At 70.9% G+C, this 57,671-nt stretch carries 41 protein-coding genes, 1 tRNA gene and 3 pseudogenes (1 of these 45 running past the window's edge); 21 read left to right on the plus strand and 24 right to left on the minus strand.

The genetic code is table 11. The features are described from left to right. The first annotated feature begins 303 nt into the window (after positions 1 to 303). From AB0D66_RS24685 to AB0D66_RS24715, 7 genes are all read left to right on the plus strand, one after another. Complete coding sequence (locus tag AB0D66_RS24685) at positions 304 to 1,818, plus strand: methyltransferase (RefSeq protein ID WP_362307432.1); 1,515 nt, start codon at positions 304 to 306, stop codon at positions 1,816 to 1,818. 113 nt (positions 1,819 to 1,931) lie between these two features. Next, complete coding sequence (locus tag AB0D66_RS24690; protein ID WP_361759980.1) at positions 1,932 to 2,129, plus strand: hypothetical protein; 198 nt, start codon at positions 1,932 to 1,934, stop codon at positions 2,127 to 2,129. Between the two features lie 290 nt (positions 2,130 to 2,419). Then, positions 2,420 to 5,233, plus strand: a complete 2,814-nt coding sequence (gene topA, locus AB0D66_RS24695) for a type I DNA topoisomerase (RefSeq protein WP_362307436.1) — start codon at positions 2,420 to 2,422, stop codon at positions 5,231 to 5,233. Positions 5,234 to 5,554: 321 nt separating this feature from the next. After that, entirely contained in the window at positions 5,555 to 8,815 is a 3,261-nt protein-coding gene (tmk, locus tag AB0D66_RS24700; RefSeq protein ID WP_362307439.1) for a dTMP kinase, read from the plus strand. Between the two features lie 76 nt (positions 8,816 to 8,891). Continuing rightward, positions 8,892 to 10,103, plus strand: a complete 1,212-nt coding sequence (locus AB0D66_RS24705) for a DNA polymerase III subunit delta' (protein ID WP_362307442.1) — start codon at positions 8,892 to 8,894, stop codon at positions 10,101 to 10,103. 183 nt (positions 10,104 to 10,286) lie between these two features. Further along, on the plus strand, positions 10,287 to 11,840 hold the full coding sequence (locus AB0D66_RS24710; RefSeq protein WP_362307445.1) for an alpha/beta hydrolase: 1,554 nt from the start codon (positions 10,287 to 10,289) through the stop codon (positions 11,838 to 11,840). 153 nt (positions 11,841 to 11,993) lie between these two features. Beyond that, positions 11,994 to 12,067, plus strand: a tRNA-Thr gene (locus AB0D66_RS24715). A 125-nt stretch (positions 12,068 to 12,192) separates the two neighbouring features. On the opposite strand, the gene AB0D66_RS24720 is transcribed toward AB0D66_RS24715, so the two are convergent. Further along, positions 12,193 to 12,414 carry a hypothetical protein gene (locus tag AB0D66_RS24720; protein ID WP_362307448.1) on the minus strand — a complete coding sequence of 74 codons (222 nt, stop codon included), beginning with the start codon at positions 12,412 to 12,414 and terminating at the stop codon, positions 12,193 to 12,195. Here AB0D66_RS24720 and AB0D66_RS24725 point away from each other — a divergent pair. Then, positions 12,397 to 12,880: pseudogene (locus AB0D66_RS24725) on the plus strand (NUDIX hydrolase). The gene AB0D66_RS24720 and the pseudogene AB0D66_RS24725 sit on opposite strands and share 18 nt — an antisense overlap. A gap of 194 nt (positions 12,881 to 13,074) precedes the next feature. Here AB0D66_RS24725 and AB0D66_RS24730 read toward each other — a convergent pair. From AB0D66_RS24730 to AB0D66_RS24765, 8 genes are all read right to left on the minus strand, one after another. Then, positions 13,075 to 16,170: a DEAD/DEAH box helicase family protein gene (locus AB0D66_RS24730; RefSeq protein ID WP_362307451.1), complete on the minus strand. Its 3,096-nt coding sequence runs from the start codon at positions 16,168 to 16,170 to the stop codon at positions 13,075 to 13,077. Beyond that, positions 16,171 to 18,168: a site-specific DNA-methyltransferase gene (locus tag AB0D66_RS24735; RefSeq protein ID WP_362307454.1), complete on the minus strand. Its 1,998-nt coding sequence runs from the start codon at positions 18,166 to 18,168 to the stop codon at positions 16,171 to 16,173. A gap of 50 nt (positions 18,169 to 18,218) precedes the next feature. Further along, positions 18,219 to 18,989 (minus strand): DUF4391 domain-containing protein, encoded by a 771-nt coding sequence (locus tag AB0D66_RS24740; protein WP_362307457.1) that lies wholly within the window; start codon positions 18,987 to 18,989, stop codon positions 18,219 to 18,221. After that, positions 18,986 to 22,162: a helicase-related protein gene (locus AB0D66_RS24745; RefSeq protein WP_362307460.1), complete on the minus strand. Its 3,177-nt coding sequence runs from the start codon at positions 22,160 to 22,162 to the stop codon at positions 18,986 to 18,988. Before AB0D66_RS24745 ends, AB0D66_RS24740 begins: the two co-directional genes overlap by 4 nt. 528 nt (positions 22,163 to 22,690) lie before the next feature. Next, a complete protein-coding gene (locus tag AB0D66_RS24750) occupies positions 22,691 to 22,924 on the minus strand; it encodes a hypothetical protein (protein WP_362307463.1) in 234 nt (77 codons plus the stop codon). 7 nt (positions 22,925 to 22,931) lie between these two features. Then, a complete protein-coding gene (locus AB0D66_RS24755; protein WP_362307466.1) occupies positions 22,932 to 23,396 on the minus strand; it encodes a hypothetical protein in 465 nt (154 codons plus the stop codon). A gap of 266 nt (positions 23,397 to 23,662) precedes the next feature. Continuing rightward, positions 23,663 to 24,112, minus strand: a complete 450-nt coding sequence (locus AB0D66_RS24760; protein ID WP_362307469.1) for an immunity 49 family protein — start codon at positions 24,110 to 24,112, stop codon at positions 23,663 to 23,665. Beyond that, positions 24,090 to 24,257: an Imm49 family immunity protein gene (locus AB0D66_RS24765; RefSeq protein WP_362307472.1), complete on the minus strand. Its 168-nt coding sequence runs from the start codon at positions 24,255 to 24,257 to the stop codon at positions 24,090 to 24,092. The genes AB0D66_RS24760 and AB0D66_RS24765 overlap by 23 nt, the downstream gene beginning before the upstream one ends. Positions 24,258 to 24,361: 104 nt before the next feature. On the opposite strand from AB0D66_RS24765, the gene AB0D66_RS24770 reads away from it, so the two are divergent. After that, on the plus strand, positions 24,362 to 24,496 hold the full coding sequence (locus AB0D66_RS24770; RefSeq protein WP_362307475.1) for a hypothetical protein: 135 nt from the start codon (positions 24,362 to 24,364) through the stop codon (positions 24,494 to 24,496). Positions 24,497 to 24,510: 14 nt separating this feature from the next. On the opposite strand, the gene AB0D66_RS24775 is transcribed toward AB0D66_RS24770, so the two are convergent. The 13 genes and pseudogenes from AB0D66_RS24775 to AB0D66_RS24835 all read right to left on the minus strand — a co-directional run bounded on the left by AB0D66_RS24775 (position 24,511) and on the right by AB0D66_RS24835 (position 41,586). Continuing rightward, entirely contained in the window at positions 24,511 to 25,371 is an 861-nt protein-coding gene (locus AB0D66_RS24775; protein ID WP_362307478.1) for an immunity 49 family protein, read from the minus strand. Between the two features lie 54 nt (positions 25,372 to 25,425). Then, a complete protein-coding gene (locus tag AB0D66_RS24780; RefSeq protein ID WP_362307481.1) occupies positions 25,426 to 26,280 on the minus strand; it encodes an immunity 49 family protein in 855 nt (284 codons plus the stop codon). A 17-nt stretch (positions 26,281 to 26,297) separates the two neighbouring features. Continuing rightward, positions 26,298 to 29,114: a hypothetical protein gene (locus tag AB0D66_RS24785; RefSeq protein ID WP_362307483.1), complete on the minus strand. Its 2,817-nt coding sequence runs from the start codon at positions 29,112 to 29,114 to the stop codon at positions 26,298 to 26,300. Next, positions 29,111 to 29,560 (minus strand): DUF6507 family protein, encoded by a 450-nt coding sequence (locus tag AB0D66_RS24790; protein WP_362307486.1) that lies wholly within the window; start codon positions 29,558 to 29,560, stop codon positions 29,111 to 29,113. The genes AB0D66_RS24785 and AB0D66_RS24790 overlap by 4 nt, the downstream gene beginning before the upstream one ends. A 50-nt stretch (positions 29,561 to 29,610) precedes the next feature. Continuing rightward, positions 29,611 to 29,922 carry a pore-forming ESAT-6 family protein gene (locus AB0D66_RS24795; RefSeq protein WP_361759939.1) on the minus strand — a complete coding sequence of 104 codons (312 nt, stop codon included), beginning with the start codon at positions 29,920 to 29,922 and terminating at the stop codon, positions 29,611 to 29,613. Positions 29,923 to 29,977: 55 nt separating this feature from the next. Next, the gene (locus tag AB0D66_RS24800; RefSeq protein WP_362307490.1) at positions 29,978 to 30,310 is read right to left on the minus strand and encodes a hypothetical protein; all 333 of its coding nucleotides are present in this window, start codon (positions 30,308 to 30,310) and stop codon (positions 29,978 to 29,980) included. 120 nt (positions 30,311 to 30,430) lie between these two features. Continuing rightward, a complete protein-coding gene (locus AB0D66_RS24805; protein WP_362307493.1) occupies positions 30,431 to 31,849 on the minus strand; it encodes a DUF6177 family protein in 1,419 nt (472 codons plus the stop codon). Between the two features lie 65 nt (positions 31,850 to 31,914). Continuing rightward, complete coding sequence (gene eccCa / locus AB0D66_RS24810; protein ID WP_362307496.1) at positions 31,915 to 35,889, minus strand: type VII secretion protein EccCa; 3,975 nt, start codon at positions 35,887 to 35,889, stop codon at positions 31,915 to 31,917. A gap of 2 nt (positions 35,890 to 35,891) precedes the next feature. After that, positions 35,892 to 37,124, minus strand: a complete 1,233-nt coding sequence (locus AB0D66_RS24815) for a MinD/ParA family protein (RefSeq protein ID WP_362307498.1) — start codon at positions 37,122 to 37,124, stop codon at positions 35,892 to 35,894. 20 nt (positions 37,125 to 37,144) lie between these two features. Beyond that, positions 37,145 to 38,500, minus strand: coding sequence for a type VII secretion integral membrane protein EccD (gene eccD / locus AB0D66_RS24820; protein WP_362307501.1), 1,356 nt, complete (start codon positions 38,498 to 38,500; stop codon positions 37,145 to 37,147). Positions 38,501 to 38,789: 289 nt separating this feature from the next. Next, a pseudogene (locus AB0D66_RS24825) lies at positions 38,790 to 39,029 on the minus strand (hypothetical protein); the annotation flags it as partial. Between the two features lie 165 nt (positions 39,030 to 39,194). Beyond that, positions 39,195 to 40,031 (minus strand): hypothetical protein, encoded by an 837-nt coding sequence (locus AB0D66_RS24830; protein ID WP_362307503.1) that lies wholly within the window; start codon positions 40,029 to 40,031, stop codon positions 39,195 to 39,197. 16 nt (positions 40,032 to 40,047) lie between these two features. Continuing rightward, entirely contained in the window at positions 40,048 to 41,586 is a 1,539-nt protein-coding gene (locus tag AB0D66_RS24835; protein WP_362307506.1) for a PQQ-binding-like beta-propeller repeat protein, read from the minus strand. A gap of 140 nt (positions 41,587 to 41,726) precedes the next feature. Here AB0D66_RS24835 and AB0D66_RS24840 point away from each other — a divergent pair, with 140 nt between their 5' ends. The 4 genes from AB0D66_RS24840 (at position 41,727) to AB0D66_RS24855 (ending at position 45,490) form a co-directional block, all read left to right on the plus strand. Next, entirely contained in the window at positions 41,727 to 42,971 is a 1,245-nt protein-coding gene (locus AB0D66_RS24840) for a serine hydrolase domain-containing protein (RefSeq protein WP_362307509.1), read from the plus strand. 103 nt (positions 42,972 to 43,074) lie between these two features. Beyond that, complete coding sequence (locus AB0D66_RS24845; RefSeq protein ID WP_362307512.1) at positions 43,075 to 43,554, plus strand: GNAT family N-acetyltransferase; 480 nt, start codon at positions 43,075 to 43,077, stop codon at positions 43,552 to 43,554. Between the two features lie 58 nt (positions 43,555 to 43,612). Beyond that, the gene (locus AB0D66_RS24850) at positions 43,613 to 44,131 is read left to right on the plus strand and encodes a SigE family RNA polymerase sigma factor (protein ID WP_362307515.1); all 519 of its coding nucleotides are present in this window, start codon (positions 43,613 to 43,615) and stop codon (positions 44,129 to 44,131) included. 60 nt (positions 44,132 to 44,191) lie between these two features. Further along, a complete protein-coding gene (locus AB0D66_RS24855) occupies positions 44,192 to 45,490 on the plus strand; it encodes a hypothetical protein (RefSeq protein ID WP_362307518.1) in 1,299 nt (432 codons plus the stop codon). Positions 45,491 to 45,511: 21 nt separating this feature from the next. Here the strand turns inward: AB0D66_RS24855 and AB0D66_RS24860 are convergent, their stop codons facing one another. After that, positions 45,512 to 47,086: a bifunctional 3'-5' exonuclease/DNA polymerase gene (locus tag AB0D66_RS24860; RefSeq protein ID WP_362307623.1), complete on the minus strand. Its 1,575-nt coding sequence runs from the start codon at positions 47,084 to 47,086 to the stop codon at positions 45,512 to 45,514. 211 nt (positions 47,087 to 47,297) lie between these two features. Between AB0D66_RS24860 and AB0D66_RS24865 the strand changes: the two genes are divergently transcribed. From AB0D66_RS24865 to AB0D66_RS24875, 3 genes are all read left to right on the plus strand, one after another. Next, the gene (locus AB0D66_RS24865; protein WP_362307626.1) at positions 47,298 to 48,485 is read left to right on the plus strand and encodes a DUF2786 domain-containing protein; all 1,188 of its coding nucleotides are present in this window, start codon (positions 47,298 to 47,300) and stop codon (positions 48,483 to 48,485) included. A gap of 525 nt (positions 48,486 to 49,010) precedes the next feature. Continuing rightward, on the plus strand, positions 49,011 to 51,056 hold the full coding sequence (locus tag AB0D66_RS24870; protein WP_362307521.1) for an FUSC family protein: 2,046 nt from the start codon (positions 49,011 to 49,013) through the stop codon (positions 51,054 to 51,056). Positions 51,057 to 51,186: 130 nt separating this feature from the next. Continuing rightward, positions 51,187 to 51,432, plus strand: coding sequence for a DUF397 domain-containing protein (locus AB0D66_RS24875; protein WP_069920830.1), 246 nt, complete (start codon positions 51,187 to 51,189; stop codon positions 51,430 to 51,432). A 119-nt stretch (positions 51,433 to 51,551) separates the two neighbouring features. On the opposite strand, the gene AB0D66_RS24880 is transcribed toward AB0D66_RS24875, so the two are convergent. Further along, positions 51,552 to 52,061 carry an ATP-binding protein gene (locus tag AB0D66_RS24880; RefSeq protein ID WP_362307525.1) on the minus strand — a complete coding sequence of 170 codons (510 nt, stop codon included), beginning with the start codon at positions 52,059 to 52,061 and terminating at the stop codon, positions 51,552 to 51,554. 330 nt (positions 52,062 to 52,391) lie between these two features. On the opposite strand from AB0D66_RS24880, the gene AB0D66_RS24885 reads away from it, so the two are divergent. The 5 genes and pseudogenes from AB0D66_RS24885 to AB0D66_RS24905 form a co-directional block, all read left to right on the plus strand. Then, the gene (locus AB0D66_RS24885; protein ID WP_362307528.1) at positions 52,392 to 53,270 is read left to right on the plus strand and encodes a helix-turn-helix transcriptional regulator; all 879 of its coding nucleotides are present in this window, start codon (positions 52,392 to 52,394) and stop codon (positions 53,268 to 53,270) included. 89 nt (positions 53,271 to 53,359) lie between these two features. Beyond that, complete coding sequence (locus tag AB0D66_RS24890) at positions 53,360 to 54,817, plus strand: aldehyde dehydrogenase family protein (RefSeq protein WP_362307531.1); 1,458 nt, start codon at positions 53,360 to 53,362, stop codon at positions 54,815 to 54,817. A 57-nt stretch (positions 54,818 to 54,874) separates the two neighbouring features. After that, a pseudogene (gene mrdA / locus AB0D66_RS24895) lies at positions 54,875 to 56,956 on the plus strand (penicillin-binding protein 2); the annotation flags it as partial. A gap of 93 nt (positions 56,957 to 57,049) precedes the next feature. After that, entirely contained in the window at positions 57,050 to 57,562 is a 513-nt protein-coding gene (locus AB0D66_RS24900; RefSeq protein WP_362307535.1) for a DinB family protein, read from the plus strand. Between the two features lie 23 nt (positions 57,563 to 57,585). Beyond that, positions 57,586 to 57,671: the 5' end (the start) of a PadR family transcriptional regulator gene (locus AB0D66_RS24905; RefSeq protein ID WP_362307537.1), read on the plus strand. The gene runs 550 nt beyond the window's last position; only the first 86 of its 636 coding nucleotides appear in the window; it begins with the start codon at positions 57,586 to 57,588; its stop codon lies off the right edge, out of view.

The raw sequence follows: 57,671 nt of genomic DNA on the forward strand, positions 1-57,671 counted from the left end.
CCTAATTCGAACACCACGGCTTTGTGGTCGACCCGCACGCGGCCCTCGACCTTCACCAACACGCGCGCGGTGGGGGGGGGGGGGGGGGCGGGGCCGGCGGGGGGGGGCGGGGGGGGCCGGCGCCCGCCCCGTCGCGCGTCCGGCCCCGGGCCCGGAACGGGCGCGGCCCCGGCAGCGGGGGCGTGCTCGGGCCAGGCAGCGGAGGCGTGCTCGGCCCAGGTCCGGCGGCCGGAGCCGGGAACGCCCGCGCCGACGCCCCGCGCGGGCGCACGGAATGTCGCTCCCAGCGGCCACAATGGTGGGGTGAGTACCACCAGCCTTCCCTCGCCCGACCACGCCGCCGAGCTGCGCACCGCCCTGCTGGCCGCCGGCTTCACCGCCGACGGGCTGCTCGACCTGCTCGGAGCCCCCGCCTACGCCGCGCTCGCCCGCAGCGAGACGGTCCCCGCCCTGCGCGCCACCCGCGGCGGCGGTGACGGCGCGCTCGCCACCCTGGTGCGGCTGTTCCTGCTCCAGCAGTCCGTGCCGTACGTGCACGCCGAGGGCGCGCTGCCCGTCGAGGCGGCCCTCGCCGACGGCTGGCTGCGGGTGGAGGGCGACGAGGTGCACGCCACCGTCGACGTGCGCCCGTACGGCGGACCCGACGGCGAGGACTGGTTCATCGTCTCCGACCTCGGCTGCGCCGTCGGCGGGGCCGGCGGGATCGGCAGCCGCGAGGAGGGCGTGGTCCTCGGCGTGGGCGGTGCCTCGACCACGCTGGCCGGGATCACCGTCCGCGTCCCGGTGGGCTCGGCCCTGGACCTCGGCACCGGATCGGGCATCCAGGCGCTGCACGCGGCCCAGCACGCCACCCGGGTCACGGCCACCGACGTCAACCCTCGGGCGCTGGAGTTCACCCGTTTGACGCTGGCACTGTCCGGCGCCCCGGAGGCGGAGCTGCTCACCGGGTCGCTCTTCGAGCCGGTCGGGGACGCGACGTACGACCTGATCGTGTCCAACCCGCCGTTCGTGATCTCCCCCGGCGCCCGACTCACGTACCGGGACGGCGGCATGGGCGGCGACGACCTGTGCCGGACCCTGGTCCAGGAGGCCGGCGCCCACCTCAACCCGGGCGGGTACGCGCAGTTCCTGGGCAACTGGCAGCACGTGGAGGGCGAGGACTGGCACGACCGGGTCCGCTCCTGGGTGCCGCGCGGCTGCGATGCGTGGATCGTGCAGCGTGACGTGCAGGACGTGACGCAGTACGCCGAGCTGTGGCTGCGGGACGCGGGCGACCACCGCGCCGACCCCGCCGAGTACGCGCGGCGCTACGAGGACTGGCTGGACGAGTTCGAGGCCCGCAAGACGAAGTCCGTCGGATTCGGGTGGATCACCTTGCGCCGGACGGACGCGGCCGAGCCGTCGATCGTGGTCGAGGAATGGCCGCACTCGGTGGAGCAGCCGCTCGGCGAGACCGTCCTGGCCCATTTCGCGCGGCAGGACTACCTGCGCGATCACGATGACGCCGCCCTGCTGGAGGGCTATTTCCAGCTCGCCGTCGAGGTCGTGCAGGAGCAGGTCGGCGCGCCGGGCTCGGAGGACCCGGAGCACGTCGTGCTCCGGCAGAACCGCGGAATGCGGCGCGCGACCAAGGTCGACACGGTCGGCGCGGGCTTCGCCGGAGTGTGTGACGGCTCACTGACCGCGGGCCGGATCCTGGACGCGATCGCGCACCTCGTGCAGGAAGATCCGGTCGTGCTGCGGGACCGGACCCCGGAGGCCATCCGGATGCTGGTCGAGCAGGGCTTCCTGGAGCCCGTCACGGGCCCCGGACGGTAGCCGGCACCGGGATGTAACCCCGGGTTCGCCCGCCGTACCCGAACGGCTGCGAGGGTCTGCGACAGCGGGATCCGGGGGGATTCCGGGAGCGGCTCGGGGGTAGGGGGAGCGGCATGGAAAGAGGTCCGGCGATCTTCGCAGGTGCCGTGTTCCTGCTGTTCGGAGCGGCTCTGCTGGCCTGGACGGGGGCGCGCGCCCTGCGCGGCGCGCCGGTGGCCGAAGGCGTGCGCCCCGTCGTGGCCGTCCCGCTGGCACTGCTCGCCGGCGGTACGTCGCTGGCCCTCGGGGCGTGGTGTCTCGCGCGGCCCTGATGCGGGGGCCGACGCCCGTCCGGTCCGGCCGCGAAAGCCGATGTGGAAGCCGGTTCCGGGGAGGGTCCGGGACGGGGTCCGAGGGCGGGGCCAGACGGCCCCCCGGACACTCGGCCCGGTGACCGGCAGGGGCCCGGCGCGGCATCCGGGCGGCAGAACCGGCACTTGTCGGGTTACCGTTCGAGTGGCCGTTGCGGGCTTGTGCCGTTTGACACGGGGGCGGGTTGTACCGTCACACTCCGCAGCGTCGCCGTACCGCGACCGAGTGCCGACCGGAGAGAAGAGCCAAGTTGTCCCCGACTAGCGAGACCGCAAAGGGCGGCCGCCGACTCGTCATCGTCGAGTCCCCTGCCAAGGCGAAGACGATCAAGGGCTACCTCGGCCCGGGATACGTCGTCGAGGCGAGCGTCGGGCACATCCGCGACCTCCCGAACGGCGCGGCCGAGGTTCCCGACAAGTACACCGGCGAGGTCCGCCGCCTCGGCGTGGACGTCGAGCACGACTTCGCGCCGATCTACGTCGTCAACGCCGATAAGAAGGCCCAGGTCAGGAAGCTCAAGGAGCTGCTGGCCGAGTCCGACGAACTCTTCCTCGCCACCGATGAGGACCGCGAGGGCGAAGCCATCGCGTGGCACCTGCAGGAAGTCCTCAAGCCCAAGGTCCCCGTCCACCGGATGGTCTTCCACGAGATCACCAAGGATGCGATCCGCGACGCCGTCGCCAACCCGCGCGAGCTGAACCAGCGCATGGTCGACGCCCAGGAGACCCGCCGCATCCTCGACCGCCTCTACGGCTACGAGGTCTCGCCGGTCCTGTGGAAGAAGGTCATGCCGCGCCTGTCGGCCGGCCGCGTCCAGTCGGTGGCCACCCGCCTCGTCGTCGAGCGGGAGCGGGAGCGCATCGCCTTCCGGTCCGCCGAGTACTGGGACCTGACCGGAACCTTCGCCACCGGGCGCACCGGTGACGCCTCCGACCCCTCGACGCTGGTCGCCCGCCTGAACACGGTGGACGGCAAGCGCGTCGCGCAGGGCCGTGACTTCGGCTCGAACGGGCAGCTCAAGAGCGAGGTGCTGCACCTCGACGAGGCCGGCGCGCGGGCTCTGGCCGCCGCGCTGGCGGACACCTCGTTCGCCGTCCGCTCGGTCGAGTCCAAGCCGTACCGGCGCTCCCCGTACGCCCCGTTCCGTACGACGACGCTCCAGCAGGAGGCCTCGCGCAAGCTGGGCTTCGGTGCGAAGGCGACCATGCAGGTGGCCCAGAAGCTGTACGAGAACGGCTTCATCACCTATATGCGTACCGACTCCACCACGCTGTCGGACACCGCGGTGTCGGCGGCGCGGGCGCAGGTCACGCAGCTCTACGGGGCCGACTACCTGCCGGAGAAGCCGCGCGTCTACGCGGGCAAGGTCAAGAACGCCCAGGAGGCGCACGAGGCGATTCGTCCTTCGGGTGATCGTTTCCGCACTCCGGCCGAGACCGGCCTGACCGGCGACCAGTTCCGCCTCTACGAGCTGATCTGGAAGCGGACCGTCGCCTCCCAGATGAAGGACGCGGTCGGCAACAGCGTCACCGTGAAGATCGGCGGCCGGGCGGGCGACGGCCGGGACGCCGAGTTCACCGCCTCCGGCAAGACGATCACCTTCCACGGCTTCATGAAGGCCTACGTCGAGGGCGCGGACGACCCGAACGCCGAGCTCGACGACCGCGAGAAGCGGCTGCCGCAGGTCGCGGAGGGCGACGCGCTCGCCGCCGAGGAGATCACGGCGGACGGGCACTCGACCAAGCCGCCGGCCCGCTACACCGAGGCCTCGCTGGTCAAGGAGCTGGAAGAGCGCGAGATCGGCCGCCCGTCGACGTACGCGTCGATCATCGGCACGATCCTCGACCGCGGCTACGTCTTCAAGAAGGGCACGGCGCTCGTGCCGTCCTTCCTGTCGTTCGCCGTGGTGAACCTGCTGGAGACGCACTTCGGCCGACTCGTCGACTACGACTTCACCGCGAAGATGGAGGACGACCTCGACCGCATCGCGCGGGGCGAGGCCCAGTCCGTGCCGTGGCTGAAGCGGTTCTACTTCGGCTCGGAGGACGCGACCGAGGTCGTGCCGGCCGACGGCGACCACCTCGGCGGTCTGAAGGAGCTGGTCACGGACCTGGGCGCGATCGACGCCCGGGAGATCTCCTCCTTCCCGGTCGGGGAGGGCATCGTGCTGCGGGTCGGCCGCTACGGGCCGTACGTGGAGCGGGGCGAGAAGGACGCGGAGGGCCACCAGCGGGCCGACGTACCGGACGACATGGCTCCGGACGAGCTGACGGTCGAGTACGCGGAGGAGCTGTTCGCCAAGCCGAGCGGCGAGTTCGAGCTCGGCAAGGACCCGGTCAGCGGGAACGAGATCGTCGCCAAGGACGGCCGCTACGGGCCGTACGTGACGGAGATCCTCCCCGAGGGCACGCCGAAGACGGGCAAGAACGCGGTCAAGCCGCGCACGGCCTCGCTCTTCAAGTCGATGAGCCTGGACACGGTCACGCTCGACGACGCGCTCAAGCTGATGTCGCTGCCGCGCGTGGTCGGCGCGGACGCGGAGGGCGTGGAGATCACGGCCCAGAACGGCCGCTACGGCCCGTACCTGAAGAAGGGCACGGACTCGCGGTCCCTGGAGACCGAGGACCAGCTCTTCTCGATCACACTGGACGAGGCGCTGGCCATCTACGCGCAGCCCAAGCAGCGGGGCCGGGCCGCGGCCAAGCCGCCGCTGAAGGAGCTGGGCACGGACCCGGTCAGCGAGAAGCCGGTGGTGGTCAAGGACGGCCGCTTCGGGCCGTACGTGACGGACGGCGAGACGAACGCGACGCTGCGGCGGGACGACGACGTCGAGACGATCACGCCGGAGCGGGGCTACGAGCTGCTCGCCGAGAAGCGGGCGAAGGGGCCGGCCAAGAAGACGGCGAAGAAGGCCCCGGCCAAGAAGGCTCCGGCGAAGAAGGCGACGGCGACGAAGACCGCTGCCGCGAAGAAGACGACGGCGGCCAAGAAGACGACCGCGAAGAAGACGGTGGCGAAGAAGACCACGGCCAAGAAGGCGGCCACGGCTCCGGCGGACGAGTAGCCTCCGCCACCACCACACGCCGCCGACGGGTTGCCGTCGGGTAGGCAGAAAGGGCCCCGTGCGTTCCGGACGCACGGGGCCCTTTGCCGTGTACGTGTACGGGGGCCGGTGCGGGTGCGGGTGCCGGTGTCGGTGCGGGGGCGGGCTCGGGTCTGCCGGCGTGCGGGCGCGGGGTACCGGCTGCCCCGGAGGCCAGACGCAGCCGATGACCCGAGCCGGGGCCGGGCCGAGACCCGGGACCCGGGACGGTGGGGCCGGGGTCACAGTGGACCTTGTCCACAGGCCTCCGCAGCGGCCAAGCGCAGCGGATAGGCTGGGCGGATGACGCGAGCCGAGCAGCCGACGGTCGTGACCGCCCCCGCCAACCCCACCTACGACGAAGCCCTAGCCGCGGACTCCCGCGAGCGTGCGGTGCGCGCACTGCTGCGCACCCCCAGGCTGCGCCGGCTGTGGAGCGCCCAACTGGTGAGCGGCATCGGTGATGCCCTCGCCCTGCTGGTGCTGGTGCTGCTGGCCCTTCAGGCGGCCCTCACCGAAGGAGCCTTCGGCGGCGGCTACCGGGGCGCGGCCCTCGCGGTGGCCGTCGTCTTCGGAGTCCGGATCCTCGCCACCCTGTTCTTCGGCGCGGTCCTGCTGGGACCGCTCTCCGGCCTGCTCGCCCCCGGCGGCAAGCTGGACCGCCGCTGGACGATGATCGGCGCCGACGGGGTCCGGCTCGGGCTCTTCGTCGTCGCCCCGCTGTGGCTCGACTGGATCCCGGCCCACGCGCTCACCGCGCTGCTGGCCACCGTCTTCGCCGCCGGCGCCGCCGAGCGGCTGTGGACCCTGGCCAAGGAGAGCGCCGCTCCGGCCCTGCTGCCCGCACCGCCGCCCGAGGGGGCGACCGTACGGCCGCTTCCGGACCACCTGGACGCGCTGCGCCGGCTGAGCCTGCGGACCGCCTTCGCGGCGCTTCCGGTCGCCGCGGCCGCGCTGCTCGCCGCCACCCTGGTCGGCAAGGCCCTCGGAGTCGGCGTCGACTGGTTCGCCGCGAACCAGGCCGCGCTCGGCTCGTACGTGGCAGCCGGCCTGTTCGCCGCCTCCGTCTCGCTGCTGCTGCCGCTGGTGCTGCCCGGCTCGAAGACCCCGCGGCCGCGGTCCCCGCTGGAGGGACTGCGCGCCCCCAAGGCGGGGGACCGGCCCGACAAGGGCCGTACCGGCGGCATCCCGCTGCTGGTCCTGGCCTGCGCGGCGGTCGCCGGAGCGGTGTCCTGCGCGGTGGCCGTGGCCGTACTGCACGCCTTCGACCTCGGCGGCGGCCCCGCCGCCTTCGCGCTGTTCGTCCTCGCCCTGGTCGGCGGCACCGCCGCCGGCATCCAGGCCACCCAGGCCGGCAAGGTGCTGCCCGGCCTGTCCCGGCGCCGCCTGCTGGCCCTGGCCATAGCGGTCGCCGGGCTCGCGCTGCTGCTGACCGGGCTCGTCCCGGACACCGCGACCGTCCTGTTCCTCTCGCTGCTCGCCGGCGCCGCCGCCGGTGTCGCCGCCAACACCGGGCACACGCTGCTGGACCAGGAGACCGAGGAGTTCCGCCGCGCCCGGGTCACCGAGCACCTGCACGCGGTCGTACGGGTGGCCGTGGCGCTCGGGGCCGTCGTGGCCCCGGTGCTCGCCGCCGTGATCGGGCCGCACCGGCTGGGCGGGGGCGAGGTCGTCGTCGCACACGGCGGGGCCGCCTTCACCCTGATGCTGGTCGGCGCCCTGCTGCTGCCGGTCGCCGCCGTGGTCCTGGCCAAGGCCGACGACCGCAGCGGCGTACCCCTGCGGCGCGACCTGCGCGAGGCGCTGCGCGGCGGGGAGCCGGTGCAGGCCCCCTCCGGCACCGGGTTCTTCATCGCCCTGGAGGGCGGCGACGGAGCCGGCAAGTCCACCCAGGTGCAGGCGCTGGCCGACTGGATACGGGGCAAGGGCCACGAGGTCGTCGTGACCCGCGAACCGGGGGCCACCCCGGTCGGCAAGCGGCTCCGCTCGATCCTGCTCGACATCTCCTCGGCCGGACTCTCGAACCGTGCCGAGGCACTGCTGTACGCCGCCGACCGCGCGGAGCACGTGGACACGGTGGTGCGCCCGGCCCTGGAGCGCGGTGCGGTGGTCATCTCGGACCGCTACATCGACTCCTCCGTGGCCTACCAGGGCGCGGGCCGCGACCTCTCCCCGACCGAGATCGCGCGGATCTCGCGCTGGGCCACCGACGGGCTCGTGCCGAACCTGACCGTGCTGCTCGACGTGTCGCCGGAGGCGGCGCGCGAGCGCTTCACGGAGGCCCCGGACCGGCTGGAGTCGGAGCCGGCGGAGTTCCACCAGCGGGTGCGCTCCGGGTTCCTGACCCTGGCCGCGTCCGATCCCGGCCGCTACCTGGTGGTCGACGCGGGCCAGGACCCGGACTCGGTGACCACCGTCGTGCGGCACCGGCTGGACCGGATGCTCCCGCTCTCCGAGGCGGAGGTCGCCGCCCAGGCGGAGGCCCGGCGGCTCGCCGAGGAAGAGGCCCGCCGCAGGGCCGAGGAAGAGGCGGCGCGCAAGGCGGAGGAAGCCCGGCTGAAGGCCGAGGAGGAGGCCCGCCTCGCACGCGAGGCGGAGGCGGCCCGGATCAAGGCCGAGGCGGAGGCCGCGCGCAAGGCCGAGGAGGAGCGGATCCGCGCCGAGGAGGAGGCCCGGGCCCGGGCCGAGGCCGAGCGGCTGCGCGCGGAGGCCGAGGAGAGGACGCGGGCGGCCGAGCAAGAACGGCTGCGCCGGCAGGCGGAGGAGGAGGCCCGGCTGCGGGCCGAGGCCGAGGAGCGGCGGCTGGAGAAGCAGCGGCGGGCCGAGGAGGCCCTGCTGAAGGCCGAGGAGGCGCGCCGGCTGGCGGCTGCCGCGGCTGCCGAGGCGGCGGCCCAGGCGTCGGCTGCCGCGGCGGCTTCGGCTTCGGCGGCTTCGGGGCCGGCTGCTGCCGCTCCTCCGGCTGCGGGCGCACAGGCGCCGGCTCGTGCGCAGGAACGGCCTGCTGCTCCTGCTGCGGCGCCCGCACCCGCACCGGCGTCGGCTCCGGCTCCTGCGCCAGCTCCGGCACCGGCTCCGGAGGCGGATGGTCCACATCCGGACGATGCCGTGACGCTCGAGACCCCGGCGCTGCGCCGGGTCGTCCAGCCCGACGACATCACGCAGACCGTCCCCGTCCCGAAGGTCGACACGGCGAAGCCGCCGGTGCGCCCGACGGACGAGACGGCCGTGCTGCCGCCGGTACGTCCGACGGACGAGACGGCCGTGCTGCCGCCGGTGCGCCCGCAGGCCTCGCGGCCGACGGCCCGGCGCACCGAGGAGAACCCGGCCGACCGGGTACCGCCGGGCATCTTCCGGGACTCCGGGCGCGACGGCGCCGCGGGCGAGGACCGGACGCGGGAGCTGCCGGTCCTCGGGGAGGACGGCCGCCCGCGCAGGCCGCGGCCGGACTGGGCCGAGGAGACCCCGCTGGACGATCTGCCGACGCTGGCGGACGAACTGCTGGGCCGTCACCGGGACGACGAGCACGGCGACGACGGCGAGCGCGGCCCGCGCCGGCGGCGCTGACCCGGGCCGGACCGGATTGTCAGTGCCGCGCGCCACAATGGGTGCACGCAGAGTGAAGTGAGAGGTGGTGGGCGGGATGCCCGTGTGGGACGACCTGGTGGGACAGGAGCGGGTCCAGAAGCAGCTGGCCGCCGCCGCCCGCGATGCCGACGCCCTGGTCACGGCCGTCACGGACAGGACCGCGCCGCCGGCCGGATCCAAGATGACCCATGCATGGCTGTTCACGGGGCCGCCCGGCTCGGGGCGGTCCACCGCCGCCCGAGCTTTCGCGGCCGCACTGCAGTGCACCAGCCCCGACCGCGCCCTCGGCGGCGAACCGGGCTGCGGGTTCTGCGACGGCTGCCACACCACCGTGATCGGCACGCACGCCGATGTGGAGATCGTCCGCACCGATCTGCTGTCGATCGGCGTGAAGGAGACCCGCGACCTGGTGCGCCGGGCCCAGCTCTCCCCGGCCGTGGGCCGCTGGCAGGTCATCGTGCTGGAGGACGCCGACCGGCTCACCGAGGGGGCGGGCAACGTCCTCCTCAAGGCCGTGGAGGAGCCCGCCCCGAGGACGGTGTGGCTGCTCTGCGCGCCCTCGCTGGAGGACGTGCTGCCCACGATCCGCTCCCGCTGCCGGCACCTGACCCTGCGCACCCCGCCGGTCGATGCCGTGGCCGAGGTGCTGGTCCGGCGCGACGGCATCGAGCCCGCAGTGGCAGCGGCCGCCGCCCGCGCCACCCAGGGGCACATCGGCCGGGCCCGCCGGCTCGCGACCGACGAGGCCGCCCGCTCCCGGCGCGCCACGGTGCTGAAGGTCCCGCTCCGCATCGATGACGTGGGCGGCTGCCTCAAGGCCGCACAGGAGCTGGTGGACGCCGCTGCCGAGGACGCCAAGCAGGTCGCGGAGGAGGTCGACGTCAAGGAGACCGAGGAGCTGAGGGCCGCGCTCGGCGCCCAGGCGGGCGCCGGCAGCCGGATGCCCCGCGGCACGGCGGGTGTGATGAAGGAGCTGGAGGACCGGCAGAAGCGCCGCCGCACCCGGACCCAGCGCGACACCCTGGACCTGGCGCTGACCGACCTCACCGGCTTCTACCGGGACGTGCTGGCCCTGCAGCTCGGCTCGTCCGTGGCCATCGCCAATGAGGAGATACGCCCGGACCTCGACCGGATCGCCCGCGCCTCGGGCCCCGAGCGGACCCTGCGCCGGATCGAGGCGATCATCGCCTGCCGACAGGCCCTGGACCGCAATGTGGCCCCCCTGCTCGCGGTCGAGGCGATGACCATGTCCCTGCGCGCGGGCTGACCGGCCCCCCGGCGTCCACACCGGGTTGACCGGCTCACCCGTACGGGCGGACCGGCCGGCGGGGCCAGGACGGCCCCGGGCCCTTACCGGTCCGTGCCCCGCCCGGCAGGGGCCCGGAAGGGTCGGGGCGCAACGGCGCTCGGCCGCGGCCTGGCCCCGGCCGGCAGGACGTAGTCTCCGAGGATGGACACCAGTCGCCTGCTGCGTACCACCGGGACCGTGATCGCAGCCGCCGGGCTGCTGCTCGTCGGATGTAGCACCGGCGGGGCGGCAGGGCCCGCGTCCTCCGCGCCCTCGGCGCCCTCCGGTTCGGCGTCGGCCTCGGCGGCGGCGCTGCGCCCGTACTACGAGCAGAAGCTGAGCTGGCGCGACTGCGGTGTCCCCGGGTTCCAGTGCGCCACGATGAAGGCCCCGCTGGACTACGCGAACCCCGGCTCCGGCCAGGACGTCGACATCGCGGTGGCCCGCCGTCCGGCCACCGGCCCGGGCAAGCGGCTCGGGTCCCTGGTGGTCAATCCGGGCGGCCCGGGCGGATCCGGCATCGGGTACCTGCAGGCGTACGCGGGGATCGGCTATCCCGCGCCCGTCCGCGCCCGGTACGACATGGTCTCCTTCGACCCGCGCGGGGTGGACCGCAGCAGCCCCGTCGAGTGCCTGACCGGCCCGGCGATGGACAAGTACACACAGGTGGACCAGACCCCGGACGACGCGGCCGAGCGGGCGCTGCTGGTGACGGCCTTCAAGGAGTTCGCCGCCGGCTGCCAGGCGCGCTCGCAGCGGGTCCTGCCGCACGTCTCGACGGTCGACGCGGCCCGGGACATGGACCTGCTGCGCGCGGTGCTCGGCGACGAGAAGCTCACGTACGTCGGCGCCTCGTACGGCACCCTCCTGGGGGCGACGTACGCGGACCTCTTCCCCGACCGGGTCGGGCGGCTGGTGCTGGACGGCGCGATGGACCCCTCCCGTACGGCGGTCGACCTGAACCGGGACCAGACGGCGGGCTTCGAGACGGCCTTCACCGCTTTCGCGAAGGACTGCGCCAAACAGGAGGGGTGCCCGCTGGGCACGGGCGGTCCGGAGGCGGTGGGGGCGCGCCTGAAGGAGTTCTTCCGCAAGCTCGACGCCCAGCCCGTGCCCACGGGCGACGCGGCCCGGCCGCTGGGCGAGGCCCTCGCGACCACCGGGGTGATCGCGGCCCTGTACGACGAGAGCGCCTGGCCGCAGCTGCGCGAGGCGCTCACGGCGGCCATGGACGGCGACGGGGCGAGCCTGCTGAGCCTGGCCGACAGCTACTACGAGCGTTCGCCGGACGGCAAGTACGCCAACCTGATGTCGGCGAACGCCGCCGTCAACTGCCTGGACCAGCCCCCGGCCTTCACCGGCCCGGACGCGGTGCGGTCCGCCCTGCCCTCCTTCGAGAAGGCCTCGCCGGTCTTCGGCACGGGCCTGGCCTGGGCCTCCCTGAACTGCACGTACTGGCCGGTGAAGGCCACGGGCACGGCGAAGTCCCTGGCGGCGAAGGGCGCCGCGCCGATCCTGGTCGTCGGCACCACCCGGGACCCGGCGACCCCGTACAAGTGGGCCCAGGCCCTGGCGGACCAGCTCGACTCGGGCACCCTCCTGACATACGACGGCGACGGCCACACGGCGTACGGCCGCGGCAGCGACTGCATCGACACCACGATCAACCGCTACCTGCTGGAGGGCCAGGTCCCGCCGAAGGACAAGAAGTGCTGAGCCGCTGAGCGCAGGGCCGCACCATTCACCCCGGTATGTGAGCTACGCCCCACCCCCCAGAACCTGGTTCAGGGCACCCGCCTAGACCCTGTAGACTTGGCGCCGCTGCTGATGAGAGCACCTCTTCGAGGGAATACTTGTCTGACCAGCGGTGCCGCCTTAGCTCAGTTGGCCAGAGCAACGCACTCGTAATGCGTAGGTCTCGGGTTCGAATCCCGAAGGCGGCTCTGTAGAACCCCCAGGACTCACTCGCCGTGACCTGGGGGTTTTGCTATTTCCGGGGCCGGGCGGCGCGTGCGTCGGCTGGGCTTCGGAACCCCGTGCGTGAGCGATGCGTGAGCGGAGGGGGCCGTCAGCCCTTCTTAGCGTCCTTCTCAGCCTTGCCCTCCTTCTCCCCTTGGCTTTTTGCCTCCGCGGCTTGCTTGGCCTTCCTGGCGGCCTTGCGGGCCTGCTCTTCCTGCTCAGCCTTCCGCTGGAGGGGGACCAGCCTGGCGGTGCCCTCGGCGGCGCTCTTGCCGACGTGGGGGAGGTCGTCCGTGTGGCTAGAGTTCGATCCGTGAGCGAGAACGAGCACGAAGCGAAGATGGCCCGCCCTCGGATGGCAGCCGGCGCTCTCTCTTTGACGAAGCCGATCGAGTTTTTCTCGTCGAGCCGGCCTACAAGGGCTACCGCGACATCCCCGGCGGCTACGTGGAGGAGGGGGATTGCCCCGACAAGCCTGTGTGCGTGAGGTACAGGGGGAATTGGACATCACGCCGCACATCGGCCGCCTCCTCGTCGTCGACTGGGCCCCGAACCCCGGAGAGGGCGACAAGGTCCTCTACCTCTTCGACGGCGGCCGCTTGAGCGCAGATGACCGCCGACGGATCGCACTGCAAGCGGACGAGCTCCGCGGCTGCGACTTCCACCCCGCCGACCAGGTGCCGGATCTCACCATTCCTCGCCTCGCGCGCCGCATCGGCGCAGGAATCCAGGCCCTAACGCACGGCCAGACCGCCTACCTGGAACACGGAGAGTCGCCAGAAACTGCGACCTGCTGATTCAGCAGAATAACGTGAGTCCTTCGCGGTGAGCGCAGGCAGCGGGCATTTAGGACGGGCCCTACTTGAGGCGGTGTACGGCGCTCTCCACGGGTCTGGGTGCTCAGGTGGGCCTTGGGGGCGATTTCGGGCGACGGGCTTTGCACCCAAGGGTCCACCTGCGAGAGCCAGTACCGAGATGGGCGGAGTTACGGTTAAGCGTCTCGTTCCATCACGGCGGTTGCCGCGTCGATGCCATTGACAACCGCATACTCGAGGTCATTGATTCCGCCCGCATGCTTGACCGTGTCGAAGTGGATGCGGGCGGAGGCGACCTTGCCTTGTTCCATAGGACGGAGCAGTTCGAGCTCGTTGGCGCCCTTGGTTTCGAAGACGATGTAGCGGCTTCCATCGGCACGTTCAACGGTTAGGGCCCAGTCGGGGTTGTAACGGCCCAGGGGCGTTGGGATCGTGAATGAGGACGGGAGCTTCACGAAGGTCTTGACCTCGGGTCGTTGGAGCAGCGCGAGCGCAAATTCCTTCTCGGTCTTCGAGTCGACGACCAGGTACTGGTAGACGGACTTCTTTTCAAACGAGATCGCGTTGCCCTCCGGGTCAGACACGATGTTGCCTCCAGGGCCGGTGTACCCGGCGACGTCCGCTTCGCGCAGCAGGCTGAGAGCGTACCTGCGGTCGGCTTCGGGGCGGGAGGAGTTCACCAGCTCGTAGCGCAGGCCCTTGATCAGGAAGTCAGCCTTCGTGATGTTGAGCTGCCGGGCGACCTGGTCGATGTACGCCTGAGGGTTGGTGCGGAAATGCTCGAGCGTGCCGGACTCGGTGAGGACGTGGGCGAGCGTGGCGCGCGTCAGCTGGGTGCGGTCGGCAAGGACGGACAGAATATCGGGCAGGTCCTCGCTATCAGCGTAGGTGACATCCGCACGCCGCACGGCGGCGGCTTCCGTGGTCAGGCCACTCTGGTCGATGCGCTCCACGCGGTGGGTGACCCACTCACCCCGACGCTTCGATACTGGAAGCATGTCGCGCAGTGACTTGACCATCGATGCACGCAGGTCAGCCTCCTCGACCTCGACGCGGTACTCCGTACGGTGTTGGATGCGATCCCAAAGCTCCTGGAACTCAGGGCTCTCCAGGCGTTCCTGGACGAGGGGCACTGTGACACGCTCGCCGGCTTTCTTGACGTCGATCGGCTTGGCCAGGCGCTTGATCAGTCCGAGCACTGCCTTGGCAGCGGCCTCGGAGTCGACGGAGTCGCTGACGATCTTCGTGAGGTTCGCGTCGCCGGTCTGTACAGCCTGGCGCAGGCTGTCTTGGACCTTTCCCTTGGCGTCGATGTATCCCTCGGCGAACAGGGCCTGGTACAGCGTTTGCGCGGCGGCCGAACCCACAGGAATGACTCTCCCGTCCTCTCCCTTAAAGGACAGGCGTGCGAAGCCGTCCACGGTGACGAGGCCGAACTGGATGTCCAGGTCCTCAGCCATCTCGCGCTGGAGACGGTCAGCGAACTCCTCGTAGGACTCGTTCGCGATCACGGTGAGGCGGTTGATGTCGAAGCCGCGCACACGGTTGCCGGCACCGTCGACACACAGTCGCAGGCCGCGCCCGATGGACTGGCGCCTCCAGCGATCGGTGCCCATGTTCCTCAGTACACAGATCTGGAAGACGTTGGGGTTGTCCCAGCCCTCCTGCAGTGCGGAGTGGCTGAAGATGAAGCGAATGGGTGTCCCCGGAGTGGTCAGCCCAACCTTGTCCCGCATGATCTGCTCGTAGGCCAGACCGGCCTGCTGGCGTCCCTTGTCGGTGGTCTCCTTGGTGTCTACCAGCACCTCGGTACCTCCCCTACGACGGTCCACGGAGAAGTACCCTTGGTGGGCCTCCTGCGCGACCTTGTCGGCAGCGCAGCCGCCCAGCAGGGTGTTGAACTCCGGCTCGGAGGCGATGCGCGCGTACTCGTGCTCGAAGATCCGCGCGTATTCGCCGGGAATCGCCTCACCATCGGGGCCGTACTCGCGGTATTTGGCAACGGAGTCGATAAAAAAGAGGCTGAGCACCTTGATGTTGCGTTGGTGGATCGCGAACTCCTGCTCCTTACGCAGGTGCTGCCGGATGATCTGGGCGATCATCTGGCGGGCTCGCTCATCGACGCTGACCTCGGCACCGATGCTGTCGCCGACGTTCAGCGGCTGCGCCACAGTGTCGAATGCAATGCTCTCTTGCCCCGAGGCCGCGTTGATGGCGACCACAGTGAGGTCCTTGTACAGGTCGCGGCCGGTCACGTCTGCGAGATTGTTGCGTGAACTAGTGTCCACAGTGACAGCCTTGCGCTTGATCTCGTTGCCCTGCTCGACATCCGCCTCGACGCGTGCTGTGATTGCTCCGCCCTTGCCACGTGACACTCCCAGCAGCTTGACATACGGGGTTGTCCCACTGGCTGTCGTGACCAGAGAGTCGACCTCGATCTGCTTAACTAGCTGGTTTTCGTAGGCAGCGATGGCATCCAGACGGTAGACGAGATTGGCCTTATCGGCCTTGTGGTGGGTGGCAGAGTAGCGCAGGGTGGCAAGGGCGCTGAAGCCTTCCAACGCACTGCGGCCAGCGCCCTTCTTCTTGCCGGCACCGGTGTCGCCGTACACGCTCTGAGGCTCGTCGACGATGATGATCGGGTTCGTGCTCCGAATCAGATCAGCGGGTACCTCGAAGTCGAGGTCTTCCGCTGGCTGGTAGATCTTGTTGGAACTCTTGTTGATCGCCGCGACTGTGACGATCATGATCTCGATGCTGGGCGACGTGGCGAACGAGCGGACGCGAGACGGGTTGCTGCCGTCGAACTGGAAGAAATTCATCGGCGGGTTGCCGTAGAGGGATCCAAAGTGTTCGCGCAGCATCCGGATGGACGTCTCGACACCCTCCTTGATAGCCACAGACGGCACCACCACCATGAACTTGGTAAATCCGTAGAGCTGATTGAGCTCATAGATGGTGCGCAGGTAGACGTAGGTTTTGCCAGTGCCGGTCTCCATCTCGATGGTGAAGTTCATCGAGTCCAGCGACGGCTCCGGACTGAGACCAGTACGGTTCTGCACCTCGTGCAGGTTGGCCAGAATCGTATCCGGGTCCAGACGGAGCGTGTTGCCATAGCCCCTGTCGGAGAACCCCTCGAAGCCAGCGTGAGCGGCCGGGTGGGCGTGCACCGTGAACTGAGAGGCCATGACCTCCTGGCCCCTGAACAGACCCGTGACCGCGTCGATGGCATGACGCTGGTACTCGAGGTCTGCGTCGAAGGAGAACTTCATTTAGATGCTCCGCAGCGTGGTGAAGCCGGCCTGGTCAAGAGCAGCGGCGAAGTTGAGCTTGGCAGCAGAGTCGAGGAAGCCCGTGTCACGGACGACGACGGTGGTGTCGGCGTCGCCTGGGTCTTCGTCGCGCCAGGCCACCAGTGCCTTGGCGACCTCGTTCGCACGCTCGACCGTGATGTCGGTGCCGAAGTACGCGAACAGCGCGCCAGCCAGGTTGTACAGCGTGCTGCCAGCGACTTCACGCGTCTCCAGCGGCGTGATCAGGTCCACGCCCAAGCGAAGCATCGTCTCAACCAGCAGGTCGTCCGTTGTACGCCCGGCAAGGAGGTTGTCCACGGCCCCAAGCAGGTCGAGCTGGTCGGGGGTGCCGTCCCAAGCCCTGACGTTGCTCGAAGCAAGGCGGTAAGAGCGGAATCCAGTGTCGATGTCCGCGGCGTCGAGCGCATGATTTGAGGCGATCTGGTTACCCGCGCGGCGCAGGCGTTCACGGGTGATGTCCGCGATAGTGCTGTAGCTGTCCATGCTGACGGGCTCGTCAAGCTGCGCCAAGATGTATCGACGGTTCCCGCCGTCGCTGACGTTTAGGTTCATTACCGCGTGACCGGTGGAGCCGGACCCTGCAAAGAAGTCAAGGACAAGCGCATCCGGGTTGTTGCCCGTCACGATATCGAGCCATCTGGCTACGATGTTTGTATCCTTCGGGAACGGAAATGCATCCTCGCCCAGCAGCTTCACCAAAGCTTTTCCGGCAGAGGTGCGTTCCTGGGCGAAAACCGACTCCGCTACCTGATCTGACATTTCATCGAGGAAGATCTTTCCGCGCGGAACTTTCGTCTCGTCTTCACCGAAGACGATCAGCCCATCTTCCATCATCTGGCGAGCAGACTCCTCGGTCATACGCCAGCCGCTCCCGCCCTGGGGCCGGGTCACGGCCTTTTTGGTAACCGGATGGTAAATGTCGTAGTTGCCGCTGGCTCGAAGATTTGGAGCGGAAAGGTCGCGGTCTGCGTTGTAAGGGCGCCCAGTGGCTTCGTCGAGGTTCGCAAATCTCAATACGCCGGCTGTCGCACCCTTCTTTGCCATGCCCTTGAGGAATTTCTTGTAGGCCTCGTTTGCGGTGGCCTTGTCTTCATGGGAAAGCCAGATTTCCGAAGCGCGCGCTAGAATTTCATCAACGCCGGGCTTCTTCTCGCGCCATCGTGTTTCTGCCTGCCGCAGAACCCCTTCGTTCTTTGCGTAGATGAGCATGTAGTCATGACCCACCGAAACGTAACGAGAGTCATTCTTGCGGCCGCCTTGCCAAATGATGTTGGCGATGAAGTTTTCCGCACCGAACACCCGGTCCAACAGGAGTTTGAGCCGCGCATGCTCGGTGTCATCAATGGCAGCGACGATGACGCCTGTTTCCTTTAGGAGATGGTGGGCGACGAGTAGGCGGGGGTACATCATTGACAGCCAGGCGGCGTGTCTGGAAGCGCCAGCCCTGCGATCCTGGGCGCGGTCAGAACCCACGCCGGCCTGGAGCGCGCCTTCGTCGTCGCGCTGGCCGGCAGCCGTCTCGTGTTCAACTCGGGAGGTGGTGCGCTTGTCGTCGTAGACGAGCTCGCTGCCGGTGTTGTAAGGCGGGTCGATGTAGATCACGTCGACCCTATTGGTGTATCCGCGGCGCAGCAGGCGCAGGATCTCAAGATTGTCGCCCTCGATCACGAGGTTATGGGTGGTGTCCCAGTCCACGGACTCGTCGGGCTTGGGCAAGAGCGTGCCAGTAGCGGGGAGGGTGGACAGGCGGCGGGCCTCAGCCATGCCAGGCCAGCGCAGGCCGAATGCCTCCGCAGTGGTGGGGGCAGCGTCGTTACCCAGCAGGTCACGGAGGGCGTCGATGTCGACCGTGCCGTCGACGACGGCGTCCGGGAAGAGGCGAGCCAGAACGTTGATATTCGACTTGGCCTCGCCGGGTCCAAGCAGGTCGTTGATCGGTTCGAAGTCCAGGGTCACAGGGGGAAAGCCTTCTTCTGTGGGATGCGGGCGGAATGGGGAGCCGTTTGTCAGGTGATGTCGGAGTTGTGGTCGGCACTGTAAAGGGTGCCTTTGACACTCCCGATCTGTGCCCGTAGCGACCGTGCTTCCGTGTTGAGCTGGATGCGTAGTTGTTGGTTCTTCGCCTGCTTGGCGTCCCGTACGACGATGGTCAGTTTGGTCTCCAGGTCGGTCAGCCGTCGGCGCAGTTTGATGGCGTCCACCGCTTGCAGGGAAGTGCTGGCGGGTTGTCCGTCAGCTGCGGCGGTGCGTACGAGGTCGCGGTACAGCGCCCACATGTCTGTGCGGTCGAGCCGGTCCAGATGCAGGGCGCGCGGTTTGATCTGCCTGGCCGGCACCATGACGTGTGCGTCGATCACGGAGGTTGAGCGGGTGGGATCCGTGCGGCTGACATGGCTGAGTGCCAGGGATAGCGCCGTCGTGCCGTCCGGCATACGTGCGAGCAGCACCACAGGCTTGGCCATGCTGCGGTGGACGAGCTCGGTCACGCGGGTACGGTCGGCTGCTGTCGTCGTGTCTGCCACGACGACCTCCAAAACCGGGATATCGACGACGGCGCGCTCGGTGTCCTGATGTTTGGGTACCTGGATAGTCTCAGGACGCAGGATGCCGACCAGCTGTGCTGAGACCACGGCCTTGGTGATCAGGCGTGCATCGGCGGGTGCCTGATCCTCGAACTGCGCGCAGAGCATCTTCTTAGTGATGCGGTGCTGCTGGCGTGCCGCCTCGGGCAGGCCGAGCAGACTGGCACCGTCGCACTCGTGGAATATCTCGGTCATGGGGTAACCGCCACCCAGGCGACCACGTCGACGGCTTCCAGGCCGGGCGCGGTGGCGTCCGTCCCGAGCTGGGAGGGACCTGCGGAGAACAGGGAGGCCACCATGTCCTCCTCAGCCTTGCCGGAAGCGGCTCGGACCGCCACGTCCAGCAGGTCGCGGTAGTGCTTCATGGATTTACCCGACCTGGTCGCTTTGTCGAACTCTGCAAGGACACTGGCGTCAGGTTCAGTGCTGCCCAGGCAGTGGTGGCGCAGTATGTCTAGGGCCAGCTTGGGTTCCTCGATCGCGTGGGCGATCCTGCCGTCGTTCGTTACGTAGACGAGCACATACGGGGCCAGCGGGTACGCCTTGGAGAAGGTGAATGCGTCGTCTCTCACTCGCAGAAGGAAGACCGCTCCAGGAGCGAGCCCGTCGTCGGCCAGGGCCTCGTCGAAGCGGGTGACGCCGAACAAGGCCAGGGGCCACCTGGTGATCTCCTGGATCTCCTTGCGTGGGTGTGCGGCGGCGTCCATGCGGAAGTCAGAGAGAGTCAGGTCGGTGATACTCAGGCCGCCTGCGAGGTCTTCCATGGTGGGAGCGGCGTCCTGCATCTGCTGCAGCTGTCTGCGCCGGTAGTCGAGGTCGTTCATGCCACTGGACGTAACGTCTAGGATGTTCTCCTCGCCGGTCGCGGAGACGTCCAGGAGGGTCATGCGGCTGGAAACGCGCGTCTCGAGGTTGATGTAGGCGTCCAGGTCCATGTTGGGCCAGAAGTTTACAAGCTGGACGCTGGTGTTGGTGGTCCCCAATCGATCTACACGCCCAAAGCGCTGGACGATGCGCACAGGGTTCCAGTGGATGTCGTAATTGATCACCGTGTCGCAGTCCTGAAGGTTCTGGCCTTCAGAAATCGTGTCGGTGGCGATCACGATGTCGATCTGGGGGGAAGCCAGGTCGCCGCCCTTGGAACGCGGGGAGAACGCGGTGAGCACGTCGATCATGTGGGTGCGCTTCATCGAGAGGGTAGCGCGGGTGGTCTGCCCGGTGATCAGGGCCACGTGTACGCCCAGCTCGTCGTTGGCCCAGCGGGCCACGTGATCGTAGAGGTAGTCGGCGGTATCGCTGAACGCGGTAAACACCAGGGCCTTGCGGTTGCCGTCGTTGGTGGGGTGCTCGATCTTGTTGCGCAGGAATTGCTTGAGCTGGACCAGCTTGGCGTCGCGTGCAGCGTCGACCGCCTTCACTTCGGCCAGCAGGGCGGCCACGGTGTCCCGGTCTTGCTGGAGTTCTTGCCTCCACCTAATCCGGTCGATGTCGGCGAGGAACACCTTGACGCTACCGCCGACGGTGTCCTCAAACTGGGGGTCGTCCAGATCGATGCTCTCGAGGTCGGCGAAGCTGTCGATGGAGGTTCCCTCGCGTCCGGTCGCCTCGTAAGCATCGATGCTAGCGATCGCACTGTCGATCGTGGCAAGGATCTTGTCGAGCGTCTTACCCAGGGAGTTGACCGAGGACTCCAGCCGCTTGAGCAGCCCGACACGCAGCAGGTGGACCACGTTGTTCTCGCGGTCGGTCTGCTTCCACACTCGCTGACCGCCCGTGCGTACCTTCTGGTCGTACATGGCGGCGTACTTGTTCTCGTGCTTCGTGCTGACGTAGGAGGTGGGCTTGTAGGCCGCCAGGTTCAGGCGCAGAATCGATCGGTTGATCTGCTCTAGCGGGATCATCGTGCCGGCCGAATCGATGGGCGGGGTGAGGTTGATCGGGACCAGGCGGTCAGGGAACTTTCCTACATCCTTGGTGCCGTAGTACTTCTGGATGTGCTTGCGCGAGCGGGCGATGGTGACAAGGTCCAGCAGGCGGATGTAGTCCATACCGAGTGTGCCGACAAGGGACTTCGTACTCCGGGTGGCCGCCGGCATGCGCTGCCACTCGTTGAAGTGCCTCTGTGCCTTGGCCAAGGTGGCCTCGATGCTCTTGATCCCATCTGTGGACAGGGCTTGGTCATCGCCTTCGGTAGCGAACAGGACCTGGTTCTTGAGGTCGGCCAAGCGGGTGTTCACGGGAGTGGCGCTGAGCATGAGGACCTTGGTTTTGACGCCGCGCTTGAAGACCTCGTTCATGAGGCGCTCATACCGGGTCATCCGGCCCTTGACTTGCGGGTTGTTGCGGAAGTTGTGGGACTCGTCGATCACGACGAGGTCGTAGTTGCCCCAATTGATGTTGGTCAGGTCGATGTCCCCGGACAGCCCACTGGTGCGGCTGAGGTCGGTGTGGTTGAGGACGTCGTAGTGGAAGCGATCCTCGGCCAGCGGGTTGCGGTTGTCATTGCTGCGGTAGATGGTCCAGTTCTCCCGCAACCGCTTGGGTGCCAAGACGAGGACGCGGTCGTTGCGCAGCTCGTAGTACTTGATCACCGCGAGGGCTTCAAACGTCTTCCCCAGGCCCACGCTGTCGGCGATTATGCAGCCGTTGTGACGTTCCAGCTTCTCGATCGCGCCGAGCACGCCGTCGCGCTGGAATTTGTAGAGCTTGTTCCACACGACGGAGTCATAGAAGCCGGTCTTGCCGCGCTCGGCGGTCTCCTCACCGGACTCCTCGACGAAGTCCTTGAACAGAGACGTCAGGACACGCAGGTAGACGGACTCGGGAGCTCTGTCCTCGAAGAGAGCTCGGGCAGCGTCGAGGAACTCCTCCTGGACGGCGCGGGTCGTCGCGTCGTCTTGCCACATCCGCTCGAAGTTGAGGACGGTCTGTGCCACCTTGTCTGCGTCCGTGGTCTCCAGGGGGAAATACAGGTCCTGGGATGCCACGAGGCCGAGGCTCTCGGACTCGAAACCTGCCCCGTCGACAACGTAGGGGAACGGGCCATCGACACTCGTCCAGGTGCCGCGAGTACGACGCTTGAGCGTTCTTGCCCGGAGGCGTTGTTCGGCCCAGGCTACGAACGCGAGGGCGATGCGGTGCTGGTCCAGGCGCGCACGCTTTAGATTTTCCTGCTCGAGCCCGTTGAGAGGGAAGTCCTCGAGGCTGTTGCCGTGCAGCAGTAGACGCAGTTCGACATTGGTCAGCTCGTCTTGGAGCTCCTCGTAGACGAAGAGGGAAAACGACTCCGACAGCGAGTCAAGGCGTGTGGCGCCCGTAAGGTGCTTGCGCAACCGGTCGATCGCCTGCCCTGCGTCACTGGGGACCATGAAGCCGAACCTCCGGGGAGTGAGTGGACTCATTGCGGTACGGGACCGTGATCGACTCTGATGTTATCGACGACGTGTGACTGGCCGGGCTGGCTTTCACTCCCTGAACCAGTTCACCGAGGAGGCCACTGGTTACGCGGCAGCGTCCGAGCTGCTCTGTGTGCCGCACCGCGTAGTTCCCTCGCCGCTTACGCACCGCCACGGGCACCCACGTGGTCAAGTCCTGGCCGGACCGAATAGAAGGAGGGCCCATCTCCAGCAAGGCTTCGCCGGCAGCCAAGGAGACTGGTCAGATAGTCGGAGTTGCGTGAGCGGTGCGTGAGCGGACGGGGTGGCGCGGGGTGGATTGGGCGGCACGCGGGGGCCGGGCCGTACCCACCTGACCTGGGGAAACGGGATTCCGTGGTACCATCCGGCACCAGCCGGGATGATCTTGCGGGGCCTCGTAATGCGTAGGTCTCGGGTTCGAATCCCGAAGGCGGCTCTGTAGAAGCCCCAGGACTCACTCGCCGTGACCTGGGGCTTTTGCTATTTCCTGGCCCGGACACCCTGCCTCGCGAGCCGCGCCAGCCAGGCCCATCGGACGAGCCCGCCGACGGCCGCGGACACGATGATGGCGCCCCAGTCGATGACGTGGGGGAGTCCGGGGAAGAACGCGAAGAACCCGAAGGACGCGGCGACGCCGACGAGGAACGCGACGAGGCCGGCACGGCGGCGCCCGGTCTCCCGGGCGGGGTCGTCGGGGTTGGGCTGGGTGCTCATGCGCGGCTCACTTCGTGATGTGGTGGCACTGGCTGACCCGGCGCACGCCGTTGATGTGGAGGTGGGCGCATGCCTTGCCATAGCGGGGGAGTTTTTGGGGTGCGTTGTCGCGCATCGGGTTGATCTTGCACTCGGCGTGGGTCTTGCCGCGGGAGGTGCGGTAGGTCTTGTTGTCGGTGTCCGCGTACGTGAAGTCGATACGCCAGTTGCAGAAGCCGGCGTTGAGGGCTCCTACGAAGCCGCAGTCGACGCCGGCGTTCTGGTAGGTGATGTTCTTGCCGTCGCCGCGGATGATGTGGGTGAACATGCAGCCCGTGGGGACCTTCATCGTGACGCCCCCGACTTGGTAGTCGAAGGTGGCGACCGGTGCCGAGCCGATGGCGCCCGCGCGCGCCTCGGCCGGGGGTAAGACGGCCAGCGCGGCCATGGTGGTGAGGGCGGCGGTGATCCGGGCGGGTAGAAGTCGGTCCATCTGCGTTCCTTTCCTGCGGAGTGTCTGCGCAGATCGGAACTCCCGTGGCCGGTCCGGGGTTCTGCCTTGAAAGGCAGACCACCACGAAGAGTGATCAACGGATTGGCATGCTGACTGTCCGTAACCCAGGACAGCAGGCGCTCGTCACGGGGGGGGGGCAGGCCGCGCCGCTTTGCCGCCGGCAGTGTCAGGCCAGGACGCCGTAGGCATCGACACCGGGAGCTTCGGTCCCTCCGACGGCCTCCCGCAGCCGAGCGCTTGCGGTGTTACGCGTCGAACTCGCCGCGCCAGGCGAAGTCGAGGAGGGCGTCCGGCAGATAACCGGACTCGACCTCGATCGCAATGCCGTTGGCCTTGGCCAGGCAGGCGATCGCCAGCGGGGCGATGGACACGACCCCTTCGATGTTCTGGGTGCGGTCCTCGTCCGCCGTCCAGTACTCCTTGTGCCAGACCAAGGCTTCATTCAGGGCCTCGTTGAAGCCTGCCGCGTCGTTGCGCAGATAGCGGTAGAACATCATGATCGGCGGGTACTTGGGCTTGCCCATGGTCTCGGCGTCGAGGACGCGGGCGGCCTCGGGGGCGCTCAGGTCCACGGCGCGGACCAGGCGCCGGCTGACGTCGTCACGCCGCAGCCAGAAGCTCTGGAGGGTCTCGACCCAGGAATAGACGTACTCGTCCAACACCCCGCCGCAGTCACGCAGCAGCGACACAGGCACCTGTGCCAGCATGTCGAGGCAGGCGGGCCGTCTCCCGGCACATCAGCGCCAGGCAGAAGGCGTTGATCCACGTCCCCGCATTGAGGTAGAGCTGCGGACCGGTGGTGGCGAGCTGCCGTTCCTCCTGGCGGATCTTGCATGTCACCGTGGCCTGATGCGGCTGCGAAGACCGCCGAGTGCACCTGCATGGCCAGCAGCCAGGACTCCCAGGTTTGCAGCATCACCGCATCCGGGTCTCCGATGCAGCGGATGCGGGCCACGTTCAGCGACGTGGCCAGCGACGCGTTCCTGGCTCCGTGCGAGGTCTCGATGGTCTCCAGCGAAGAGGACAGCGACCCCTCCATGACGGGAACGACCTCTGCCATCCTCGCCGACGCGTCATAACGGCGCGTCGCTGGTCACGTGGTGGACTCACCGACCCATGTGCGCTTGACCAGGTGCTTCGGCAGGTACTCGGACTCGACGTCGATGGGGAAGCCCGCGTCCTGGGCGAGGCAGACCATCGCGAGAGGGCCGATCGGGACGAGCCCGCGGGCGTCGCGCGCGCGGTCTTCGTCAGCGGTCCAGTACTGCTTGTGCAGGGTGAGGGCGTTGGCGAGCGAGCGGCTGAACTGGTCGTGGTCGGCGGTGGCGAAGCGGTGGAAGAGGTCCACCCCCGGCCACAGGATCTTCGTGGTCATCTCGGGGCCGGCGATCGGAGCGGCCTCCGGCGCGAGTCCCTCCGCGGCTTGCAGGAGCTGGTCGCCGAGGTCCGGGCGGGTCAGCCAGTACGACCGGAGCGTCTCCATCCACGGGCGGAGGTACGGGTCGAACTCGGCTCCGGATGCCTCCAGCAGGGACGGCGGGATCTCGCAGAGCGCGTCCAGCCGTGCCTTGTCGCCACAGATCACCGCGAGGTAGAAGACGTTGATCCAGGTCCCGGCGTGCGCCCAGGACCGCGGCCCGGACGCGAGGAGGGTCCGCATCTCGTGGTGGATGAGGCATGCGACGCTGTCGTCTGTCGTGGCCGCCGCCGCGAACATCGCGGAACCGCACTGCATGGCGACCACCCATGCCTCCCACGTCTCCAGCCACGCCGCCGCAGGGTCCGGAACGCTCCGTTCCTGGGCCAGGAGCAGAGCGTCGGACATCGCGTCGGCGATCGCTTCGGGTGCCTCCCGCAGGTCTTCGAGTGCCCACACGACGCCCTCGCTGAGGACGGGGTCACGGCCCGGGAGGTCATCGCGGAGGAACTCGTGACGCGGAACGGAGACCGCCATCAGCGTCCTCCTCGGTAGAGATCGAAGTAACTCGGCCCGTCCTGTGCTGCGGTGCTACGCGTCGAACTCGCCGCGCCAGGCGAAGTCGAGCAGGGCTTCGGGGAGGTAGTCGGTCTGGACCTCGACCGCTAGTCCGTTCGCCTTGGCCAGGGAGGCGATCGCCAGGGGGGCGAGGGCCACGACGCCCAGGATGTTGTGGGCGCGGTCCTCGTCGGCGGTCCAGTACTCCTTGTGCCAGCGGACTGCGTCGGCCAGGGCCTCGTTGAAGCCGGCGACGTCGCCCCGCAGGTAGCGGTAGAGCATCATGATCGGCGGGTAGCGGAGCTTGCTCATCTCCTCCGCGTCCACGACGCGGGCCTGCTCGGGTGCGCTCAGGTCCACGGCGCGCACCAGGTGCGTGCGCAGGTCGTCCCGGTTGAGCCAGAAGCTCTGGAGCGTCTCCACCCAGGCGTAGGTGTACTCGTCCAGGACTCCGCCGAAGTCGCGCAGCAGGGACACCGGGATCTGGGCCAGCATGTCGAGGCGGGCTGCCTCACGACAGATGATCGAGAGGTAGAAGGCGTTGAGCCAGGTGTTCGCGTTGAGATAGGCCTGCGGGCCGGTGGTGGCGAGGTGGCGTTCCTCCTGGCGGATCTTGCAGGTGACCGTTTCCAGGTCGGGAGCGGTCGCGGCGAAGACGGCCGAGTGCACCTGCATGGTCAGCAGCCAGGACTCCCAGGTCTCCAGCATGACGGCACCGGGGTCCCCCACGGTGCGGACGAGGGCGACGTTCAGCGACCTCATGACTGCGCCGGACCTGGAGCTGTGCGAGGTCTCGATCTCCTCCAGCGAATAGGACAGCGACCCCTCCATGACGGGAACCACCGCCGCCATCTCGTCCTTCGGATAGTCCTGGCGCGGCACGATCACGGACAATGTCTCCTTTGTCATATCTTGAAGAATTCGAGGACGGCCCCAGCGTACTTAGCGCCGCCGTCCGTGGCCTTCACCATGGCGTACTCCAGGGTTTTGGCATCCAGGGCCTTCGTCAGCTCGTCGGCGAGGTCCGAGTTTGTCCATACCTTGCCGTTGGCGTCGGTCACCTTCAGGTTCGGCCGGAGTTCCATCTCGGCGATGATGGTCCGCAGGTACGGCTCGGTGCCCTGTTTCACCATGAAGCCCTGGGCCGGACCGACACCCTTGCGCCAGAGCAGCCCGGAAGACGGGGCCTTCGCCTCGATGACCATCAGCTTGCCGTCCGGACGGCGGTACAGCTGGTCGAACATGTTGGCGCCGTTGGGCGTCTTCGGCAGCGGCTGCTCCACCGATCCGGGGAACTTCTCCGGTACCACGTGCAGCCGCGCCGCGTCCTCGCCCAGGCGCTCCGAGAACGAGGTGTTGTTGGAGGTGTTCTCGCCCCACCGGGGGGTCATGCGGGTGTCGAAACGCTCCTGCGCCCTCGCCAGCTTCTCCAGTGTCTCGGCGGTGGGCGAGGCCTTGTGCGCACGCTCGGCGTTGGCGAGTTCCACCGAGGCCTTGCGGTCCCTGGCTACGTCGTCAAGGTGGTTGATCGCGGGAAGGGACTCGTTGCGGCCCAGATCCGAGCGGCCGAACTTCGTCTCGGAGCCGGCGGGCGGAAGGCTGTTCTTGGAGATCCAGGACCCGTCGCTGTCCTTGGCCAGGATCGGCAGCTCGACGTCGTCGATCGTGGTGTGGATGCTGTGGCGGTGCCCGTCCGACCGGTAGTACTGGTTGAACCAGGTCTTGTCGGGGTCGTTCGCGCGTTGTACGAACTCGTCCTGCTTCGCCTTGACCTGCTCGGGCGTCAGCTGCTGCCCGGCGGCGGGCGGCGTCGGCTGGCCGTCGTGACCGCCGGCCGGTGCCGTTCCGTCGCCCGCCCGGGCAGCATCGTCACCGAAGCCCGGGATGTCGTCGAAGCCGCCGGGGCCGCGGCCGCCCAGCGGGTTGGCGGTGCCGCCTCCGCCGGGACCGTCCGTGTGGCCGACTCCGGGGCCCGGGGTGTCCGTGTGGGTGGCTGCCGTGGAGGGGGTGTCCGGGTGGCCGGTCGGGGACGGGGTGTCGCCGCCGCGCGAGGGCGGGTTCAGGTCGTTGCGCGGCATGTTGTCCGGGGCGTGGCCGCCGGGGGTGTTGTCGAAGTCGCGCGGGCCGTGTGTGCCGTTGTCCAGGGCGTGGGCCGGGTCGGAGAGGTGGGAGCCGAGGTTGATGCCGTTGTCGCCGCCGCGGACGCCCGCGCCGACCAGTTCGCGCTCCGGGACCCTGGCCGTGGCCGGGGAGTCCGCCTTCGGGGCCTCGGTCCGCGGTACGTTCGCGCCCGTCTCCGGCGAGGGCTCCTGCTTGGCGGCCGTTCCGCTCTGCTCGAGGGAGCCGTCGGGCTTGTAGATGTTGCCGTCGAGGTCCATGAAACGCGACGGGCCGGCCGTCGGGAGTTTGACCGTGCCCGGCGGGAAGGTCGTCGTGCCCTCGGGGAGCTTGGCGGTGCCGTCGGGGAGCTTCGTCGCGCCTTCCGGGATCGGCGTGCCGGAGGGGAGGTGGATCGCGCCGTCCGGGAGCATGACCGCGCCGTCGGGCAGGGCGATCGCGCCGTCCAGGTTGATGCTCGGGACCTCGACCTTGCCCATGCCCTTGAGACCGGCCATCACATCGCCGATCTTGGAGAGGCTCGCGCCGGCGCCCTTGAACATGTACGTCATGGGGTCGATCGCCCGGCCGGCCTTGCCCGCGAAGGAGAGGGTCTTGGCGACCGCGCCCGCCTTGCCCGCGCCCGAGACGGCGCCGCCCGCGCCGCCGGTGAACACCGTGGTCAGGACGTTGAAGGTGACCGCGCCCGCGGCACGGGAGGGGTTGGAGCCCCACTGGTCCCAGGCGAGCAGGGCCTTGCCGGTCTCCTTCATGGCGGTGCGCGAGTCGCGGAGCCAGGAGGGGAGCTTGTCGTCGGGGGCGGCGAGGAAGAGGGGGCCGGCGCCGGGGATCGACATGATGGCGAGGCCGGTGCCCAGCTTCGCCAGACCCGTCCAGGACTGCTTGAACACGTCCCAGCCCTGGAGGCCGACGAGTCCGCCGAGGCCCTTGAGGGTTCCCCAGACGCCGTCGACGACGATGCCCTTGCCGAACTCCCAGGCGTGCTCCCACACCTGCCAGGCGGGGATGGACTCCTCGACGGCGTCGCCCCACGGCAGGGACTTGGACTGCTTCATCGCCTCGGCGTCGTAGCCGTACATGTCCTTGCCGTTGGAGCCGTCGTTGACCTTCAACGGCTTGCCGCCGACCAGGGCGACGATCTTCCCGTGGGCCGCCCGCTCCACTTCCTGGAACTCGGCCCACACCTCGGCGATCTTGTTGCGGCGCTCGAGGTTCTCGTCGATCAGATCGCCGTCTTCACGCCACTTGTCGTCCTTGTCGGTCTTCTCGCGGAACGACGCCGCTTCGGCCTTCAGGGCTTCGAGCTTCTTGATGACGGGTGCGGCATCACGGGAGTACGTACCGAGCGCGCCGGCGATCGTGCACATGTCGGAGCTGAGTTTGAGGCCCAGGTCGGAGACCGGCTTGGTCGTCGCGAACAGCTGGTCGGCCTCGGGGGCCTGGTAGAAGGCCCGGACCCCGCCGAAGCTGGTGTGGACGTCCGAGGTCTTCGTCGCGACCGCCGCACCACCCGACGAGATCAGCTTCACCTTCTCGTCCAGCGTCGCCAGATCCCCGGTGAAGACCGGCACCTCGGCCGGATCGACCGGCGCGTCCCCGCTCACTTCTTGCCCCCCGGCTTCTCACGCAGCACTTCGAGGTTGACCGACTTGGCCGCGTCCTGGGCCGCCTTGGCCTGGTCGAGGTCGCCTTCCAGGTACTCGTTCGTCGCCTTCACCGCACCGAGGATGCACGCCTCGATCCGCTCCGCCATCGACTTGAACTCCGGCTTGCGGGTCGTCAGATACTCGCCCAAGGCGGCCGCCACCGGACCCATCGCCTTCTGCGGCGCCAGATAGGGCACGCCGCGATTCGGCGTCGCACCGGGGGCCAAGGGGCCCTGCGGCGTCATCCCCGACGCCGAGCCCGGCACGGCCGTCCCCGCGGCCTGGGCCGCCTCCGACATCGCCGTGAGCAGGTCGTTCAACGCCTTCTCCAGCTCACCGGCGTTCGTGCCGACCGTCTTCAACTGGCCCTGCACACCCTGCGGTTTGATGTCCCACGCCGTCATCGACGAACCCCCGTACTACCCCGACCAACCGTCCCGCCGCACCTGCCCGCTCAGCCGATGTTGTCGACCGCGGCCTTCGCCCGCTGCAGTGTCTGCTGCGCCGTCGCGTCGTTCTTCTCCAGCGTCGTGTTCAACAGCTGGATGATGTTCTTGACCTCCTGCGACGCGTTCTTCCACCGCAGCTCCTTGGCGTGGTAGTCATCCGCCACACCATCCGCCGCGAAGTCCGTCATCGCCGCCGCGACCTGCGCCTCACGCGCCGCGATCACCTGCTCCAACTGACCGATCACGGCCTTGATGCCGCCCTGCACCTCCGTCGAGGCACCCAGGTCGTACGCACGACGATCCGTCCCACCAGCCACCACAACCACACTCCCCGCGAAGAAGAACCATTCAGGACAAGGGCCCGCAAGAGACCTAGCGGCCGCGGAAGCGGGCCGCGTCGAAGTTCGCCGACCCCTGCGTCTGCCGGGCGTTCTCACCCTGCTCCTGGTCGCCCGACCCGAACGCCTGCTCCATGCCCGACTGACCGCCCAGGATCGCCGCCAGCGAGGCGTTCAGCTCCTTCGCGATCCCGTCCGCACGCAGCTTGAACGAATCGAACGCGACCTTGCCCTGACCCTGGAACTTGCCCTCCAGCGGCTGCGCCGCGGCCACCAGCTGCTTGATCAGCGAACCCAGGTCCGTATTCGAGCCACGCGACCCCGACATCAGGTTCGTCAGAACCTGCGTCCCCATGTCGAACTTCATCCCACACCCCCGTGCATTCGAACGACGACCACAAGTACGTCCTTTTCTATCAACCTACATCGCGCCTGCAACCAGCAACGAGCGGGTTGTGACTTACCCATGACAAACCCCTACAGGTCTTCACGAGCCCTTCAGATGGCGCGTCAGCTGCTCGAAGACGGCCCACCCCGACAGGTCCGACGGGTCTCCCGGCAGCGGGTAGTAGTAGCCGGGGCGGGCCTTCGGGCCCAGCCGCACCGGCTGCTCCGCGAGCGGGGTGTGCCGGGCGCGGTCGTCCGGCATGGCGCGGACCTCCTCCGAGCCCAGGACGAAGGCCAGCGGCACGCCCGGGCCTTCGAAGCGCGGCGGGACCAGCAGGTCGCGGCGCGCTTTGCGGAGTTGTACGAGCATCGACTGGAGGCGGTGGCGGGTGACGAGGGCCTCCGCGGTGCGGGGCAGGGCGTCGAGCGGCGGCTCCTCGCCGGCGCCGTAGCCGAGCGCCAGCGTGACGGTCTCCTCGACGCCCGCCTTCGTACGGCTGACCCGCACCGTGGCGAGGCCCGGCCGCTCGGGGCTGCCCACGACCACGAACCACGTCGGTTCGGGCGCCCGGGCGAAGGCCACGTCGGTGAGCCGGCCCGGCGACCAGGGCAGGTTGGCCGGTTCGGCCGTGCCCCAGCCCGCCGGCGGCTCGCCGGTCAGCTCGCGCCACACCGTCTCCAGGGCGCCGCCGAGGACCAGCCGGTCGTCCGCGGGGTGGATGGTGCGGAAGGTGAGGGCCAGCTGCCGCTCGGCCGTCTCCGCGACCTCCTGGTACGAGGCGGCGACCGGCGTGCGCGGGTCCTCCTCGGTGGCGTCCTCGGCCACCACGGTGGCGAACATGCCCTCCTGCCAGCGCAGCACCGCGCCCGAGAGCCCATCGTAGTAGCCCTCCCGCTCGTCCTGCACGACCCACCGCGAAGGCCAGTCCGGCATGTTGGCCAGCACCGCCGGGGACAGCAGGGTCCCGGGCGGAGTGACGACCTGCAGCCCCCGCTCGGCCGCCGCGGAGGCCCGGAAGGCGTCGGAGAGCCAGGCCGTCATGGCGACGACCGGGCGGTCCATGATGACCACGGCGACATGGGGGGTCAGTACGTCGACGGCGGGCTGCGCCGCGGCGGGGGTGGGCGCGACGCTGACCCCGTCGCCGCGCACCACGCCCAGCGAGCGCGCGGCTTCCGGCGGCCAGGCGGTCCCGCCGGCCAGTTCGGCGAGCCGGGCCGCGAAGGTCCCCGCGAGGCGCTCGGCGTCGGGCACACCGGTGGTGGCGCGGGCCTCCGTCCACCAGAACGGAACGCGCGGCGGAGTGGCCCCGAGCAGCCGCTCGGCCTCCCCCTCGACCTGCACCAGCAGCGGCGCCTCGACCGAGACCAGCGGCCGCCCCTGCTCGTCGCAGAGCTGTACGACCGCCCCCTCGCCCGTCGTGTTCACCAGCTTGTCCGGACCTCCGGACAGGAGGCCGGCGAGCACCGCCCACGGATCGGGCATCTTCGGGGTGAGGGCTATGACGTCCTTGGTCATGGGGGCGTACGGTCCTTCGCAGTCCGGTTTCAGGCAGGGAGCGGCAGGGGGGGGCGGGACGGGCGTTACTCGGGCGTGTACACGGTCTGGACCAGGCGGTTGGACTGGCCCCTGCGGATGAGCACACCGCGCCCGGCGGGGTGCTGGGCGGCGTACACGCCGGGGAACAGCTGGCCCTCGCCCCGGTCGCCCGCCATCACGACCGCCGAGGCCCCCGATTCGCGCAGGCCCTGCACCAGCGGCTCGTACATGCCGCGCGAGGCGCCCGCGACGCGGCGCGTCAGGACGAAGTGCAGGCCGATGTCCGCCGCCGAGGGGATGTACGGAACGAACGGGGCGAGCGGCGACTGTCCCGCGGTGGTGAGCACGTCGTAGTCGTCGACGAGGACCACGATCCGCGGTCCGCCGCCCCAGCTGCCGGGCTCCAGGTCCTCCAGCGGGGCGCTGTCGTCGGGCAGCCGCCGTTCCAGTTCGGTGGCGATGCCCGCGGCCAGTCCGGCGCACATCTTGGAGTTGTAGGCGTAGCCGCCGTTGAACTCCTCGGGGACCACCCCGCGCAGGCTGCGCCGCGGGTCCATGACGGCGAAGACCAGCTCGTCCTCGCCGTAGCGCTCGACGAGGCCGCCGGCGATCGTCTTCAGCAGGTTCGTCTTGCCGCACTCGCTGTCGCCCATGACCAGCAGGTGCTGGTCGTGCCGGAACAGGTCCAGCAGTACGGGCGCCAGCGCGCTCTGGTCGAGGCCGATCGGCACCCGCTTGGGCTCGGCGACCGGGCCCGGCAGCAGGTGCGGCTCCAGGAGGTGAGGCAGCACCCGTACCGGCTGGGCGGCCTCGCCGCTCCAGGTGGCGCGGATCGTCCGGGCCGTGCGCTCCAGCACCGCGCCCAGCTCGGTGGTCTCGCGCAGGCCGTCCGTGCGGGGCAGTGCCACCTGCGCGAAGAGCTTGCCGTCGGTGAGCACCCGGCCGGGCTCGTCCGGCGACAGGGTCTCGGCGAGCTTGCGCTCGATGCTGGACTCGCTGGGGTCGTTGAGGCGCAGCTCCACGCGGGTGCCGAAGTTCGACTGGGTGGCGATGCGGACGTCGTTCCAGCGGAGCATGCCCGCGACGACGTGGATGCCGTAGCCGCCGCCGCGCTTGAGGATGTCGACGACGGCGTCGTCGAGCTCCTCGAAGTCGTCGCGCAGCGCGCCGAAGCCGTCGATGACCAGGACGATCTCGGCGGAGGCCAGCTGGGGGAGCCGGCCGGCCGCGTGCAGGGTGCGCAGCTGCTCGACGGAGTCGATGGTGTGCTCGCGGAACACGTCCTCGCGCAGGGCGAGCATGGTGCGCACCTCTTCGACGGTGCGGGCGGCCCGCTCGCGGTCGGCGCGTCCGGCGATCCCGCCGACGTGCGGCAGGCCGGAGAGGGCCTGGAGGCCGCCGCCGACGAGGTCGAGGCCGTAGACGCCGACCTCCTGGGGGGTGTGGGTCAGCGCGAGCGAGAGGACCAGGGTGCGCAGCAGGGTGGTCTTGCCGGACTGCGGGCCGCCGATGACGGCGGCGTGGCCGCCCGCCACGGTGAGGTCGAGGTACCACTCGCCCTGCCACTGCTTCGTCGGGTCGTCGAGCAGGCCGAGCGGGACGGCGAGCGGCCCGCGCCGCTTGGCGAGCTGCATGCCGCGCGGGCCCACGTCGAGGGGGCCGGCGACGGTGTCCAGGGAGACCGCTTCGGGCAGCGGGGGCAGCCAGATGCGGCGCACCGGGCCGGCGGCGCCCCGCAGCTGCTCGACGATGACGCCCATCTCGGTCGGCCCGGTCTCCCGGCGCCGTGCGGAGGGTTCCTGGCCGCCGGTGCTCTCCGGCTTGGACAGGGTGTTGAAGGCCTCGTACTCCAGGGCGAGGGGGCCGGTGTCCTCGTCTTCGGTGCGCTGTACGGGGCCCCGGTAGGCGCCGGAGACGTAGCTCGCCTTGAACCGCTCGTAGTGGCTGGTGTCGACCTTGAGGTAGCCGAAGCCGGGCAGTGGCGGCAGGTGGAAGGCGTCCGTGGTGTCCAGGACGGTACGGGACTCGTCGGCGGAGAAGGTGCGCAGGCCCAGGCGGTAGGAGAGGTAGGTGTCCAGGCCCTTGAGCTTGCCGCCCTCGATGCGCTGGCTGGAGAGCAGCAGGTGCACGCCGATGGACCGGCCGATGCGGCCGATGGACAGGAACAGGTCGATGAAGTCGGGCTTGGCGGTGAGCAGTTCGCCGAACTCGTCGATGACGACGAACAGGTGCGGCAGCGGGTCCAGGTCGGGCCGGCGTTCGGCGCGCAGCGCGGCGTAGTCCCCGATGTCGGCGACGTTCCCGGCGTCCTTGAGGACCTGCTGGCGGCGCTTGACCTCGCCGGCGAGGGAGGCGTGGACGCGCTCGACGAGGCCGGCCTGGTTCTCCAGGTTGGTGATGACTCCGGCGACGTGCGGCAGGTCCGCGAACGGCGCGAAGGTGGCGCCGCCCTTGTAGTCGACGAGGACCAGGGCCAGGTCCTCCGGCGGGTGGGTGGCCACCAGGGCGAGGACGAGGGTGCGCAGCAGCTCGGACTTTCCGGAGCCGGTGGCGCCGACGCACAGGCCGTGGGGGCCCATGCCGAGCTCGGAGGACTCCTTCAGGTCCAGCAGCACGGGCTCGCGGGCGTCGCTGATGCCGATGGGGACGCGCAGGAAGGCGCGTTCGCCGCGGGGTGCCCACAGGCTCGGCAGGTCGAGTCGGGCCACGTCGTCGATGCCGAGCAGGTCGGCGAAGTCGACCGGCCCGGACAGCGGGGCGTCGATGAGGGACTCGGCGGACAGGCGCAGCGGGGCGAGCATCCGGGCCAGGCCCTCGGCGAAGGGGATCCCGACCTCGTCCACGGTCCCGTGGGCGCTGATGGGCTCGTCCTGGCGGAGGTCCTCGATGAGCACCTGGTCGCCGTCGACGGTGATCCGTACGCCGACGTGTCCGGGCTCCTGGACCCGCCGTTCGAGCAGGTGCAGGACGGTGACGCCCATCTCGCGCAGGCCGACCGCGTCGTCGGGGCGCGGCAGCTCGACGGCGTCCTCACCGTGTCCGTCGGTCACGACGAGCAGCCGGGAGGCCATGGTCAGGGCGTCCTTGCCGGACAGTCCGCGGCGGACCTCGGCGGCGTAGGAGGCGCGGCGGCGCAGCTCCGGGCCGACCTGTTGGGCCAGCTGGACCGGGGAGGGGGCGATGCGGCGGGCGGCGACGGGGCCGTCGAGCTGCTCGGTGTCCAGGAGGTGGGGCATCCACTTGGCCCACTCCCAGTCGCCGCGCCGGTCGCCGGGCACGGCGAGCGCGATGGCCACGTCGTCGGGTGCGTGCAGGGCGGCGGCCTGGACCAGCAGGGCGCGCGCGACGCGCAGGCAGTCCTCGCGGGGGCCGATGACGCTGATGTTGCCGACGCGGTCGAGCGGGACGGTGAGCGGCAGTTCGGTGCCGTTGCGGAAGCGGGCGGTCAGCGCCGAGGCCTCGTTGAGCATGAACTGGTCGGGCGGGGTGAGGACGGTCGATCCCTGCTGGCCGATCTGCAGGTCGCGTACGGGCATCTCGCCGGTGCCGACGCGCACGCGCAGGAAGTCGCCGTCGACGCGGCGGCGCTCCCACAGCCGGGCCGGGTCGCGCACGATGTCGTACAGGGCGTGCGGCGGCGGGTTGAGGACGTCGGCGTGCTCGCCGCGGGCGCGTTCCTCGCCGGCGAGTTCCTCGCGCAGGTCCTCCAGGTAGGCCAGGTACGCCTCGCGCTGGGTGCGGCGGGTGCGCTGGGCCTTGCCGCGCTGCGAGAAGACGAGCGCGAGGGAGCCGACGATGGTGACGACGAGGATCAGCGCGCCGAGCGCGGCGAACTGGCTGTTGCGGACGACCGTCATCATCACGACGGACGACATGACCCCGGCCACGGGCAGCAGCGACATCGCGATGTTGCCCGCCTTCCCCTCGGGGAGGTTGGGCGGGGCCTCGATGGTGCGGGCCGCGGGGGCGGCCGGGGGCCGGATGGTCCGCGCCGGGCGGTGGATCAGTCGGGTACTCATCGTCAGTGGCGCTTCTGGGAGAGCTGGAAGACGTGGGCGGCGAGCCGGGCGGCGGTCTGCCGGGTCGAGCGGGCGAGCAGTTCGGTACGGATCCGGCCGCCGTCGGCCAGGTGGCGGTCGTAGGGCAGGACGTGGACGCTCGGCCCGGCGGCCTGGAGGGTGCGGACCGCCTCGGCCACGTCGATCCCGGAGTGCGGCGCCTGCTCGGTGAGTACGACGACCGTGCTCGCCATCACGTGCGGGGGCAGGCCCTGCATCCACTGGAGGACCGCGCAGGTGCTGGTGACGCCGTCCAGGGTGGCGGGGACGGCCAGCACCCGGGCCTGGGAGGCGGACAGCGCGACGCGGGCCACCTCGGCGGGCAGCGTCTCGCAGTCGACGACGGTCACGCCGAAGTAGCGGCGCAGCGCGACCATGGCGCGCTCGTAGGACCGGGTGTCGAGCATCGCGCCGATCTGCCCCTGGCTGCCGGGCAGCAGCCAGGCGTTGTCGCGCAGCTGCACCAGGTAGCCGGTGACGTCGAGCAGCGACATCTGGGGTTCGACGATGTCCGCGACGTCGCCGGTGGTCCAGCGCAGGGTCTCGGCGCCGAGGCGGATCGGGAGCGAGCCCAGGGCGGGGTCGGCCTCGACGAAGAGGACGGGGTCCTGCCGGTAGTGCGCGTACGTGGTGCCGAGCAGGGCCGCGACCGTGGACTTGCCGGCGCCGCCGCGGATGGAGGTGACGGCGATCTGACGACCGGTGGTCACGGGCTGCTGGAGCAGCTCGGCGGCGCGGGTGGCCTCGGCCACCTCGCGGGAGGCGGAGGAGGAAACGGTCCTGCGGACGGCGCGCAGGGCGCGGGCCGGGAAGGGCTCCCCGTGTCGGGCCGTGCGTCCCACACCCGCGAGGTTCCGGTCCACGGCGGGCCGGGACTCGGGGGCGGGTGCTCCCTGCCGGCGCCCCGCCGGGGCGTACGCGGCCTGCGGCTGGGGGTGGCCCTGCGGGTGGGGTTGGCCGTGGCCCTGCGGGTAGCCCTGGAGTCCGGCTGCGGCCGGGCCCTGCGGCGGGTATCCGTACGCGGGATCCGCGGCGCCCGGGGCGGGTGCCTGCGCGCCGGGACCCGGCACGGGCTGCTGCGGGCCGCCCGGACCCGGTACCGGCTGCTGCGGGCCGCCCGGACCCTGGGCGGAAGGCTGCGCTCCGCCCCTGAGGTCGCGCAGGACGTCGCCCTGCCAGTTGTCTCCGTGTCGCATGTCTGCCCCTGCCCTCTTCCTCAGAACTTGTTGAGCAGCTGCCCGTACACGCCGAACACCCCGACGGCGAGCGGGAAGAGCCCCACCATGCCCACCGATTCGACGAGGTCGGCCGTGCGCCGCAGCCGGACCTGCACGTGCTCCGGCGGCTGCACCGCGAGGACGAGCAGGGGCAGCAGCCCCGCCAGGCCCAGGACGGCGAGCGGTCCGGCGCCCCCGCCGTGCTCGGTCCACAGCATCACGAGGCGTACGACGAGCAGCGCCGCGGCGGCGATCAGCGCCACGACCTCGGCGACCAGCGGGAAGGCCCGCGCCCTGGACAGGAGCACCACGGCGACGAGCGCGGGCAGTGCCACCGTCCACACCGACGGCTTCCCGGCCAGCGTCAGCAGCCAGCCGGCGGCCGCCGCCGAGATCGCGGTGGCGATCGTGGCGAGCGCGAGCCCGCGGTGGGTGGCGGCGAGCGCGTTGCCCACCTCGTGTCGGCTGACGGAGGTGCCGCCCGAGCGGCGGTCGTCGAGCGCGGTGAGCCCCGAGGCCATCAGGGCGAGCCGCGGCAGCAGGCCGAGCAGCACCACGGAGACGAGGGCCATCACCGCGCCGAGCCGGGCCGGGTCGTCCTGGAGGGCGGCGACGGCCTCCCACAGGGCGGTGATCACGGCGGTGGCCACGGCTCCGAGGAGCCCGCCGCGGCCGAGCGGCGAGAAGTAGCCGAGGAGCACCAGGGCCAGCACGAGCGCGCCCGCGACGGCCGCGAGCCGTGCACTGCCCGACCAGTGGTGGGCATCCGCGGCGGTCCACGCGGTGAGCAGGCCCAGCCCGCCGGAGGCGAGCAGCAGGGCCGTGGCCAGGCCGCGGTTGCCCTGCCCGATCCGGGAGACGAGGGCGCCGGCCGCCATCAGCACGAGCGTGACGGCGGCGAGCGCGCCGGCCAGTGATTCGAGTCCGAACTCGCGGCGGGCGAGCAGTGCGGCGGTCACCGTGAAGGCGACGGTCGCCACGCCCGCGCTGCCCCGGCGGGCGGCGGGGCGCCAGCGCCAGGCCTGCAGGTCGAGGTCGTCGGCCACCAGGTCGGTGACGTCGTGGACCACGGGGGCGGGCGGCGCGGAGTGGCTCCTGACGAGCCGCAGGACGGCGCCGTCGGCTATCCCGGCCGACCCGAGCGTGCTCTCGTGCGGCAGCGCGGAACCGTCCGACGTGATCAGCTGACGGGTCAGCGGCCGGGTGGCGACCCGGTCGTCGAGCAGCTGCAGTATGTCCGGGAGCAGCTGCCCGATCGGAGTGTCGGAGGGCAGGACCACATCGGCCCGGCGCCGCTCGCCGACCAGGGTCACCCGGCTCAGTTGCGCCCGGGAAGTCGTTGCTGTGCTCACCACTTACGGGAACCTATCATCGCGGGGTTGCGACCTTTCGGGCGAAGGGGGACAAGGCGCTGCTGCCGGACTGTGAACTCTCCCGGATCCACACGCCTCTGCTTCTTCCTCTACGACTACGGCGGTGCGCCGCCGCCTACGACTGCGTCGGCTTGGGCGACTTGGCCGAGGGCGCGGGCGATGTCGTCTTCGGAGGTTTCGACGGCTTCGGCGACTTCGACGGGGACGCTCCCGCCGAGCCGGACGGCTGCGGGGGCGGCGACGGCTGCCCGGGCGGCTGCAGCTGGCCCTGCTGCTGTTGCTGCTTCTGCTGCTGCTCGGCCTTCTGCTTCGCGAGCGTGTGCTGGACGAAGGACCAGCCGACGCAGCCCGCACACAGGACGGCCGCGATGGCGATCCCCGCGAAGAGCTTCCCGAGCCGCTCGTCCGCCGTGCGCCGCGCCCGCTGCGCGCCGAAGAGCAGGGCGTCCCTCATCCTGCGGCGGCGTACCGCCACCGATTCCAGAAGCTGGCTGTCGTAGTCCCGTGCCATCCGTCGTCCGTTGCCTCAGTCTCGGCTCGTCGAGCGCCAACCACCGCTCCGGGGCGCGGCTCCTGCGCGTGCGCCATACGAAGTCCCCCGATGTTTTGCCCCTGCAACATAGAGCATGCATCCGAATCCGGCACATCTGGACCGGGGAGCGAACGGCAGCGGCGGTCAGGGGGCCGCGGGGTCGGGCTCCTTCGGGTCCCCGGCGAGGCGGACGGTGCTCAGGATGCGCATGACCAGGTCGTCGCCGACGGCGCCGGGCACGCCCGTGCGGCCGTGGAAGTCCCACGCGACGAAGCCGCCCTTGGAGTTCTTGAAGCCGAAGACCACGGCCCGGCCGTCGCCGGCGCAGCGGTTGGGCTGCGGGGCGCCCGCCGAGCGGGCCTTGACATAGGTGCCCCTGACTCCGGCCTTCGTGCGGTACTCCACCGGCTTGTCCCAGCTCACGAGGCTCTTGTCGGGCTGGGTGTGGGCGGCGTACACCCAGGTCGGGGCGCTCCGCTCGGCGACGTCGACGGTGTCCTTGGCCCCTTCGGCGCCCTTGGTGCCGACGGAGGCGAGTTTGACGTCCTCGGTCCGGCCGTCGCCGTTCGCGTCGATGCTGCACCACTTGGACTTGTAGAAGGCGGGCGCCGAGTGCCCGATGAGGACCTTGTCCGGGTCCTTGCGGTCGGTGTAGCCGCTGAAGACGGTGGGGGCGGCGACCTCCCAGTCCGGCGGGACGTCGAAGGCCGTGCCGTGCTCCGGGTTGACCACGGTCTTCCACCCCGCGATGAGCGGTTTCGACGGGTCGGCCGCCACCGGCCGGTCCTCCCCCCGGTACCGGACGTAGACGACGGCGGTGGCGGCGGCGACCGCCACGGCGGTCAGCACGCAGATCGTGACGACGGTGCGCCGGCGTCCGGGCCGCCGCTGCGGCTGCGGCGGCTGCGGCGGTTGGGGCCGCTGCAGGGGCGGCGGCCATTCCGGCGGGCCGAACCGGTCCTGCTGGTACGGGTTCTGCACGTGTCCCCCTGTTCGCCTATGTGCCGAAGGAAAGGATCGCGCGGCTCACGACCGTGGGCTCCGGGCCGTTCACCCTGCCGTTGAGCAGGAACAGCCGTCCGCCCGCCCAGGCGATGCGGACCCCGTGGTCGTAGAAGACGCCCTCGGCCCCGGCGGCCGCCGCCGGGCTCTGCAGGAGCGGCTGGGACGAGCCGTCGGCCGGGGAGAGGGAGACGACCGAGGCGGCCGCGCCGACGCCGGGTGCGATGTAGACGACGACCCGGCCGTTCTCCACGGCGAGCGGCCACATGGTGCGGCCCTTCGGCTGCTCGGCCGTGCTCCACTTCTCCTTGCCGGTGTTCAGGTCGACGGCGACGACCTTGAGGGTGTCCTCGATGCCGAGCTCCTGGCCGGCCTTGCCCGCGCCGATGTAGAGGGTGTCGGCGTCGGCCACGGCGGCGAAGCAGTCCTGGTAGCCGGTGGAGTTGCCCCAGCCGTTGCACCGGCCGCTGACCCCGAAGGCGGCATCGCTCTGCGAACGGACCTTCCCGTCGGCGGTGAACGCCGTGATGTTCCAGGTCTTCTTCTCCTTGGCGTACGCCGCGACCACCAGCGGGTCCACGGACAGCACCCGGCCCACGTTCCAGCCCTTGTCGTACGTGTGGCTCCACTTGGAGCCGCCGGTGGCCGGATCCAGCTCCTCGACCATCACCTGTGCGGACGAGGTGGGCTCCTTCGGAGGGAAGCAGTTGCGGATGGCGATGAGCCGGGAGCCCCCGGCGAACGCCCGCGGCGAGCAGCCGTTCGTGTGCGACGTACCGAAGAGCTGGCGGCCGTCGGTGACCGAGAAGCCGCTCATGAAAGCCGGCCTGGCGACGGCCACGGTGTCGCCGCTGATGGCCATTTCGAGTTCCAGCGCCGTGTCGTAGCGGCTCTCCTGCGGGACCGGAACCTTCCAGCCCGCCGTCCCCGTGGTGAGGTCGACCAGCTGGATCCGGTTGCAGTGCGCCGTGTTCGAGTCGCTCTCCTTGACGCCGACGACCAGCTTGCCGGCGGCGGAGGGGAACCGGGGGACCCCGCACAGCGGAGTCTCGAGGGAGAGCTTCCACTTCTCCTGGCCATCGGCCACCGCATGGCCGGTGACCTCCTTGTTCATCGCCCTGACCACGACGTCGCCCACCCGCCAGGGGCCGAACTGCCCGGCACCCGAGCCGGGCAGCTCGGTCTGGTTGTCGCGCAGCCAGACCCGGGCCTCGCCGGGCTGGATGCCGGCATTGGGGTCGTAGGTGTCGGTACCGGTACCGGGGCCCTTGCCGTCGCCCTGGTCGACGGAGGGGGCACCGGTCGGCACGGCCGTGTCCTTGGCTTCCTTCGCGTCCTTGCCCCGGTCGCCGCCGAGCGTGAGGTACGCGCCGCCGCCGATGACGAGCAGGACGACGACCAGCGCCGCCAGGACCGCGGCCGGCCGGCCCCGGAACGGGCCGCTTGGGCCGGTACCCCCGCCGGCACCGCCCCCGCCGGACCGCGGCTCGAACGGTTCGGGTGGCGGCCCGAAGCCGGCCGGTGTCTGGTTCATGGCACGAGTCTGGCCGGTACAGGGGCCTTTCTAGAATAGATTTTTAGACTACTTCGGCCGCCGGCCCAGGTCGCCCGGGCCGGGGCGCGGGGCTACGTTGGAAGGGCGGGGGCTGAGTTCCGCGTGGCGGGAGGCCGGCCATGGTGACACGGTGGCGCAGTGCGGCGGTGGGGGCGGCCGCGGTGGGGCTCATGCTGGTGCCCCTGGGCGCCGCAGCCGGATACCCGGGGGCCGCAACGGCGGGCTCCGGATCCGCGGGGGACGGGGTGGCGCGGCCCGCGGCCTCGGTGGCGGCGGCGCCCGCCGTGGAGGACTTCCCCCTGCTGACCCCGGCGGTGGCCGCGCGGCTGGACGAGGCCGTCAGGAAGACCATGGCCGACGCGAAGGTGCCCGGGGTGATGGTGGCCCTGTCGGCGCCGGGCAAGGGCGAGTACGTACGGGCCTTCGGCGTCGCGGACCAGGCGACGGGCGCGCCGATGGCCACCAACCTGTACATGCGGATCGGCAGCGTGACCAAGACGTTCACCGTGACCGCGGTGCTCCAGCTGGTCGACGAGGGCAGGGCCGCGCTCGACGACCCCGTCGGGAAGTACGTGGACGGGGTCCCGAACGGCGACCGGATCACCCTGCGCGAGCTGGCCGGGATGCGCAGCGGGCTGTTCAACTACTCCGCGGACGAGGACTTCTACAAGGCCCTGACCAGCGACCCCCAGCGGGAGTTCACCCCGCGGGAGCTGCTCGGGTACGCCTTCAAGCACCCGGTGCTCTTCGAGCCGGGCGCGGAGTTCCTGTACTGCAACACCAATCTGATCCTGCTCGGACTGGTCGTGGAGAAGGTGACCGGGCAGAAGCTCGAGGACTACGTCAACCGCGAGGTCGTCGCGGCGGCCGGGCTGAAGCACACCCTGTTCCCGACGGGCGCGGAGTTCCCGAGTCCGCACGCCCACGGCTACACGGACCAGACGGCCTCCGGGAAGACGGAGGACGCCACGAACTGGAACCCCTCCTGGGGCTGGGCGGCCGGGGCGATGATCTCCGACCTCACCGACCTGCGGAGCTGGGCGAAGACCCTGGCCACCGGGACCCTGCTGACCCCCGCCACCCAGGCCCAGCGGCTGAAGGTGGACCCGGCCCTCCCGGGCGCGGGCTACGGCCTGGGCATCTTCGACGTCCGGGGCTGGATCGGGCACAACGGCTCCCTGCCGGGCTACGGGACGCTGGTGGTGTACCTGCCGCAGGCGCAGGCCACGATGGTGGTGCTGCTCAACACGGACATCGGCTACGAGGGTTCCGAGCCCAGCACGCTGTTCGGCGAGGCGATCACGAAGGTCGTCACCCCCGAGCACGTCTTCTCGCTGCCCGCGCAGCCCGTCACCGGCCACTGACCCTCCCCCCGGACTCCGTCCGAAGGCCCCCGCGCCCCGCCCGCCCGTGGCCCCTTGCCCGCACAATGGTGCCCGGCACGGCAGCGGAACCAGGGAGACACGGATGAACGGTCAGGCAGCAGCAGCACACTCGGGCGTCGCGGTACGCACCGCGGGCGAGGGGGACCTGGCGGTGGCGGCGGAGCTGTTCCGCGGCTACCTGGAGTTCTACGAGGTCGACGTGAAGGACGCGGAGCGCCCGCGCGCCTTCCTGGCCGAGCGCCTGGCGAAGGACGAGTCGGTCGTCCTGCTCGCCGATGTCCCCGGCGCCGGGACCGTGGGATTCGCCCAGGTCTACCGGACCTTCTCGTCGCTCTCCATGCGCCCGATCTGGATCCTGGGCGATCTGTACGTCGCCCCCTCCGGCCGCCGCACCGGCGCGGGCCGGGCCCTGCTGCGCGAGGTGCTGCGCCGCGCCCGCGAGGCCGGGGTGGCCGGCGTGCAGCTGGAGACGGCGTACGACAACACGGTCGCGCAGGGCCTGTACGAGGCGGAGGGCTTCGTCCGCGAGGGTTTCCACGTCTACTTCCGCGAACTGGGCTGAAACATTTCCGCACCCCTGTCGCGTCATGGGGGTGAGACGGGCGGGAGGGGGAGTGTGCATGCGGCAGGGACGCAGGGACGGGTTCCGCGAGTTCGCGACGGGGCGGTCCGGTCATCTGTACCGGTCGGCCTGCCTGCTGACGAGCGGGGACACCCACCTCGCGGAGGACCTGGTGCAGGAGACCCTGGGGCGGATGTACCTGGTCTGGGGGCGGATCTCGCGGATCGACAATCCGTCGGCGTACGCGCAGACGGTGCTGGTGCGGGCCTTCCTGACGCACCAGCGCCGCCGGTCGGCGGGTGAGCGCCCGGTCGGGGAGTTCCCCGAACCGGGAGCGGCGGCCGCCGGCGGCGACGCCGATCCGGCGCTGCGGCTGACGCTGCTGGAGGCGCTGGGGCGGCTGGCGCCGAAGGACCGGGCGGTGCTCGTGCTGCGGTACTGGGAGGACCGCAGCGTCGAGGAGACCGCCGACGCGATGAACTCCAGCTCGGCGGCGGTCCGTACCCGGACCACGCGGGCGCTCGCCCGGCTGCGCGATCAACTGGGCGGCAGCCCCGCCGAGTTCGCCGAGCCCTGACCATGACCGTCCGTCTCGCCGGCTCAGCCCCTCAGTCAAAACCGGAAGGTCTGGTTCCCTATGCCCCTCGAAGATGAACTCGGCGAAGCCCTCCGGCGTGCGGGGAACGGTTTCACGGCCGACCGGGCGGCCCTCGTGGACGCCGGTGAGCGGCGCGGCCGCCGCCTCGTGGCGCGCCGCCGGGCCGCCGTGATCGGCGGGTCGGCGCTGGCCCTGGCCGTGGTCGCGACGGCCGGCGCCTACACCGGCGGCCTGCTGGACGGGTCGGACGGCGGTCGCCGCGCGGAGCCCGTCGCGGCGCTGCCCCCGACGCCGGGCCGCGGGTCCGGACCGGAGGCCGACCCCGAGAGGCCCGGGGCCGGCACCGGCGCGGTCACCGGCGAACAGCTGCTGGCCGTGTTCAGGGAGCTGCTGCCCGGCGGGAAGCTGACCGACACCACGGCGCGCGGTACCGAGGAACCCCCCTACGTGTCCGGCGTGTACGACGACGGCAAGGGCAGGGCGGCCGTCAGCCTGACCCTCTCCCGCGTGGACCCGCACGGCAGCAACGCCCGCGAGCTGACCGAGTGCGGGGACAAGAACATCCAGGAGTACGACGACTGCACGACCGACCGGCTCCCGGACGGCTCCAGGGTGCTGCTGCACCAGGGGTACGAGTACCCGGACCGGCGGGTGGACACGAAGCTCTGGCGGGCCGTGCTCGTGACCCCGAGGGGCTACCTGGTCCAGGCGTCCGAGTGGAACGCCCCGGCCGAGAAGGGCGTGCCGGTCAGCCGGCCCGACCCGCCGCTGACCACGGCCCAGTTGAAGGCCCTGGTCGCCTCGGACAAGTGGCACCCGGCGCTGAACGACCTGCCGGCGGCCGAGCGGGACCCGGCCGCCGACGCGGAGTCCGCGACCGCCCTGCGGAACCGGCAGGCGGAGGTGGCGTTGAAGGAGCTGCTGACCCCGTACGGGATGGCGATCCTCTCCCAGGGAGGGGAGGGCAGTCAGAACAGGGGCGACGAGCGGGGCTACGCCGTGCTCGACGACGGCCGGGGCAGGTCCCTGGTGCAGCTCGGCGTCCAGCGGACCGGCAACACGGCCGTCTTCACGGCCCTCTTCTCGGGTGCCGATGTCACCACGCTGCCCGACGGCACCAAGGTGAGGGTGACGCAGGGGCCCGCCGAGAAGGGCACGGGCAAGGGCGTGGTCGAGTGGTCCGTGGACACCCTGCGCGAGGACGGGCTGCGCGTGCGGGTCTCCGCCTTCAACACCGCCAACCAGAGCGGCGCGCCCACGCGGAAGTCGCCCGTGCTGACGCTGGAGCAGCTGAGGGAGATCGCGCTGGCCCCGGGCTGGAACCGGCTGCGCGACTAGGCCGCCGTCCGGCGGAGCGGGCTATTTCGCGTCGGCGTAGCACTCCACGACCGCCGTGGTGAACGGGAACCGGACCGGGGTGTCGCCGAAGGCGATCCGGCCGGCCCGGTCACCGGAGGCGCGGATCGCCTCGGCGACGGCCCCGGCCTCCTCGGCCGGGCAGTGCACGATCACCTCGTCGTGCTGGAAGAACACCAGCTCGGCCCGCATCCCGGCCAGGGTCTGCCGCAGGGCCGCGAGCAGCAGCAGGGCCCAGTCCGCGGCGCTGCCCTGCACGACGAAGTTGCGGGTGAACCGGCCGCGGGCCCGGGTGTTGGTCGAGGCGTAGCTCGGGGTCCAGGAGTCCTCCCGCTCCTGCGGGATCCCGGCTTCCCCCTCCTCGGGGACCTCGGCCGGCGGCGGGCAGGTGCGGCCGAGCCAGGTCCGTACGAGCCGGCCCTCCTCCCCGGCCCTGGCCGCGTCGTCCACGTAGGCCACGGCGCGCGGGAAGCGGCGGCGCAGGGCGGCCAGGTTCTTGAGGCCGTCCCCGGAGGTCTGCCCGTAGACGGCGCCCAGTACGGCGATCTTGGCCTTGTCGCGGTCGCCGGAGAAGCCCTGGCGGGAGACGGCGGTGTAGAGGTCCTCGGGCCGGCCGGCCACCTCCATGAAGGCGGGGTCGCGGGAGATCGCGGCGAGCACCCGGGGCTCCATCTGGTCGGCGTCGGCCACCACCAGCCGCCAGCCCGGATCGGCGGCGACGGCCCGGCGGATCACCTTGGGGATCTGCAGGGCCCCGCCGCCGTTGGTCACCCAGCGGCCGGTGAGGGTGCCGCCGGGGATGAACTCCGGGCGGAAGCGTCCGTCGCGCACCCAGTCCGCGAGCCAGCTCCAGCCGTGGGCGGTGTAGATCCGGTACAGCTTCTTGTACTCCAGCAGCGGCTCGACGGCGGGATGGTCCAGCTCCTGGATCGCCCAGCGGCGGGTGGACGTGAGCTTGATCCCGGCCTCCGCGAAGGCCTTGACCACGTCGGCGGGCAGGTCCGGGCGCACGCGCCGGCCGAACGCGGCGGAGATCCGGTCGGCCAGCTCGGCGAGGCGGCGGGGCTCCCCGCCGCCCGCGTACCGCTCGCCGAGCAGCTCGGTCAGCAGGGCGCGGTGGACGTCGGCCCGCCAGGGCAGGCCCGCGCGGTTCATCTCGGCGGCGACGAGGAAGGCCGCGGACTCGGCGGCGGTGAGCAGCCGCATGCGGTCGGGGTGGGCGGTGGCCCCGAGCCGTCTCGCCTGGTCGGCGTGGACGGCGAGCAGGGCGTCGAGGGGGACGGGGGTGGCGGGCCGCGGATCGAAGAGGGAGTCCTGGGCGGCGGGGTCGGCGGCGCGCTGCGGCGGATCGGGCGGTACGGGGGCGTTGTTCAGCCGGGCCCAGGCGGCGGCGGCCGAACGGGGCTCGCCGGAGCGGCCCTCGTGGCCGAGGAGCAGCAGCTCGGCGTCCTCGACGTCGTAGCACCGTTCGACGCGGACGCCGGCGGCGAGCAGGCGGGGGTACACGGCCGCGGTGGACCGCCAGACCCAGCGGGTGGCGGGGGGCGCGGCGCGGACGGCTTCCGCCGGGTCGCGCACGGTGGTCCGGGGGCCGGCCGCGGGGTCCACGGGGCCGGCGTGCCACAGCCCGTCGCTGTCCTCGGCCAGGGCCCACCGGCCGGCGTTCTCGCTCACGAGTGCGAGTCTCCCACCGGGGTCCGACAGTGCCGTGGCGCCGTGCCGCGGCTCCTTGACCGGCTCCGGTCGCGGGCCCGGCCGCCGGAGGGGACGGTACGGCGGACATGCCAAGCTGAGAGGTGTGAGAGACCTTGCCGAAACCGTCGACCGAGCCTTCGCCGCCGCCCTCTACGCCCAGGACGACGCCGGGCTGGACACCGGGGCGTCCCTGCTCGCCGCCGAGACCGGGCGGTGGGCCGAGGTCGGCCGGGAGCTGCTGGGGCGCGGGGAGGCGTACGTCCGGCAGGGCTGGGAGCGGGGCTGGCAGCCGGCCGACGTGCTCCGGCTGGTCCGCCGGGACCTGGAGGAGCGGCACCTGCGGATCGCCGGGGACGTGATCGCCGCCGAGGCGCGCCGCTACGCCCGGCTCCCGGAGCGCTGGACCGATGCCGAGGTGTGGTGGGGCGAGGACGGCTCGTACGCCGAGCGGCTCGCGCAGCGGGAGCGGACGGACCGGTTCACGCTGGCCACCGCCTTCCTGGAGGTGTTCCGGCTGCTGATCCGGCTGCCGTCGATCGAACCGGTGGGCCCGCTGCCCGGCGACCCGGCGGACGCGCTCGCGGAGCACGCGCACATCGAGCCGCGCATGCTCGGCCGCATCCGCGCGCTGCTCGCGAAGGCGGAGGCGACCACGTATCCGGAGGAGGCGGAGGCGCTCAGCGCCAAGGCGCAGGAGCTGATGGCCCGGCACACCGTGGACGAGGCGCTGCTCGCCGCCGGCGGCAAGGGCCCGGCCCAGGTGCCGGGCGCCTGCCGGATCGGCGTCGAGCCGCCGTACGAGGAGGCCAAGGCGGTGCTGCTCGACGCGGTGGCCACGGCGAACCGCTGCCGGGCGGTGTGGAACAGCGGCTTCGAGTTCTCCACGGTGGTCGGCTTCGAGAGCGACCTGGAGGCGGTGGAGCTGCTGTACACCTCGCTGCTGGTGCAGGGCACGGCGGCGATGACCCGCGCGGAGGCGGCGCAGCGTGCGGGCGGGCGCAAGCGGACGAAGACCTTCCGGCAGTCGTTCCTGCTGGCGTACGCCAGTCGGCTCGGCCGCCGGCTCGCGCAGACGGCCGAGCAGGCGGTGGGCGGGACCGCCGAGTGCCTGCCGGCGCTGGTGGCGCGGGACGTGGCGGTGACCTCCCGGGCGGAGGAGATGTTCCCGCGGACCACGACGACGCGGTTGCGGGGCGCGAGTGACCACGCGGGGTGGGAGGACGGCACGGCGGCGGCCGACGCCGCCCACGTCGGCGGCCGCCGTCCCCCGCTGGCGCGGTAGCCGGGGGCGCCGCCGTATCGGCTGCCGCGTGAGCCGGGGTGCTTGCCGCGCTCGGCCACCGGTGCCCGCGGGTAGGGCTCCGCGCGTTACACCGCTACCGCGGTAGCTGGGGCTCCGCCCCAGACCCCCCGCCTCAAACGCCGGCGGGGCTGGATACGGCAGCCCCTGCTCCGCCCCAGACCCCGCGCTCAAACGCCGGCGGGGCTGGATATGGCAGCCGGACGCAACGTGCCCCGCCGCGCACAACCCAGCCCCGCCGGCGTTTGAGGCGCGGGGGTTCGGGGGCGGAGCCCCTGACGGCGGAGCCGCGCACGGTCGGTTCGTTCCCGGGACGGGTTCGCCCCCAGGGCTGGGCCGGTGCCCCGGATGGGGCTGCGCTCCCGACGGGCCCGGGCCCGGGGCACGGGAGGGGGCTGCGCCCCCGACGGCCCCGGGCCCGGGCCGGCCCGTACTCCGGGCCCCCGGCCGGCCCCGGCGGACGGGTTGGGCGGGGGCAGAGCAGGGCAAAACGGTACGCTCGGCGTCATGAGTTGGCTTCGGGCGCTGAAGGACACCGCCCGGGCCGGCATGACGGTCGAGCGGGCCCGCCTGGAGCCGCTCGTCGCCCTGCGCGCCACCGCCGGGCTCGCCATCGTCGTCGCCGCGGGACTCGCCCTCCTCGGCCCGGGCTCGGCGGCCAGTTCCGCCTTCGGCGCCTTCATGGCGGCCATCGCCACCTTCCAGAAGAGCTGGCGCCCGCGCCCCGTCCTCGCCCTCGCGGCGGGCCTCACCCTGGCCGTCTCCACGTTCGTCGGCTACCTCGTCGGCTCCTCGCACATCGCGCTCTTCCTCGCCCTGCTCGCCGTCTGGACCTTCCTCGCGGGCCTGATGTGGGCGGCCGGCCCCACCGCCGGGATCATCGCCTCCGGCAACGTCGCGATCATGCTCGTCACCGTCACCCTGCCCACCTCCGTGCCGCAGGCCGCCGGGCACGCCGCGATGATCGCCGCCGGCGGGGTCGTCCAGGCGCTGCTCATCGTGCTGTTCCCGGTCCGCCGCTGGGGCGCCCAGCGCGACGCCCTCGCCGACGCGCTCGCCGCCGAGGCCGACTACGCGCGGCGCCTGCGCCAGGACCCCCTCGCACCCTTCGACCCCCAGCCCCTGATGAGGGCCCGGGACGCCGCCGCCGTGACGGTGCGCCAGGCCCGCCGGCGCCCCGCCGAACTGCACGGCGCGCGCGGGCTCGCGGAGCGGATCCGGCCCGTGCTGGCCTCGCTCGCCGATCCGGCGGTCGGGGCCCCCGCCGAGGGCCCGGCCCGCGACCGGGTCCGCGAACTGCTCGCCGCCGCGGCGACGGTGCTGGACGCCGCCGCGCGGGCGATCCGGCACGGGGACCCGGTACGCCTCCCCGCGCCGGCCCTGGCGGCCTTGAAGTCCCCCGACACGGCGGACCTGCTGTCCGGCGCGCCGCTGCGGGCCGCGCGCCGGCTCGCCGCCCTGCTGGACGACGTACTGGAGACGGCCGAGCCCGGGACGGGCCGCACCGCCGATCCCGGCGAGTCGATGCTCCGGCCCAGCCTGCCGGGGCTGGTGCCGCTGGTCCTGCGGGCCGTGCGCGCCGAACTGCGCCCCGGCTCCCCGGTCCTGCGCCACGCCCTGCGCCTGACCGCCGTGGCCTGCGCGGGCCTGGTGATCGGCCGCGCGCTGCCGCTCGGGCACGCCTACTGGGCCCCGATGGCCTCCGTGATGGTCATGCGCCCGGACTTCACGCAGACCTACTCGCGCGCCGTGGCCCGCTTCGGCGGCACCCTCGTGGGCGTGGCCGTCGCCACCGGCATCGTGCAGCTCGCCCAGCCCGGCATGTACCTGTCCGGCTTCCTCGCCGTGCTCAGCGCGGGCCTGATGTACGTCCTCATGCGCACCGGGTACGCCGTCTCGCAGGTGTTCGTCTCCGCCTACGTCGTCTTCCTGCTCGGCATGGGCGGGGTCCGCTGGGACCAGACCGTGCCGGACCGGGTCGCCCTCACCCTGGTCGGCGGACTGCTCGCGATGATCGGCTACGCCCTCTACCCGGCCTGGGAGACCCCGCGGCTGCGGACCCGCCTCGCGGACTGGATCGCCGCCGACGGACGGTACGCGGCCGCCGTGCTCCACCAGTACGCCGACCCGGCCGGGGCCCGCCGCGCCGACGTACGGGAGGCCCTGCTGGCCGCCCGCGACGCCCGGGTCGCCTGGCAGGAGGCCCTGGACCGAGCCGCGGGCGAGCCGGTGCGCCACCGGGGGCTGTCCCGCGCGGCCGCCGACGGCGCGGGCGGCGCCGTGGCCGCGCTGGGCCGCGGCGCCATGCTCCTGGAGGCCCATCTCCCCGACCGGGCGCACGAGCCGGTGCCCGGCGCGGCCGTCCTGGCGCAGGCGGTGCGGACCGCCACCGAGACGGGCGCCAAGGCGGTGCGCGAGCGCCGCGTCCCGGAGTGGGAGGAGGTCAGGGCGGTGCTGGCGGGCGGGGACGGTCCCGGGCCGGGGCCGGTCCGGGAGGCCGGCGAGCAGCTCCTGGAGTCGCTGGACGAGGTGTCGCGGGCCCTGCGCCCCTGAGGCCGGGCTCCGGCCGGACCGCTCTGTGATCAGGGAAGCACCGCGCGTGCACGTGCATCTGCCCATGCATGCGCCAATGAACACAGCTATGATCCGGTGCAGTTGACATCTGCACTATCGGGGGCTTCCTGTGGACCACGCGTACAACGGGATGGCAGCTGCAGAACTCGCTTCCTTGTTTGAGCTGACCTGGCAGAAGAGCAGACACAGCAACTCGCAGGGATCCTGCGTGGAGTTCGCGAGACTGCCCGGCGGCGATGTCGCCATGCGCAATTCACGCTTTCCGGACGGCCCGGCGCTCGTCTACACGCCGGCCGAGATAGAGGCCCTGCTCCTGGGCGTCAAGGACGGCGAGTTCGATCACCTCATCGGCTGATGATCGGATGATCCGCTGACGGAACGGCGCACCTCTTCACGCCATGCACGTGCACTGGCCGGGAATGATCACTGAGATCAGTCCCGGCCAGTTGTCTTGTCGAGGGGGGTGGTTCCCGCTCAGTCGTGGAGCAGGAACAGCGCCCAGACCACCTTGCCGGTGAGCCGGCCCGCGAGCGGGTGCCAGCCCCAGCTGTCGCTGTAGGAGTCCACCAGGAACAGCCCGCGCCCGGACTCCAGGTCGCAGTTCTCCTCCGTCCGCTCGGGGGAGAAGGAACCCCCGGGCCGGTCCTCGCTGGGGTCGCGCACCGCGCACACCAGCCGGGTGCTCCACCGCATCAGGTGCAGCCGCACCGCCGGCTCCGCCTCGCCGCCCGCGCCGCGCGGCTCCTCGGGCAGGGCATGGCGCAGCGCGTTGGTGACGAGCTCGGAGACGACCAGCGCGACATCGTCGAACCGCTCGTCGAGACCCCATTGCGTCAGCGTGGAACGGCAGAAGGAACGTGCCCCCCGGACCGCTTCGAGGCGGGCGGGCAGAGCGCAGGACGCGGACCCGGACACAGCCGTGGGATCGACCGGGGGAAGCCCCTGCCGTAACGGCTCGAGCATGGTCGATCCATTCGTCCCCATGCGAGGCACTCCCGGGATTCGCGGACGGGGCGGCGGCCTCGTCCAAAGAGAACTGCGGGGTGGGTCCGGCGCCGGCGCGAAGTGCACGCAGGTGCGCGGGGACCATCGTTCCGAATGGGCGAGCCGGATGCAAGGGCAGATGCACGTGCACGCGCCGGACCTGTCCACTCCCGTGATGGTTCTTGCTCATTTCTTCCTACGCATCCTTACGGACTTCTTTTCCGGGAGCCGGGATTCCGTTACAGAACGAGTACGGGCCGATGCGTTTTGGTGGCAGACTGCGGGCCCTGGGGTGCGGGGGCCCCTCGACGCGCACGCATGCCAATTGCGATGGGGAGGGCAGTACTCGTGACCGCAGAAGCGAGCGGTTCGGTGGTGCGCCGCATCCTCCTGGGCTCACAGCTCAGGCGACTCCGAGAATCCCGCGGCATCACCCGTGAGGCGGCCGGCTACTCGATCCGCGCATCCGAATCGAAGATCAGCCGCTTGGAGTTGGGAAGGGTGAGCTTCAAGGCCAGAGACGTGGAGGACCTCCTCACGCTCTACGGGGTCACGGACAACGCCGAGCGCGAGTCCCTGCTGGGCCTGGTCCGCGAGGCCAACGCGACGGGCTGGTGGCACAGTTACGGCGACGTGCTGCCCGGCTGGTTCCAGACCTACATCGGGCTGGAGGGCGCCGCCTCGCTCATCCGGATCTATGAAGTCCAGTTCGTCCACGGCCTGTTGCAGACCGAGGCCTACGCCCACGCCGTCGTCAGCCGCGGCATGCCCGGTGCCACCGCCGCCGAGATCGACCGCCGCGTCGCGCTGCGCCTGGAGCGCCAGAAGGTCCTCGTCTCCGAGAACGCCCCGGTCTTCCACGCCGTGCTCGACGAGGCCGCCCTGCGCCGCCCGTACGGCGACCGCGACGTCATGCGCGGCCAGCTGGAGCACCTCATCGAGGTCTCCCAGCGGCCCAACGTGCAGCTCCAGGTGATGCCCTTCTCCTTCGGCGGCCACGCGGGCGAGAGCGGAGCCTTCACCCTGCTGCGCTTCCCCGAGTCCGACCTCCAGGACATCGTCTATCTGGAACAGCTCACCAGTGCCCTCTACCTGGACAAGGACGAGGAAGTGGGGCAGTACGGGCGGGCGATGGAGCGGCTCCAGGCCGATTGCCCCGACGCGGACCGGACCCGGGATCTTCTGCGCGGTCTGCTCCAACTGTCTTGATTCGAACGTACTATGACTCCTGATCAGTGCATGACGACCGATCGGTCTCCGGTGCAGCGCACGGGTGCGCGCTCGCAGTAAGGGATGGCATGTCCATATTCAGCGACCTGGCTCACCAGTACATCGACGGCGAATGGCTGGCCGGTACCGGTTCGTGGGACATCATCGACGTCAACCCCTACAACGGGGAGAAGCTCGCGGCCATCACGGTGGCCACCGTCGAGCAGGTGGACCAGGCCTACCGCGGCGCCGAGCGCGCCCAGCGGGAGTGGGCCGCCACCAGCCCGTACACCAGACGCGCGGTCCTGGAGCGCGCCCTGCGGATCACCGAGGAGCGCGAGAAGGAGATCGTCGAGGCGATGATCGACGAGCTCGGCGGGACCCGTCCCAAGGCCGAGTACGAGATCCGCCTCGCCCAGGAGTTCATGCGCGAGGCGATGCAGCTCGCCGTCCGCCCCGAGGGCCGGATCCTGTGCTCGCCCGTCGAGGGCAAGGAGAACCGGGTCCAGAGGCTCCCGGTCGGCGTGATCACCGTGATCAGCCCCTTCAACTTCCCCTTCCTGGTCACCCTGAAGTCGGTCGCCCCGGCGCTCGCGCTGGGCAACGCGGTGGTGATCAAGCCGAACCAGAACGCGCCCGTGGTCGGCGGCGGGGTCATCGCCAAGATCTTCGAGGACGCGGGGCTGCCGGCCGGGCTGCTGAACGTGCTGGTCACCGACATCGCCGAGATCGGCGACGCGCTCCTGACCCACCCCGTCCCCAAGGTCATCTCCTTCGCCGGCTCGGACCGGGTCGGCCGGCACGTCGGGGCCGTCGCCGCCCGCCACTTCAAGCGCACCGTCCTGGAGCTCAGCGGCAACAGCGCGCTCGTCGTCCTCGACGACGCCGACCTCGACTACGCGGTGGACGCGGCCGTCTTCAGCCGCTTCGTCTACCAGGGCCAGGTCTGCATGGCCGCCAACCGCATCCTGGTCGACGCCTCCGTCGCGGAGGAGTTCACCGAGAAGTTCACCGCCCGCGTGCGCGCCCTGAAGACGGGCGACCCGCACGAGGCCGACACCCACATCGGCCCGCTGATCAACTCCTTCCAGGCCGACGCGCTGACCGCGCTGGTGGACCAGGCCGTGGAATCCGGCGCGACGGCGCTCGTACGGGGGTCTACGCGCGGCAACCTGGTGGAGCCGACCGTGCTCACCGGCCTCCCCGAGGACTCCCCGCTGATGGGCCAGGAGATCTTCGGCCCGGTGGCCCTGCTGGTGGTCTTCGACGGCGAGGACGAGGCCGTCCGGCTGACCAACGCCACCCCGTACGGACTGAGCGGGGCCGTGCACACCCGGGACGTGGAGCGCGGCGTCCGCTTCGCGCAGCGGATCGAGACGGGGATGATCCACGTCAACGACTCCACGATCGGGGACGAGCCGCTGGCCGCCTTCGGCGGGGAGAAGGCCTCGGGCCTGGGCCGCCTCAACGGGGAGGCCACCGTGGAGGCCTTCACCACCCAGAAGTGGATCTCGGTGCAGCACGGTCGCAGCCGATTCCCGTTCTGACACCCGAGAGGTCCTAGACTCGACCGGGCGTAGTGGAGCCGCCCGGGGGAGTGCAAGTTGAGCAACATACCCGAGACCGGCCGGACCCCTCGGGTCCAGAACCGGCTCGTCGTCATCCAGATCGTGGTCTTCTCACTGCTGCTCACCCTGGGCGGACGGCTCTGGTACCTCCAGATACGCAATGGCCAGGAGTACACCGACGAGGCCAAGAACAACCACGTCCAGCGGGTGGTCCAGCCCGCCGTGCGCGGCTCGATCCTGGACTCGCGCGGGGTGCCGCTCGCCGACAACGCGACCCACCTGGTGGTGTCCGCCAACCGCACCGAGCTGCTGACCATGAAGGACCGCGGCAAGGCCGTGCTCACGCGCCTCGCGGGCGTCCTCGGCATGGACCCCCAGGAGGTCGTCGACAAGGTCCGGCTCTGCGACTCCAAGACCCCCCAGCCCTGCTGGAACGGCTCGCCCTACCAGCCGATCCCGGTCAGCGACGAGGCCACCACCGAGCAGGCGCTCCAGATCCACGAGCACGCGGAGGACTTCCCCGGCATCACCGCGGAGCCCACCGCGATGCGCCGCTACGCCGCGCCCGACCAGGCCAACACCTCCCAGGTGCTCGGCTACCTCTCGCCGGTCACCGACGAGGAGATCGCCAAGGCGAAGAACTCCGACTCGCCCTACCTGCGCTCCGACCAGGTCGGCCGCTCCGGCCTGGAGCGCACGTACGACAAGGAGCTGCGCGGCAAGGCGGGCATCACCCGCTACGAGGTCGACAACCTCGGCCGGGTCATCGGCCAGGGCGGGACCGACAAGGCGCAGCCCGGGTCGAACGTCGTGACCTCGATCGACGCCCGGGTCCAGGCGGTGGCCGAGCGCGAGCTGAACAACGCGATGACCGACGCCCGCGACGTCTACGACAAGAACACCCGCAGGAACTACGAGGCCGACTCGGGCGCGGTCGTGGTCATGGAGTCCAAGACGGGCCGGATCGTCGCGATGGCCTCGAACCCGACCTACGACCCGAACGCCTGGGTGGGCGGCATCTCCGCCAAGGACTACGCGTCGCTCACCGACAAGGAGTCGAACTACCCGCTGCTGAACCGGGCGATCCAGGGCCAGGCGGCGCCGGGCTCGATCTTCAAGGTGGTCACCTCGACCGCGGCGGTCAACGCCGGGTACCCGTTCAACAGCCGCTACCCCTGCCCCAGCTCGTACTCGGTCGGCAGCCAGACCTTCACGAACTTCGAGTCGCAGGGCCACGGCGACATCACGATCGGCCGCGCCCTGGAGGTCTCCTGCGACATCGTCTACTACCTGCTCGCGGACCAGGAGTGGAAGAAGGACGGCGGGATCAACCCGAAGAAGAACCCGAACGACTGGTTCCTCAAGACGGCCCACGAGTTCGGCCTGGGCAAGCGCACCGGCATCGACCTGCCGAACGAGGTTCCCGGCCGGGTCCCCGACCGGAAGTGGAAGCAGGACTTCTTCGACGCGAACAAGGACGCCTGGTGCCGGGACGGCAAGAAGAACGGCAGCTTCGCCGAGAAGATCGCCTACGAGAACTGCCGCCAGGGCAACCAGCTGCGTGAGGGCGACGCGATCAACTACTCGATCGGCCAGGGCGACACACTCGTCACCCCGGTCCAGATGGCCTCCGTCTACGCGGCCATCGCCAACGGCGGCACCCTGCACCAGCCCAGCGTCGGCAAGGCGGTCGTCAGCGCCGACGGCGCGTCGGTCCAGGAGATCGCGCCCAAGGAGCAGGGCAAGCTCCCGATGGACGCCAAGACCCGCGCCAACATCGACGAGGCCCTCGCCGGGGTGGCCACCTCGGGCAGCGCCGCCTGGCGGTTCGGCGGCTGGCCGCAGAAGCAGATCCCGATGCACGCCAAGACCGGCACCGCCGAGGTCCAGGGCAAGCAGACCACCTCGTGGTTCGCCTCCTACACCGAGGACTACACGATCGTGATGACGATCTCCCAGGGCGGCACCGGCTCGGGTGCCTCGGGACCGGCGGTCCGCAAGATCTACGAGGCGATGTACGGGCTAGACCCGACGGGCAGGCAGGACCTCTCCAAGGCGCTGCTGCCGAAGCCGGCGACCGCCCTGCCCGTGCTCAAGCCGGACGAGGTACCCGCCCCGTGACGCAGCCGATCGAGGACAGAAGCTGACCGCAAGGCTGCGTAGCGTGGTTCTTGTCAGCAGGAGAGGCACCCCACAGAAGGCGGTAGGACCATGGCTCAGGCTTCCACCGAGATCCCCGGCGACGAGCGCGGCACGCTCCTCGCCTTCGTCGAGGCCCAGCGCGCGGCCCTGCGCGCCTCGGTGCTCGGGCTGAGCGAGGAGCAGGCCGCGAGCCGCCCCAGTGCCAGCGAGCTGTCCCTGTCCGGGCTGCTCAAGCACGCGGCCGAGGTCGAGCTCAACTGGCTGCGGCTGGCCCAGCAGCAGCCCAACGAGCGGCAGCGCACCGAGGCCGACTGGGGCGAGGCCTTCCACCTGACCGACGGCGAGTCCATCCCCGCCGTGCTGGCCTTCTGGGACGGGGTCTCCAAGGAGCTGGAGGCCTTCGTCCTGGCCCTGCCCAGCCTCGACGAGGCGTTCCCGCTGCCTCCGGCGCCCTGGTTCCCCCAGGACGCCAAGGTCTCGATGCGCTGGCTGCTGTTGCACCTGGTGGAGGAGTACGCCCGGCACGCGGGCCACGCGGACATCGTCCGCGAGAGCATCGACGGCACCAAGGCCATGGGCTGAGGGGGACTGAGTAGCCTGGCCCCATGTCAGCGATCCGGCTTCTCGTCCTCGGTGCCGTCCGCCAGCACGGGCGGGCGCACGGATACCAGGTGCGCAACGACCTCGAGTA

Origin of the sequence: Streptomyces sp. NPDC048270 (assembly GCF_040652335.1) — a bacterium.
In the GTDB taxonomy this organism is placed as follows: Bacteria; Actinomycetota; Actinomycetes; order Streptomycetales; family Streptomycetaceae; genus Streptomyces.

What these genes read in the sequence shown, in the direction of transcription:
- AB0D66_RS24845 (WP_362307512.1), top strand. Translation starts at nt 43,075, where the DNA reads ATGAACGGTCAGGCAGCAGCAGCACACTCGGGCGTCGCGGTACGCACC.
- AB0D66_RS24885 (WP_362307528.1), top strand. Translation starts at nt 52,392, where the DNA reads ATGGGGAGGGCAGTACTCGTGACCGCAGAAGCGAGCGGTTCGGTGGTG.
- AB0D66_RS24710 (WP_362307445.1), top strand. Translation starts at nt 10,287, where the DNA reads ATGGACACCAGTCGCCTGCTGCGTACCACCGGGACCGTGATCGCAGCC.
- AB0D66_RS24880 (WP_362307525.1), bottom strand. Translation starts at nt 52,061, where the DNA reads ATGGGGACGAATGGATCGACCATGCTCGAGCCGTTACGGCAGGGGCTT.
- AB0D66_RS24900 (WP_362307535.1), top strand. Translation starts at nt 57,050, where the DNA reads ATGGCTCAGGCTTCCACCGAGATCCCCGGCGACGAGCGCGGCACGCTC.
- AB0D66_RS24870 (WP_362307521.1), top strand. Translation starts at nt 49,011, where the DNA reads ATGAGTTGGCTTCGGGCGCTGAAGGACACCGCCCGGGCCGGCATGACG.
- eccCa (WP_362307496.1), bottom strand. Translation starts at nt 35,889, where the DNA reads ATGAGTACCCGACTGATCCACCGCCCGGCGCGGACCATCCGGCCCCCG.
- AB0D66_RS24730 (WP_362307451.1), bottom strand. Translation starts at nt 16,170, where the DNA reads ATGAAGTTCTCCTTCGACGCAGACCTCGAGTACCAGCGTCATGCCATC.
- AB0D66_RS24855 (WP_362307518.1), top strand. Translation starts at nt 44,192, where the DNA reads ATGCCCCTCGAAGATGAACTCGGCGAAGCCCTCCGGCGTGCGGGGAAC.
- AB0D66_RS24690 (WP_361759980.1), top strand. Translation starts at nt 1,932, where the DNA reads ATGGAAAGAGGTCCGGCGATCTTCGCAGGTGCCGTGTTCCTGCTGTTC.
- AB0D66_RS24890 (WP_362307531.1), top strand. Translation starts at nt 53,360, where the DNA reads ATGTCCATATTCAGCGACCTGGCTCACCAGTACATCGACGGCGAATGG.
- AB0D66_RS24705 (WP_362307442.1), top strand. Translation starts at nt 8,892, where the DNA reads ATGCCCGTGTGGGACGACCTGGTGGGACAGGAGCGGGTCCAGAAGCAG.
- AB0D66_RS24835 (WP_362307506.1), bottom strand. Translation starts at nt 41,586, where the DNA reads ATGAACCAGACACCGGCCGGCTTCGGGCCGCCACCCGAACCGTTCGAG.
- AB0D66_RS24815 (WP_362307498.1), bottom strand. Translation starts at nt 37,124, where the DNA reads ATGCGACACGGAGACAACTGGCAGGGCGACGTCCTGCGCGACCTCAGG.
- AB0D66_RS24850 (WP_362307515.1), top strand. Translation starts at nt 43,613, where the DNA reads ATGCGGCAGGGACGCAGGGACGGGTTCCGCGAGTTCGCGACGGGGCGG.
- AB0D66_RS24740 (WP_362307457.1), bottom strand. Translation starts at nt 18,989, where the DNA reads ATGACCGAGATATTCCACGAGTGCGACGGTGCCAGTCTGCTCGGCCTG.
- AB0D66_RS24805 (WP_362307493.1), bottom strand. Translation starts at nt 31,849, where the DNA reads ATGACCAAGGACGTCATAGCCCTCACCCCGAAGATGCCCGATCCGTGG.
- AB0D66_RS24770 (WP_362307475.1), top strand. Translation starts at nt 24,362, where the DNA reads ATGCGGGCCACGTTCAGCGACGTGGCCAGCGACGCGTTCCTGGCTCCG.
- AB0D66_RS24790 (WP_362307486.1), bottom strand. Translation starts at nt 29,560, where the DNA reads ATGACGGCGTGGGACATCAAACCGCAGGGTGTGCAGGGCCAGTTGAAG.
- AB0D66_RS24755 (WP_362307466.1), bottom strand. Translation starts at nt 23,396, where the DNA reads ATGGACCGACTTCTACCCGCCCGGATCACCGCCGCCCTCACCACCATG.
- AB0D66_RS24775 (WP_362307478.1), bottom strand. Translation starts at nt 25,371, where the DNA reads ATGGCGGTCTCCGTTCCGCGTCACGAGTTCCTCCGCGATGACCTCCCG.
- tmk (WP_362307439.1), top strand. Translation starts at nt 5,555, where the DNA reads ATGACGCGAGCCGAGCAGCCGACGGTCGTGACCGCCCCCGCCAACCCC.
- AB0D66_RS24840 (WP_362307509.1), top strand. Translation starts at nt 41,727, where the DNA reads ATGGTGACACGGTGGCGCAGTGCGGCGGTGGGGGCGGCCGCGGTGGGG.
- AB0D66_RS24800 (WP_362307490.1), bottom strand. Translation starts at nt 30,310, where the DNA reads ATGAAGTTCGACATGGGGACGCAGGTTCTGACGAACCTGATGTCGGGG.
- AB0D66_RS24750 (WP_362307463.1), bottom strand. Translation starts at nt 22,924, where the DNA reads ATGAGCACCCAGCCCAACCCCGACGACCCCGCCCGGGAGACCGGGCGC.
- AB0D66_RS24745 (WP_362307460.1), bottom strand. Translation starts at nt 22,162, where the DNA reads ATGGTCCCCAGTGACGCAGGGCAGGCGATCGACCGGTTGCGCAAGCAC.